Genomic DNA, 56,250 nt, shown 5'->3' with positions numbered 1-56,250 from the left:
TTGTGGCGCGTTGTGATGCGGGAAGTCTAGGAGCGGCTCCAGCGGCGTTTGGTGCAGGGCGGCGCAGACAATGTGCCGAAACGATCAATCACGCAGGGAGCACGCGCCAGGCGCAAAGAGCGTTGCACCCGTCGGCGTTTGGACGCCAGACGGCTTGCTTCCACCCAGGAGTGGAGATCCTTGGGAATGCCGAGCGCTGCCTTCGGACCAGCAGGCTCGATCACTTCCCGATCCCGCCCAGCATTGCGCTGAGCCTGGCCGGCGGCGACTCTCGCCGCACACCCCTCTTCAGATGCCACCCTCGAACGGATGCCGCGGCGCGGACGGGGTGGGGTACATCTGGCTGTTGTCGTCCCGGGGCGCCGCTGCGCCGCCACCGCCACCGGTCGCCGTGCCGCCCGGCGTGCCGGGGCGCGCGCCCGCCATGCCGCCGCCGGTGGGGAACTGGCTGGCCGCCGCCGGGCCGCCGGCACCACCGCCGTAGCCGCCACTGCCGTAATCGCCGCTGCTGTAGCCGCCCCCGGTGGCACCGCCGCTGGCATAGGGATCCGAAGACCTGCCGCCCTCGAACGGCGCGGCGCCCGTGCTGCTGCCGGCGAACGAAGCGGCCCCGGTGTCGGTGCTCCCCATCCCGGCGGCGCCGCTGGATGCCATCCGGCCGCCGGCCTCGGCGGCGTGTTGCAGCTGCCCGCTCTGGCGCTGCGCCTTGCCGTACCAGTTGCGCAGGATCTCGCCTGCGGTTTCGCGGCCACCGAGGCCGAACGCCAGCCCCAGGCCCAGCGCGATCGCGCCGACGAAGGCCATGAACAGCGTGTTGACCAGGGTGGTCGCGATGCCGATCTGGTTGACCGCCACCACGACGGCGAAGGCCCAGACCAGCACCGAGGCGACCTTGGCCAGCAGGTTGGCGTTGGTGAGGCCGGCTTCGGCCGTGGCCGCGCGCACCAGGTTGCTCAGCGCCCGGGCGGCCAGGCCGCCGATCACCAGCACCACCAGCGCCACCACCACGTTGGGCAGCCAGAGCAGCAGCGCGCGCAGGACGTCCGACACGGCCGGCAGGCCCAGGGCGTCGAAGGCGACCACCAGTGCGATCAGCCGGATGAACCACTTGGCGACCATGGCGATCATCCCCGCCGAGTCGGTCCCGGTGCCCATCTTGCCGACGAAGTCCGCGAGCCCGGAGCGGCCCGCCAGGTCGTTGAAGCGGATCGCGCGCAGCACGGCCGCGATGGCCTTCTCGACCAGGGCGGACAGCAGCCAGCCGACCACGACGATGATGGCGAAGCCGAGGACCTTGGGGATGGCCGAGAACAGCATGGCCATGGCGGCAGCCAGCGACGTCATCATCGCGGCGCTCCATTCGGTGATCTGGGTGGGCATGGGAAGACTCCGGGCGTTGGTGGATGCCGCCAATCTCCGGCGCAGCCGTCCCGGGCCGGGTCGGCGGAACTCCGAGTCCGCTGTAGGAGCACGGACCGCCCATGCCACGGCCGGGCACGCTGGCCCCGCGCCGGTCGGGTGGCTCAGCCTGCGTGGCTGGCTGCCGCGCCCGCGCCCAACCCAAGGGGGGTCACTTCAGGATGTCACCCAGGCACAGGTACTTCATCTCGAGATACTCGTCCATGCCGTGGTGCGATCCCTCGCGGCCGAGCCCGGATTGCTTCACCCCGCCGAACGGCACGTGCTCGGTGGCAATGATGCCGACGTTGATGCCCACCATGCCGTACTCGAGCGCCTCGCTCACCCGGAAGATCCGGCCGACGTCGCGGCTGTAGAAGTAGCTGGCGAGCCCGAACTCGGTATTGTTGGCCGCGTCGATCGCTTCCTGTTCGGTGCTGAACCGGAAGATCGGCGCCAGCGGGCCGAACGTCTCCTCGCGGGCGCACAGCATGGCGTTGGTCGCACCCGACAGCACGGTCGGCTCGAAGAACTGGCCCTGCAGCCGGCGGCCGCCGACCACCACCTTGGCGCCCTTGGCCACCGCGTCCTCGATGTGGCGCTCGACCTTCTGCAGCGCCGAGTCCTCGATCAGCGGGCCCTGCACGACGCCGGACTCGAAGCCGTTGCCGACCTTGAAGGCCTTGACCTTCTGCGCGAACTTCTCGACGAAGCGGTCGTAGAGCCCATCCTGGACGTAGATGCGGTTGGCGCAGACGCAGGTCTGGCCGGCGTTGCGGTACTTGCTCGCGATCGCGCCTTCCACCGCCGAGTCCAGGTCGGCGTCGTCGAACACGATGAACGGGGCGTTGCCGCCCAGCTCCAGGCTGAGCTTCTTGACCGTCGGCGCGCTCTGCGCCATCAGGATGCGGCCCACCTCGGTCGAGCCGGTGAAGCTGATGTGGCGCACCGTGTCGCTGGCGCAGAACACCTTGCCGACGGCGATGCTGTTCGCGCCGTCGGCGGTGAGCACGTTGAGCACCCCGGCCGGGATGCCGGCGCGCATGGCCAGCTCGGCGGCGGCCAGCGCGGTCAGCGGCGTCAGCTCGGCCGGCTTGATGACCACCGGGCAGCCCGCGGCCAGGGCCGGAGCCACCTTGCGCGTGATCATTGCCAGCGGGAAGTTCCAGGGCGTGATGGCCGCGCACACGCCGATCGGCTGGCGCACCACGAGCAGCCGCCGGTTGGTGTCGAACGGCGGCAGCGTCTCGCCGTTGACCCGCTTGGCCTCCTCGGCATACCACTCGACGAAGCTGGCGCCGTACGCGACCTCGCCCTTGGCCTCGGGGAGCGGCTTGCCCTGCTCGGCGGTCATCAGGCGGCCCAGGTCGTCCTGGCTGGCCATCAGCAGGTCGAACCACCTGCGCAGCAGGATGCTGCGCTCCTTGCCGGTCTTGGCACGCCAGGCCGGCCAGGCGGCATTGGCCGCGGCGATCGCCTGCTCGGCCTCGGTCGGGCCCAGGTTGGCCACGTCGGCCAGCTTCGCGCCGGTGGCGGGGTCGTGCACGGCAAAGCGGCTGCTGCCGGCGACCCAGCGGCCGTCGATCAGGGCATCGGTCTTGAGCAGGGTGGGGTCCTGCAGCAGGGCCAGGGGGGAAGTTTTCATGTCCATGGTTGTCTCCGTGGGAACGTGCCCGCAGGCCGGGCGCGGCGGGCATTGTGCCCCTTGCGCCGCCCGCAGCGCCGCCCGCCCGCCGGTGGGCACATGCAAGAGCTGGAAGGCCCCCCAAACCTATAATCGTCCGCTTCGCCCGGCGCCTCGCGCACGGGCTGCCACAGCCCGGCGGCGCGTCCGGGCGAGCCGTCCGACCACCATGACCTCCACCGCTTCCAAGCCGCCCATCACCGTCGCCGAGATCCGCAAGACCTTCCTGGACTTCTTCGCCAGCAAGGGCCACACCGTCGTGGAGTCCAGCCCCCTCGTGCCGGGCAACGATCCCACGCTGATGTTCACCAACTCCGGCATGGTGCAGTTCAAGGACGTGTTCCTGGGCACCGACAAGCGGCCCTACGTGCGCGCGGCGTCGGTGCAGGCGTGCCTGCGTGCCGGCGGCAAGCACAACGACCTGGAGAACGTGGGGTACACGGCGCGCCACCACACCTTCTTCGAGATGCTGGGCAACTGGAGCTTCGGCGACTACTTCAAGCGCGAGAGCCTCAAGTGGGGCTGGGAGCTGCTGACCCAGGTCTACAAGCTGCCGGCCGAGCGCCTGCTGGCCACGGTCTACCACGAGGACGACGAGGCCTTCGACATCTGGACCAAGGAGATCGGCCTGCCGCCCGAGCGCGTCATCCGCATCGGTGACAACAAGGGCGGCAGGTACAAGTCCGACAACTTCTGGATGATGGCGGACACCGGCCCGTGCGGACCCTGTTCCGAGATCTTCTACGACCACGGCGAGCACATTCCCGGCGGCCCGCCCGGCAGCCCCGGCGAGGACGGCGACCGCTTCATCGAGATCTGGAACCACGTGTTCATGCAGTTCGACATGCAGCCGGACGGCAGCGTGGTGAAGCTGCCCGCGCCGTGCGTGGACACCGGCATGGGGCTGGAGCGCCTGGCGGCCATCCTCCAGCACGTGCACAGCAACTACGAGATCGACCTGTTCGACACGCTGATCCGCGCCGCTGCGCGCGAGACCGGCGAGCAGAACCTGGAACACCCGTCGCTGCGCGTGATCGCCGACCACGTGCGCGCCACCTCCTTCCTGGTGAGCGACGGCGTGATCCCCAGCAACGAGGGCCGCGGCTACGTGCAGCGCCGCATCATCCGGCGCGGCATCCGCCACGGCTACAAGCTGGGCCGCAAGACGCCGTTCTTCCACAAGCTGGTGCCCGACCTGGTGGCCCTGATGGGCGCCGCCTATCCGCGCCTGAAGGCCGAGGCGCAGCGCATCGCCGAGGTGCTGAAGAACGAGGAGGAGCGCTTCTTCGAGACGCTCGAGAACGGCATGGACATCCTCGACGCCGCGCTCAAGGACGGCCAGAAGGTGCTGCCCGGCGAGGTCGCGTTCAAGCTGCACGACACCTACGGCTTCCCGCTCGACCTGACGCAGGACGTCTGCCGCGAGCGCGGCGTCACGGTGGACGAGGCCGGCTTCGGCGCCGCCATGGACAAGCAGAAGGCGGCGGGCCGCGCGGCCGGCAAGTTCCGCATGGACCGCGCGCTCGAGTACACCGGCAGCGGCCATCCGTTCACCGGCTACGAGCGTCTCGAGGAGCCGGCCAGGGTGGTGGCCCTCTACAGCAACGGCACCCCGGTGCAGCAGCTGGCCGAAGGCGAGGCCGGCGTGGTCGTGCTGGACACCACGCCGTTCTATGCCGAGAGCGGCGGCCAGGTGGGCGACAGCGGCGCGCTCACGGCCGAGGGCATGCAGTTCGGTGTCGAGGACACGCAGAAGATCAAGGCCGACGTCTATGGCCACCACGGGACGCAGACCCAGGGCACGCTGAAGGTGGGCGACCAGGTCATGGCCAAGGTGGACGTGGCGCGCCGCCAGGCGACCATGCGCAACCACAGCGTCACGCACCTGATGCACAAGGCGCTGCGCGAGGTGCTGGGCTCGCACGTCCAGCAGAAGGGCTCGCTGGTCGATGCCGACAAGACCCGCTTCGACTTCACGCACAACCAGGCGGTCAGCGAGGACCAGATCCGCGAGATCGAGCGGCGCGTCAACGCCGAGATCCTGGAGAACCACCCGACCCAGGCGCGGGTGATGGACATCGACTCGGCCAAGGGGACCGGCGCCGTGATGCTGTTCGGCGAGAAGTACGGCGACACGGTGCGGGTGCTGGACATCGGCTCCAGCCGGGAGCTGTGCGGGGGCACCCATGTGCAGCGCACCGGCGACATCGGCCTGTTCAAGATCGTGGGCGAGAGCGGCGTCGCCGCCGGCATCCGCCGGGTCGAGGCCGTGACCGGCGCCAACGCGCTGGCCTACCTGCAGCAGGTGGAGGCGACGGTGCAGAGCGCCGCCTCGGCGCTCAAGGCGCCCGCGGCCGAGCTGCAGGCCCGCATCGGCCAGGTGCTCGAGCAGGTGCGTTCGCTCGAGAAGGAAGTGGCGCAGCTCAAGGGCAAGCTGGCGTCCTCCCAAGGAGACGAGCTGGTCGGCCAGGCGGTGGACGTCAAGGGCATCAAGGTGCTGGCGGCCACGCTGCAGGGCGCCGACGCGAAGACGCTGCGCGACACGATGGACAAGCTCAAGGACAAGCTCAAGACGGCTGCCATCGTGCTGGCCGCCGTCGACGGCGGCAAGGTCCAGATCGCCGCTGGCGTCACCGCTGACCGCATGGGCCAGGTCAAGGCCGGCGAACTGGTGAACTTCGTCGCCCAGCAGGTGGGCGGCAAGGGTGGCGGCAAACCCGACATGGCGATGGCCGGCGGCACCGATGCCAGCAAGCTGGCCGGCGCGCTGCAATCGGTGCAGGCCTGGGTCGCCGAGCGGGCCTGACGCTGCCGGCACGGACGCCCCTTCGCGGGCGCCGTGCCCGGATGCCGGTCAGCTGGGCCGGGTGAACACCAGGTCCCAGACCCCGTGGCCCAGGCGCAGCCCCCGCTTCTCGAACTTGGTCGGAGGACGGTAGGCCGGCCGGGGCGCGAAGCCCTCGGCGGTGTTGCGCAGCAGCGGCTCGGCACCCAGCACCTGCAGCATCTGCTCGGCGTAGGGCTGCCAGTCGGTCGCGCAATGCAGGTAGCCGCCCGGTCGCAGGCGCGAGGCCAGCTTCGCCACGAGGGGCGGCTGGATCAGCCGGCGCTTGTGGTGCCGCAGCTTGTGCCAGGGGTCGGGGAAGAACACGTGCACGCCGGCCAGGGTGCCGGGCACCAGCATGTGGTCGAGCACCTCGACCGCATCGTGCTGCAGGATGCGGATGTTGCGCAGGTCCTGCTCGCCGATGTGCTTGAGCAGCGCGCCGACACCAGGCTCGTGCACCTCGCAGCACAGGAAATTCGTCCCGGGCATCAGGCCCGCAATGTGCGCAGTGGCGTCGCCCATGCCGAAACCGATCTCCAGCACCGTGGGTGCATCGCGGCCGAAGGCCTGCGCCAGGTCCAGCGGCTGCGGCGAGTAGGGCAGCACGAAACGCGGCCCGTACAGCTCGAAGGCGCGGGCCTGGCCGGTGGTGGTGCGGCCTGCACGGCGCACGAAGGTGCGGATGGTGCGGGGATGCGCCACGCCTTCGGGCACGTGGGCTTGGGAGGGGTCGCCGGCGTCAGTCACCCGGGGATTGTAGGAAGGGCCAGCTGTCCACCCACGCCGCCAGCGCCTCGGGCACCGCGCCGTGCTGCGGCGGCAGGCCCAGCTGCGCCGCCGCGGCGTTCAGGCAGGCCAGCGGATCCCGCACGTCGAGCGGCTGCGCGCCGTTCTGCTTGGACAGCTTCTCGCCGTCGGGCGCGAGCACGAGCGGCGTGTGCAGGTAGGCCGGTGGCGCCAGGTCCAGGGCCTGCTGCAGGAGCAGCTGGCGCGGCGTGTTGTCGGCCAGGTCCTCGCCGCGCACCACGTGCGTGATGCCCTGATCGGCGTCGTCGACCACCACCGCGAGCTGGTAGGCCCACAACCCGTCGGCGCGGCGCAGGATGAAGTCGCCCACCTCGTGCGCGACGTCCTGCCGTTGCGGGCCGAGCCGACGGTCGTGCCACTCGACGCAGCCGTGCGACACCCGCAGCCGCCAGGCGCGCGCAGGGCGCCCGCGCAAGCCGTGGCGGCACGTGCCCGGATAGGGCGCCTCGCGGCCACGCAGGCGGGGACGCCCCAGCGCGGCGAGCGCCTCTTCGATGTCCTTGCGCGAGCAGGCGCAGGCATAGGCGCGGCCGGCGGCGACCAGGCGGTCGAGCGCGGACTGGTACAGCGCCCCCCGCGCCGATTGCCACGCCGGCGGCTCGTCGGGCACCAGCCCGCAAGCCGCCAATTGCTGCAGGATGACGGCGTCGGCACCGGGCACGCAGCGCGGCGTGTCCACGTCCTCGATGCGCACCAGCCAGCGGCCGCCATGGGCGCGCGCATCCAGCCAGCTGGCCAGCGCGGCGACCAGGGAGCCCGCGTGCAGCGGGCCGGTGGGGGAAGGGGCGAAGCGGCCGCGGTAGCGTGCCGCCGGACCGGTCATGTGCCCAGCGCGGCCAGTGCCAGTTCCAGGCCCGAGACGAAGGCGTTCTCCACCCGGTGGCCCAGGCACCAGTCGCCGCAGGCGCCCAGGCCGATGCGCGCGTCCCAGAGGTGCGTGCGGCCGAGCGGCGTGATGGTCTTGGCGTGGCGCCAGCGCTTGACCTCGACATGGGCTGGCCGGGCATGGATGCCGGTGACCTCGGCGAACGCCTTGAGCAGCTTGGCCTCGACCCGCGGCGGATCGTCCTGCAGGTGCTCGAACGACCAGGCCGGGCTGGCCTGCACGGTCCAGCGCTCCACGGGGCCCCGGCGCGGCTTGGAGGACTCGCGCGCCAGCCAGGCGATCCGGTGGTGGGTGCTCAGGGCCGCGTTCCATTGCGGGCCGAGATGGGGCAGGCCGGGCTGAAGCGCCTGCGGGAAGGCCAGCATCAGCGTCCAGCACGGCGCGATGTCCACCTGTCCCATCCGGTCGACGAAGGTCGGCGCCAGGCGCGAGCGCCCGAGCAGGGCGGCCCCCTGCGGCGCGGGCACGGCGAGCAGCACCGCGTCGAAGCCGGAGAACACGCGCACGCTGCCCTGCTCGCCTTCGGTGCGCAGCTGCCAGCGGCCCGGCGCGACCGGGTCGCGCTCGATCGCCTGCACGTCGATGCCCAGCTCCAGCGCCCCGGCGGCGGACAGCGGCTGCGTCCAGAGGCGCGGCAGTGCGTCCATCGTCGGCGCGCCGACCCAGTGCGCCTCCGGCGTGGGCAGCGCGGCCTCGGCCACGCGGCCGAGCGGGTCCAGCACGCGCACCGCGTTGGCGCTCCAGCGGCGGCAGACGTCCTCGGCACCGGTCAACGCGAGGTGGAACCGGGAATCGCGGACGGTGAAGTACTGGGCCCCGTGGTCGAAGCTGCCGAACGGCGTCTCGCGGCTGGCCATGCGGCCGCCCACCGTGGTCGCCTTCTCGAACAGGGTGACCTGGTGGCCCGCCTGCAGCAGCGTGCGGGTGCAGGCGATGCCGGCCAGCCCGGCGCCGACCACCGCGAAGCGGCGGTGCGGGGCGTTGTCGTGCGTGCGGTCGGGGGAGGTTGGCATCGCGGCGATTGTGGCATCAGCCCGGGAAGGCGCTCGCGTGGCGGTGCAGCAGCGCGTCGCGGGTGGCCTGGCTTTCCAGCTGCGACAGCCACCACTGCAGGCCGCGGCCCAGGCCGGGTGCGCCGCCCTCGCGCCACGCATAGCTCATGCGGCCGATGCGGGTCGGGCGCTGCGTGCGGCGCACGACCAGCCGGCCGGTTTCCACGAACGGCCGGGCCATCGGCTCGGGCAGGAAGCCCACGCCGAGCCCGCGCAGCTGCGCGTCGAGCTTGGCCCGCATGGTGGGCAGCGTGAGCACGTCCTGCCCGGCGAGCAGGCCCAGCGTGACGCCGTTGCCGCGCTGGGTGGAGTCGGCCACCGCGACCGCCCGGTGCCGCTGCACCTCCTCGTCGGACAGCGGCTCGGCCGCCCGTGCCAGCGGATGGTGTGGGGCGATCGCGAAGACGAAAGGCAGCTCTCCCAGCAGCCGGCTCGCGAGGCCGGCCGAGTTGCCGGGCTCCAGCGAAGTGCCGATCGCCAGGTCGGCCTGGCCGGACACCAGCGCCTGCAGCGTGCCCGACAGCGCCTCGTCGCGCACCCGCAGCCGGGTGTTGGGCGCGACCTCGAAGAATGCCTGGGCCAGCTCCATCACCGTGCCGCAGGACACCACGGCGTCCACCGCCAGGGTCAGCTGCGACTCCCAGCCGGTGGCCACGCGGCGCACCCGGTTGGCCACCGCGTCGACCTCGCTGAGCAGCCGCTCGCCTTCGCGCAGCAGCTCGGCACCGGCATCGGTCAGGCGCGCCTGGCGCGAGGCGCGGTCGAAGAGCAGGGCATCGAGGGCGTCTTCGACCTGGCGCACCCGGTAGGTCACCGCGCTGGGCACCAGGCCGAGCTCGCGAGCGGCCGCGGCAAAGCTGCCGGAGCGGGCCACGCTCTGCAGCAGGGAGAGCGCTTCCGGGGTCAGGACTTCGCGGGCCGTGGGCATGGTGTCATTCAGTTTTTTTGAATGATGCCATCAAACCCGGGTGCATCCGGGGTCGGCGGCCGGCACCTACAGTCGCTGTCATCGACCCAAGCACGCAAGGAGCCCACGATGCTGACTCTCCGCCGATCCCAGGAACGAGGCCATGCCAACCACGGCTGGCTGGACTCGCACCACAGCTTCTCGTTCGCCAACTACCACGACCCCGAGCACATGGGCTGGGGCAACCTGCGGGTGATCAACGAGGACCGGATCGCGCCGGGCACGGGCTTCGGCACGCACGGCCACCGCGACATGGAGATCGTGAGCTACGTGCTGCAGGGCAACCTGGCGCACAAGGACAGCATGGGCAACGTCAAGGGCATCCCGCCCGGCGACGTGCAGCGCATGAGCGCCGGCAGCGGCGTGATGCACAGCGAGTTCAACCACGCGCCGGACCAGGTGACGCATTTCCTGCAGATCTGGATCCAGCCGAACGTCACCGGCATTGCGCCAAGCTACGAGCAGAAGACCTTCGGTGAGGTCGACAAGCGCGGCCGCCTGCGCCTGGTGGCCTCGCCCGACGCCGCCGAAGGCTCGGTCGTCCTGCATGCGAACGCCCGGATCTACGCGGGCCTGTTCGACGGCAGCGAGTCTGCGCAGCTGCAGCTGGCCACCGGCCGCAAGGGCTACGTGCACCTGGTGCGCGGCGAGCTCGAGGTCAACGGGCACCTGCTCAAGGCTGGCGACGCCCTCCTGCTGCAGGACGAGACCAGCGTGTCGGTGGCCCGTGGCCACCAGGCCGAGGTGCTGGTCTTCGACCTGGAATCCTGATCCCCCAACCGCAACCCTGAACCCGAGGAGAACCACCATGGCCACCATGACCCACAACACCGTCGCCGGCAGCGCCGCCACCGGCACCGGCACCCAGAACGCCGCCACCCTGGTCGGCCGCGCGCTGCTCGCGTGGCTGTTCATCCCGGCCGGCTTCGGCAAGATCGCGGGCTTCGCCGGCGTGGTCGGCTACATCGCCTCCAAGGGCGTGCCGCTGCCCGAACTCTGCGCGGCGGTCGCGATCGCGGCCGAACTTGGCCTCGGCCTGCTGCTGCTGGTTGGCTGGCAGGCGCGCTGGGCCGCGCTCGGCCTGGCGGTCTTCACCGCCGTGATCACGCCGATCTTCCACAACTTCTGGGCCGTGCCCGAAGCCCAGAAGATGATGCAGATGCAGGCCTTCTGGAAGAACTTCGCCGTCGTCGGCGGTCTGCTGTTCGTCTGGGCGTTCGGTCCGGGCGCCATCAGCATCGACGGCCGGAACGCGCGCCGCTGACCTTTCCACCTTCCGCATCGTCATCCACACAACGAGGAGAACTCGAACATGCCCCAGATCGCAGTCGTCTACCACTCCGGCTACGGCCACACCCAGCGCCAGGCGCAAGCCGTGGCCGTAGGCGCCGGCGCGCAACTGATCGCCATCGACGCCGACGGCAACCTGCCCGAGGGTGCCTGGGAGCAGCTCGCCGCGGCCGACGCCATCGTGTTCGGCTCGCCGACCTACATGGGCGGGCCGAGCTGGCAGTTCAAGAAGTTCGCGGACGCGTCGTCCAAGCCCTGGTTCAGCTCGGCCTGGAAGGACAAGCTGTTCGCCGGCTTCACCAACAGCGCCAGCACGATGGGCGACAAGAACAGCACGCTCCACTACTTCTTCACGCTGGCCATGCAGCACGGCGGCGTGTGGGTGGGCACGGGCATGATGCCGTCGAACACCAAGTCGGCCACCCGCGACGACCTGAACTGGATGGGCGTGTGGGGCGGCGCCGCGGCGGTCTCGCCCTCGGACGCTTCGGCCGCCGAGATGTTCCCCGGCGACCTGCGGTTCGCCACCGAGTTCGGCAAGCGCGTGGCGCAGACCGCCGAGCGCTGGGCCCGCCGGTAGGGCGCCCGCCATGGCCGCCGCGCAGCAGCTCGCCGGACACGAGAAGGACCTGGGTGGCGGCTTCCGGGTCCGCCGCCTCCTGCCGGCCGCGCGCCGGCGCAGCGTCGGGCCGTTCGTCTTCTTCGACCACTTCGGGCCGGTCACCGAGGAGCCGCAGGCCAACCACGACGTGCGTCCGCATCCGCACATCGGCCTGGCGACGGTCACCTACCTGTTCGAGGGCGCGATGATGCACCGGGACAGCCTGGGCACCGAGCAGCTGATCGAGCCTGGCGCCATCAACTGGATGACGGCCGGCAGCGGCATCGTCCATTCGGAGCGCAAGCCCGACCACCTGCGCACGCAGCCGTATGTCAACCACGGCCTGCAGCTGTGGGTGGCGCTGCCCGCGGAGAAGGAGGAGATCGGCGCCTCCTTCGTGCACACGCCCGCACAGGCGATCCCGGAAGTGCGCGCCGACGGTGCGCTGGTGCGGGTGCTGGTGGGCGAGGCCTTCGGCGTGCGCTCGCCTGTCGAGCCTGCTTCGCCCACCGTCTACCTCGACATCGCGCTGCCGCAGGGGGGCGCGTTCGGGCTGCCGCCGCTGGCGCCCGAGCTGGCGGTCTACCCGATCGCCGGGGTCCTGTCACTGGATGGCGAGCCGATGCCGCCGCAACAGATGCTGGTGCTGGCACCGGGCGCCGCGGCGCGCATCGAGGCCGCCGGGCCGGCGCGGCTCGTGGTCGTCGGTGGCGAGACCGTCGGGCCGCGCTTCATGTACTGGAACTTCGTCTCCAGCCGCCAGGACCGCATCCTGCAGGCGAGCGCCGACTGGGAGGCCGGACGGTTTGGCCGGGTGCCCGGCGAGAGCGAGTTCATCCCGCTGCCGCCGACCCGGTTCACGCCGCCCGAACCGATGTCCTGAGCCGATGTCCTGAGCCGGATGGATTGCGCGGGCGCGGCGACTGCTCGCTGGCGCGCACCGTGCGCCCCGGTCCGGCGTGTCGGTGCCGCGTCACGCAGGCGCAGCGTGGAAGACCGTCCCGATCACGCGGACGGCGCCAGGTCCGGTCCCAGGGCTTCCCGTTCGTCGAACACGAAGCAGTTGCCACGGAAGTGCGCGCCGCCGGTCTCCTCGAAGTACTTCAGGATGCCGCCTTCGAGCTGCCACACGTGTTCCAGGCCGGCTTCCCGCATCACCAGCGCGGCCTTCTCGCAGCGGATGCCACCGGTGCAGAAGCTCACCACCGCCTTGCCTTCCAGCTCGGCGCGGTGCGCCTGCAGGGCCGCGGGGAAATCGCTGAACTTGCCCAGGCGCCAGTCGATCGCGCCCTCGAAGCTGCCGTGGTCCACTTCGAACGCGTTGCGCGTGTCCAGGGTCACCACCGGCCGTCCCTCGTCGTCGTGCCCCTGGTCCAGCCAGCGGCGGACGGTGCGCGCGTCCACCGCCGGCGCACGCCCGTTCTGCGGCGCGATCGCCGGATGGTTCATGCGGATGATCTCCGGCTTGACCTTGACCAGCAGCTTGCGGAACGGCTGGCTGGATGACCAGCTGCGCTTGGCCTCCAGATCACCCAGCCCGGGCTGGCGGCGCAGCAGGCCGAGCAGCGCGTCGACGGCCGCGGGGTCGCCAGCCAGGAACAGGTTGATGCCTTCGTGGGCGAGCAGCACTGTGCCCTTGAGGCCGAGATCGCGGGCGACGGGCAGCAGCGTCTCGCGCAGGCCACGGGGATCGTCCAGCTGCGCGAACTTGTAGCCGGAGACGTTCAGGACGGCATTCACCCCGGGATTTTAAGGAAGGCCCGGCCCGGCCTTTCCTACAATCGACCGCATGTTCGTCCACCTTCGCCTGCACACCGAATTCTCCATCGTCGACGGCACCAACCGCATCGACGACGTCGTGAAGGCGGCGGCCCGCGACGGGCAGCCGGCGCTGGCGATCACCGACCTGAACAACCTGTTCGGCGCGATCAAGTTCTACAAGGCCGCGCGCGGCGCCGGGGTCAAGCCGCTGGTCGGTTCGGAGTTGCTGCTGCAGGGCCTTGGCAAGGAGCCCGGGACGCTCTCGCGCATCGTGGTGCTGGTGCAGAACCGGGCGGGCTACCTGAACCTGTGCGAGATCCTCGCGCGGGCCTGGACGCAGAACGTCGTGCGGGCCCAGGGGGTCGCGCGCCTGGAGTGGCTGCGCGAGCTGGGCGAGGGCCTGATCGTTCTGTCGGGCGCCCACATGGGGCCGGTCGGCCAGGCGCTGCTGCAGGGCGACGCCAGCCGGGCCAGCCAGGTGGCGCTGGAGCTGGCCTCGCTGTTCCCGCACCGGTTCTACATCGAGCTGCAGCGCGCCGGCCGCGCCGACGACGAGAAGCACGTCGCGGCCGCGGTGCAGCTGGCGGCCAACCTCAACCTGCCGGTGGTCGCCACCCACCCAGTGCAGTTCACCGAACCCGACGACTACGAGGCGCACGAGGCGCGCGTGTGCATCTCCGAAGGCGAGATCCTGGGCAACCAGCGGCGCGTGCGCAAGTTCACCCGCGAGCAGTACTTCAAGCCTGCGGCGCAGATGGAGGCGCTGTTCGCCGACGTGCCCTCGGCCGTCGCGAACACGGTGGAGGTGGCCAAGCGGTGCAACCTGGTGCTGGAGCTGGGCAAGCCGCGTCTGCCCAACTTCCCCACGCCCAACGGCATGCCGATCGAGGAGTACTTCCGGTTCGCCTCGCACGAGGGCCTGAAGGAGCGGATGCTGCACCTGTACCCGGACGCCGCCGAGCGCGAAAAGCAGATGCCGCGCTATGTCGACCGGCTGGAGTTCGAGATCGGGACCATCCTGAAGATGGGCTTTCCCGGCTACTTCCTGATCGTCGGCGACTTCATCAACTGGGCCAAGAACAACGGCTGCCCGGTCGGCCCGGGCCGCGGCTCGGGCGCCGGCTCCCTGGTGGCGTACGCGCTGAAGATCACCGACCTCGACCCGCTGCAGTACAACCTGCTGTTCGAGCGCTTCCTCAACCCCGAGCGGGTGTCGATGCCCGACTTCGACATCGACTTCTGCCAGGGCAACCGCGACCGCGTGATCGACTACGTCAAGGAGAAGTACGGGCGCGAGGCGGTGAGCCAGATCGCCACCTTCGGCACCATGGCGGCACGCGCGGCCATCCGCGACGTGGGCCGGGTGCTGGACATGAGCTACACCTTCTGCGACGGCATCAGCAAGCTGATCCCCAACAAGCCGGGCCAGCACATCACGATCGCCGAGGCGATCAAGGTCGAGCCGGTCCTGGCCGAGCGCCTGGACAAGGAGGACGAGGTCAAGACCCTGCTGCACTTCGCGCAGAAGCTCGAAGGCATGACCCGCAACGTCGGCATGCACGCCGGTGGCGTGCTGATCGCGCCGGGCAAGCTCACCGACTTCACGCCGCTGTACCAGCAGCCGGGCAGCGACTCCGCCGTGAGCCAGTACGACAAGGACGACGTCGAAGCCGCCGGCCTGGTGAAGTTCGACTTCCTGGGCCTGGCGACGCTCACCATCCTGGAGATCGCGCGCGAGTTCATCCGCAAGCGCCACCAGAACCGCCAGGACTTCGCCTACGAGAACATCCCGCTGGACGACGCGGCCACCTACCGCCTGTTCGCCGACGGCAAGACCGAGGCCGTGTTCCAGTTCGAATCCCGCGGCATGCAGGGCATGCTGCGCGACGCCCGCCCGACGCGTCTGGAGGACCTGATCGCGCTGAACGCGCTGTACCGGCCCGGCCCGATGGACCTGATCCCCAGCTTCGTGGCGCGCAAGCACGGCCGCGAGCCGGTGGAGTATCCGCACCCGCTGGTGGCGGACATGCTCTCCGAGACCTACGGGATCATGGTCTACCAGGAGCAGGTGATGCAGACGGCGCAGATCCTGGGCGGCTACACGCTCGGCGGCGCCGACCTGCTGCGCCGTGCGATGGGCAAGAAGAAGGCCGAGGAGATGGCCCAGCACCGCGAGATCTTCCGCGCCGGTGCGGCCAAGAACGGCATCTCCCAGGAGAAGGCCGACGAGATCTTCGACCTGATGGAAAAGTTCGCGGGCTACGGCTTCAACAAGTCGCACGCCGCCGCGTACTCGCTGCTGGCCTACCACACGGGCTGGCTGAAGGTGCACTACACGGCCGAGTTCTTCTGCGCGAACATGACCGTGGAAATGGACAACACCGACAAGCTGAAGGTGCTGTTCGAGGACGCGATCAAGAATTTCGGGCTCACGTTCGAGCCGCCCGACGTCAACCGCGGCGTCTACCGCTTCGAGCCTATCTCGGACAAGGTGATCCGCTACGGCCTCGGCGCGGTCAAGGGCACGGGCCAGTCGGCCATCGAAGCCATCATCAAGGCACGGGAGGAAGGCGGGGCCTTCACCAGCCTCTACGACTTCTGCGTGCGCATCGACCGCACCCGCATCAACAAGCGGACGGTCGAGGCCCTGATCAAGGCCGGGGCGTTCGATTCGATCCAGCTCAATCGCGCGTCGCTGGTCGCCTCGATTGACCGGGCCTTCGAGTTCGCCAATGCGGCCGAGGCCAACGCCAACCAGGGCGGGCTGTTCGACATGGCCGACTCGCACGCGGCCAGCACCCAGGAGCCGCCGCTGGTGGAAGCGACCCCCTGGGGCGTGAAGGAGCGGCTCACGTACGAGAAGACGGCCGTCGGCTTCTACCTGTCGGGCCACCTGTTCGACGAGGTCGCCACCGAGGTGCGGCGCTTCGTGCGCACCCGGATCGACGATCTCATCGACAACCGCGAGCCGCAGCTGCTGGCCGGCATCGTCAGCGACTTCCGCGTCATCAACGGACAGCGCGGCAAGCTGGCGCTGTTCAAGCTCGACGACAAGAGCGGCATGATCGAGGCCACGGCCGACGAGGCCGTGATCAACGCCCACCGCAATCTGCTCAAGGACGACGAGCTGGTGATCGTGCAGGCCAAGCTGCAGCCCGATCGCTTCACGGGCGGATTCCGGTTGTCGGTGCAGCAGGCCTGGGACCTGGCCACGGCGCGCTGCCGCTTCGGCAAGTTCCTGCGGGTGGCGGTCAACGGCAAGGCGCCCGACATCCAGCGCCTGGTGCGCGAGTTCCCGGCGCGGCGCGAGCAGACCGAGCAGGGTGACGTCGTGCGGGGGCTGCCGGTGCGCCTGTCGCTCAAGCGCGAGCAGGCGGTCGCCGAGCTGCAGCTGGGCGAGGATGCGCGGTTCTTCCCCAGCGACGCGGCGCTGGCCAGCTGGATGGCGCAGGCCGACCAGGGGCTGGCGCAGATCGTGTACGAGTAGGCAAGGGCGCGTCCGCGCAGGCGGACGCGCAGCCGCCGGCTCAGTCCTTGGGCCGGAACACCAGCAGGATGGGGGTGTGCACGCGGCCGTCGACATCGCGCGGCAGGACCTCCGTGCGGTCCAAGGCGCGCAGCACGGCGTCGTCCCAGGTGGGGCTGCCGCTGGACTTGGCGATGCGCTTGCCGACGATGGTGCCATCGGGCGCCATGCGCACCTCGACCTCGGCCGTCGGGTTGCCGCGCACGTCCTCGGTGAACACGATGTTGGGCTTGACGCGGGCACGGATGCGGCCGGCGTAGCTGTCGGACGGGCCGGAGGAACGCGTGGCCGTGCCGGTGGCCGACGGGCCGCCCGTGGCGCCGGCCAGGCCCTGGATGCGCTTGAGGTTCTCCTCGCGCATCTTCGCCATCCGTTCGTCCTCCTGCTGCTGGCGTGCCTTGGCCTTGGCCTGCTCGTCGCGCTTGCGCAGCTCCTCGGTCTTCTGCCTGGCCAGCTCCTGCTTCTTCGCCTCTTCGGCCTTCTGGCGGGCCAGCTCCTGCTTCTTCGCTTCCTCGGCGCGGCGCCGTTCGGCGGCCTTCTGCCGGGCCGCCTCTTCCTGCCGCTCCTTCTCCTGCGCGAGGCGCTGCTTCTCGCGCTCCAGCGCGATGTCGGCGTCGTTGCGGGTGGGCGGCGGTGGCGGCGGGACCGGCTTTTCCTGCGCCGGAGGCGGCGGTGGAGGCGGTGGCGGCGCCTCGACCGCCTTCGGAGCGGCCTGCTGCACCGTGGGCGACCACAGCTCGGCCTCCACGGCGATGGCGGTGTCGTCCCGCTTCCACTGGACGCCGACGCTCAGGGCGAGCACCAGCAGCAGGTGCGCCAGCAGCGCGAAGGCCAGCGAGCGCGTCAGCCCGGGCTCGGGCGGCGGCTGGAACTCCGGACGTTCGGCGGCGGCGTGCATCGCGTCAGCGGGCGAGCTGCACCGACAGGCCGACGCGCTGCACGCCGGCCCGCTGCAACGTGTCCATCACGCGCACGACGGTCTCGTACTTGACCGCCCGGTCGGCGCTGATGACGACGGCGGTGGACCCGGCCGGGCGCCCGGCCTGGGCTCGGGTGATGGCCGCGGCCAGGGCGGGCAGGGCCAGCTTCGAGGCCTCGGTGCCGTTGCGCATCTCCAGGCTCTCGTCCTTGGCGATCACCACCTCGATCTTCTGGTCGGGCTGGCGGTTGGCCTTGCCCACGCTGGGCAGGTCGATCAGGCTGGGCGTGATCAGGGGCGCGGTGACCATGAAGATGATCAGCAGCACCAGCATGACGTCGATGAACGGGACCATGTTGATCTCGTTGATCGTTCGGCGGCCGCGGCCGCGGGCGGCGACGCTGGGCACGTCAGAGCCTCGAGGAGGGCGCCCCGGCGGCGGTGGCGCTCACGTTGCGTTGCAGGATGTTGGAGAACTCTTCGATGAAGGTCTCCAGCCGGATCGCCACGCGGTCGATGTCGCGGGCGAAGCGGTTGTAGGCGACCACCGCCGGAATCGCGGCGAACAGGCCGATGGCGGTGGCCACCAGTGCCTCGGCGATGCCGGGCGCCACGGTGGCAAGCGTCACCTGCTGCAGGCTGGCCAGCCCGGTGAAGGCATGCATGATGCCCCAGACGGTGCCGAACAGGCCGACGTAGGGCGAGACCGAACCGACCGAAGCCAAAAACGACAGATGCGTCTCCACGGCATCCACCTCGCGCTGGTAGCTCGCGCGCATCGCGCGGCGCGCGCCGTCGAGCAGCGTGCCGGCATCCTGCACGCGCCGCTCGCGCAGTTTCTGGTACTCGCGCATGCCGCTGGCGAAGATCCGTTCCATGGGGCCGGCCAGCTTGGCGTTCTGGCTGGCGGCCGCGAATAGCTCGTTCAGGCTGGTGCCCGACCAGAATTCGCGTTCGAAGTTCTCGTTCAGGCCCTTCACGCGCTTGAGCGCGAACAGCTTGCCGAAGATGGCCGCCCAGCTGGCGATGGACACGGCCACCAGCAACAGCATGACGGCCTGCACCACCCAGCTGGCGCCCAGCACCAGTTGCACGATCGACAGGTCTTGGTTCATCGGTTCACAGCTTCCAGGATCATGGCGGGGATTCTCGCAGGCCGCAGCGTCAGGGCGTCGACCCAGCCGATGCGGATGGTGCCTTCGGCCAGGACGGTGCCTGCGGGTTGAAGCAGCGCGGACTGCGAAATGGTCAGCGACGCGCCCCCTGCGGCTTGGAGCTGTGCCGTCACCAGAAGTTCGTCGTCCAGGCGCGCCGGCCGCAGATACCGCACTTCGGTGGCCGACACGACGAACATGCCGCCGGTCTGCTCGCGCAGCCGGTGCTGCCCCACGCCGAGGGAACGCAGCCACTCGGTGCGGGCGCGTTCGAAGAACTTCAGGTAGTTGGCATAGAAGACGATGCCGCCGGCATCGGTGTCTTCCCAGTAGATGCGGACCCGGTGCTGGTACGCCATCGGGGCTTTCAGGGCGCCATCGCGCGCAGGCGGCGCGCGGCTTCCTGCAGCTGCTCCATGCTGCTGGCGGTGGACAGGCGGATGAAGCGGCGGGTGTCGGCGCTGCCGAAATCGCGGCCCGGCGTCACGGCCACGTGCGCACGCTGCATGATCTCGAAGGCCAGCTCCCAGCTGCCCGGCAGGCCGAGGCGCTCGCACCAGCCGGTGCAGTCGGCCCAGGCGTAGAACGCCCCGTCCGGCACCACCGGCACGGACAGGCCGACCGACTCCAGTGCCGGGATGAACCAGTCGCGGCGCGCCTTGAACTCGGCCCGGCGCCGCTCGTACTCGGCGATGCTCTCGGGCTCGAAGCAGGCCAGGGCCGCATGCTGCGCCACCGTGCTCGGGCAGATGAACAGGTTCTGCGCCAGCCGCTCGATCACCGGCACCAGCGCATCGGGCACGACCAGCCAGCCCAGCCGCCAGCCTGTCATGTTGAAGTACTTGGAGAAGCTGTTGACGCTCACGACCTGGTCGTCCAGCGCGAGCGCGGACTGGCCGAAGCGCGACTCGTGCGACAGCCCGAGGTAGATCTCGTCGACCAGCGTCACGCCGTCACGGGCGCGCACCACCTCGTGGATGCGGCGCAGTTCGTCCGGCTCGATCGAGGTCCCCGTGGGATTGGAGGGAGACGCTAGCAGAACGCCGCGGGTGCGCGGCCCCCAGTTCGCCTCCACCGCCGCGGCGGAGAGCTGGAAGCGTTCGGCGGCCGTGGTGGGCACCAGGACCGCGGTGCCCTCGGCTGCGCTGACGAAATGCCGGTTGCACGGATAGCTCGGGTCCGGCATCAGGATCTCGTCACCCGACTCCACCAGTGCCAGGCAGGCCAGCTGCAGGGCAGCGGAAGCTCCCGCGGTCACCACGATGCGGCGGGCCGGCACGTCCAGGCCGAAGCGCTGGGCGTACCAGCCGCTGATCCGCTCGCGCAGGGGCTCCAGGCCGGTGGCCTGGGTGTACTGCGTGCTGCCGGCGCGCACGGCACGTTCGGCGGCGGCCTGCACCAGCGGCGGCGCGGTGAAATCGGGCTCGCCGATGTTCAGGAACACCATCGGCCGGTCGCCGCCGGCCACCTCGCGGGCCAGCCGGGAGGCGGCCTTGGCCACCTCCATCACGTAGAACGGCTCGATGCGCTGGGCGCGGGTGGCGATGCGCATCAGCAGTCCCTCTGGCCCGGGAGACGGCACGCCGTGGTGCCGCGGGTCGACCGGCTGCTCACGGCCGCGCCTTCCCGGCGGCCTTGTCCGCCTCGACCTCGGCGCTGCGCAGCTTCGGCGCCAGCCCGTTGAGCACCGCGTTGACGTACTTGTGGCCGTCGGTGCCGCCGAACTCCTTGGCGAGTTCGATGCATTCGTTGAGCACCACCCGCCACGGCACGTCGGCGCAGTGCTGGAACTCGTACGCGCCGATCCACATCACCGCGTGCTCGATCGGCGAGATCTCCTCGAGCTTGCGGTCGAGCAGCGGAACGATGAGGGCGTCCAGCTCGGCAGCCTGCTCGATGCAGCCGTGCAGCAGGGCGTCGTAGTGGGCCGAGTCGGCCTTGTGGAAACCCGAGAGGTCGCGGGTGAAATGGTCGATCGACTGGGCGTCGTTGCGGCCGACCAGGTGCTGGTAGAGCGCCTGAAGGGCGAATTCGCGGGCACGCGTGCGGTTGGACTTCACGGACGCCTTGCGGGCGCCAGTGGCCGTGCGGCCCGGGGCCTTCGGCGGGAACTTGGCGTCGTCGGTCATCCGATGGCTTCCAGCAGGTTGGCCATCTCGACCACCACGCGCGCGGCATCCACGCCCTTCTCGGTCTGGCGCGCGATCGCCTGCTCCATGTTCTCGGTGGTGAGGATCACGTTGGCGATCGGCACCCGGTAGTCGAGCGACACGCGGGTGACTCCGGCCGCCGATTCGTTGGCCACCAGCTCGAAGTGGTAGGTCTCGCCGCGGATCACGCAGCCCAGCGCCACCAGCGCGTCGTAGTGGCTCTTCTCGGCCATGGCCTGCAGGGCCACGGGGACCTCGAGCGCGCCGGGGACGAACACGTGGTCGATGTGCTCGGGCTTCACGCCCAGCCGCGCCAGTTCGCCCTTGCAGGCCTGCGCCAGCGCGTTGGTGATCGGCTCGTTGAAACGTGCCTGAACGATGCCGATGTGCAGGCCCTTGCCTTCCAGCCGGTCGGCCTTGCCTTTGTCTGCGCCAAACATGGTGTCCTTATCGTGGTGTGGGGGCGAGGTGGCCGGCGATCTCGAGGCCGTAACCTGCCATGCTGGGCAGACGCCGCGGCGTGCCCATCAGGGTCATGCGGTGCACGCCGCACTCGCGCAGGATCTGCGCGCCGACGCCGTAGGTGCGCAGGTCCATGCGCCCGCGCTCGGGCGCCTGGGCCGAACGGGCCGTGCCTTCGAACTGGGCCAGCAGCTGCTCGGGCGACTCGCCGCAGTTGAGCAGCACGGCCACGCCCTTGCCGGTCTGCGCGATGTGGCGCAGGCTGGCATCCAGGCTCCAGGAGTGCATCGAGCGTTCGGTCTCCAGCGCGTCCAGCACCGAGAGCGGCTCGTGCACGCGCACCGGCACGGTCTCCTGCGGATCCCAGCGCCCCACGACCAGCGCGAGGTGCACGCCCTGGCTGGGCTTGTCCTGCCAGGCGTGCGCCTCGAAGCGGCCGTACGCCGTCTGCAGCACCCGCGAGCCGACCTTGCGGACCAGCGACTCGTGGCGGCTGCGGTACTCGATCAGGTCGGCGATGGTGCCGATCTTCAGCCCGTGCTCGGCGGCGAAGCGCTGCAGGTCGGGCAGGCGGGCCATCGTGCCGTCGTCCTTCATGACTTCGCAGATCACGGCGGCGGGCGTGAGGCCCGCCATGCCGGCGAGGTCGCAGCCCGCTTCGGTGTGGCCGGCCCGCATCAGCACGCCGCCGTCGACCGCCTGCAGCGGGAAGATGTGGCCCGGCTGCACCAGGTCTTCGGCGCGGGCCTCGCGGGCCACCGCGGCCTGCACGGTGCGCGCACGGTCGGCCGCCGAGATGCCGGTGGTCACGCCTTCGGCGGCTTCGATCGAGACGGTGAAGGCCGTGCCCATCTTCGTGCCGTTGCGGGCCACCATCGGCGGCAGCCGCAGCCGCTCGCAGCGCTCGCGGGTCAGCGTCAGGCAGATCAGGCCGCGGCCGAAGCGGGCCATGAAATTGATGGCTTCCGGCGTGACGTGGTCGGCCGCGAGCACCAGGTCGCCTTCGTTCTCGCGGTCCTCCTCGTCGACCAGGATGACCATGCGGCCGGCGCGCATGTCGGCGACGATCTCCTCGACCGGGGAGATGCCCACCGGGTTGAGCACCGCGCTCATGCGGCCACCTTGCCGGGCGCGACGCCGGCGCCGAGCATCCGCTCGACGTAGCGGGCGATCAGGTCGATCTCGAGGTTGACACGGCTGCCTTCGCGCAGGGCATGGAGGGCGGTGTTCTGCACGGTGTGCGGGATCAGGTTGATGCTCAATTCGCAGCCTTGCGCCGCGTCGTGCACGGCATTGACCGTCAGGCTCACGCCGTTGACGGTGACGGAGCCCTTGTAGGCCAGGTATTTCGCGAGGAAGGCAGGCGCCAGGACGCGCAGCTCGTGGCTTTCGCCGACCGGCGCGAACCGCGTGACGGTCCCGATGCCGTCGACGTGGCCGGCGACGATGTGGCCGCCCAGCCGGTCGTGCGCCCGCAGCGCCTTTTCGAGGTTGATGGGGCCGACTTCGGCCAGGCCGCTGGTCTTGTCCAGCGATTCGGCCGAGATGTCGATGGTGAAGCGGTTCTGCCCGGGGTCCAGGCTGGTGACCGTCATGCAGGCGCCGTTCAGCGCGATGCTGTCCCCCAGTCCCACGTCGCCCAGGTAGCCGGCGGGAGCCTCGACCGTGATGCGCTTGCCGTGCTGGCGGGTGCTGCCGAGGTCGTGGACGGCGGCGATCCGCCCCACGCCGGTGATGATTCCGGTGAACATCCTCGCATTTTCCCATGCCGCGCGGGGCAGGGTCGCTGGCTGGTCCGGAGGCCCGCCGCGACCAGGGCTTGCTGCCACGGCGGGTGCAGGGCGATGGGGGGCGGGGCCCGGCTAGAACCGGCTGCGGCCTTGCACGCGTGCGACCAGACGCAGGTCCGGGCCGACCCGGTCCAGCGTCTCGAACTCCAGCGGCAGGGCGTCGGCCAGTGCGGCGAGCGGGCCGAAGCTGGCCATGCCCTGGCCCTGGCCCAGCAGCTTGGGCGCCAGGTAGACCAGGAACTCGTCCACCAGGCCCTCGCGGACGAGCGAGCCATTGAGCTTGAAGCCGGCCTCGACGTGGAGCTCGTTCACCTCGCGCCGGGCCAGGTCGCGCAGCATGGCCGCCAGGTCGACCTTGCCGCCCGGGCCGGGCAGGGCGATGACCTCGGCGCCGCGCGCCTCGAGCTCGACGCGACGCGGTGAATCGGGCGCCGCGCAATAGATCCACAGGCGCCGCCCGGGCAGGAACAGGCGGGCGTCGGCCGGCAGCTCCAGCCGGCTGTCCACCAGCACCAGGATCGGCTGGCGGGCGGCCGGCGCCAGCCGCACGTCCAGGCGCGGGTCGTCCTGCAGCACGGTGCCGATGCCGGTGAGGACGGCCGTGGCGCGGGCCCGCCAGGCGTGGCCGTCGGCGCGCGCGGCCTCGCCGGTGATCCATTGGCTGCGGCCGTCGTCCAATGCCGTCTTGCCGTCCAGCGAGGCAGCGATCTTCAGCCGCACCCAGGGCGTGCCGCGCAGCATGCGGCTGAAGAAGCCGATGTTCAGCGCGCGCGTCTCGGCTTCGCCGGGCCCCACCTCGACCTCGATCCCGGCGGCGCGCATGCGTTCGAAGCCGCGGCCGCCGACCAGCGGGTTGGGATCCTGGCTGCTGGCGACCACGCGGGCGATGCCGGCGGCCACCAGCGCGTCGCAGCACGGCCCCGTGCGGCCCTGGTGCGAGCAGGGCTCCAGCGTGACGTAGGCGGTGGCGCCGCGCACGTCGTGGCCCAGCGCGGCGGCATCGCTCAGCGCCATGATCTCGGCATGTGGTCCGCCCGCCTGCTGGGTGTGGCCTTGCCCGAGCAGCTGGCCATCGCGGCCGACCAGCACGCAGCCGACGCGGGGATTCGGCTCCGACAGCCCGACCGCCTGGCGCGCGAGGGCCAGGGCCTGCTGGACGAAGGTCGGGTCGGCGTTCATCGGACGATCCTAGCGTGGCAGCCCGGTGCCGAACGCGACCTCGATGCGCACCTGGGACCGCACCGGCCGGGCATCGAGCTCGCCCGGCGAGAAGCGGGTGGCCAGGAAGGCCTTCTGCACCGCCTCCGCGAACACCGGGGGCACGTCGGCCGTTTCCAGCTTCACGCGCTGCACGGTGCCGGCCTCGTCGATGAAGAGGGCCACCCGGACCTTCAGGTCGACCACGCCCTTCACCTCGTCGGGGAACGGAATGGACACCTCGTCGCGCGGGCGCGGCGGGACGGTCAGGCGGCTGCGGGGCAGGTACTCCGGTTCGCCGGCCGGCTGGGCAGCCGGTGCTGCCAGGGGTGCGGCGGTGTCCTGGGGGACGGAGGGGGCGGGCGGGGGAGACGCCGGCGGCAGCTTGGCCGCCTGGACCGCGCCGACTGCGGCCGGCTGCGGAGCCAGCGGTGCGGCGGCGGGCGCCTGGGGCGCCGGGACGTGCCGCAGCTTCAGCTTGCCGCCGCCCGGTCCTGTGGCCGGGGGCGCCGGCGCTGCCGCCGTCGGCCAGCCCAGGAGCAGGCCGGCGTGCAGGGCGATGGCCGCGGCCACCGCCAGCCGGAACGCGGGCTGTGCCAGGGGATCAGTCCGCCAGCTCACGCCAGGAGGTCCGGCGCAGGTTGTTGCCCGAGGAGGGCAGGGAGGTCTTGTCGGTCTGCAGCGTGGCGTCGCTTCGCGTGGTGATCGTCACGATGCTGCCGTCGCCGCCGTCGCCGATCTGGACCGTGGTGAGACCCTGGACCAGCACGTTGCCGACGTAGCTGACCGTGGCCGCACCCGTCAGGATGTCGAACCGGTACAGGAACGACTCGCCGCCGACCGTGCACGCGGTGTCGCTGGGCAGGATGGAGGCCACCGTCAAGGTGTTCAGCGTGAGCTGCGGGTTCACCGTGACGCGTTCGCCGCCGACCGGGAAGTCCATGCGCCAGCCCGACTTCGTCAGCCAGTTGACCGGCGACGCGGTGACCGTCCGGCCCGGCTTCTTGTCGGCGGTCGTGATGGCCGCCGAGGACTGCACGACCAGGTCGGTGCCGTCGCGCACGGTTCCCAGCGACGTGTTCGTCAGGGGATCCTTGACCGCATACATGGACTGCACCTTGCTGTTGCCAGGATCGGCACCGCCCAGGTAGCGGCCAGTTCCGACATAGACGACGGAGAAGACGCCGCCGTTGTAGCGGACCTCGGCGAGCATGGGCTTGGTGGTGATGCTCTGCGGCGTGCCATCCGGGCTGGTGAACTTGGCCAGCTGCAGCGCGGCCTGATGCGGCTCGACCAGATTGTCGATGTCGAAGCGCCACAGGTTGCCCAGGACGTCGCCGGCGTAGAAGCGCTTGGCCAGGTTGTTGTCGACGTCGTCCACCCACACGTTCAGCTTGGCCAGGCCACTGGGCGTGGCGGAGTTCCCGGCCGCAGTGTTGTCGGGCAGCATGGTGCTGATCTTCGTCAGCTGCGCGCCGGTGTTCGCGTCCAGCACGTACAGGTGGCCGTTGCCGTCCCCGGTGTTCACGTTGTTGTAGCCGGAGGTGAACACGACCACCCAGGTGCCGTCGGCTCGCTTGGTGATGATCGGATTGCCGAACGTCAGGCCCAGGTCGGTGTCGCGGAACTCCCACAGGAACTTCGGATTCGCGGGGTCCGTGACGTCCAGTGCGTAGTAGCCGCGGCCGCCCGCGTTCAGGCCACCCACGACAATGGTTTTCCAGCCCGGCGTGTCGCCGGTGCCCACGTAGATGTCGCCCATCTGCGGCGAGCCGTCCACGAAGAACGAGTGGTTGCTGGCATACGCCGTGTCGGCCAGCTTGTAGAGGTTCGGCAGGACGAACGAGGGGATGAAGGCCCACAGTTCCTTGCCATCCGCACGATCGAAGGCGTGCAGCATCCCGTCGTTGGCGCCAGCCAGCACCACGGCCTGCCGGGTCGACTTGAGCGACGCGAACGTCGCGTAGTTGTTCTCGGTGTACTTGAACGCCGGTTTGCCGACGTACAGCGGCGAGGAGCCGATGATGTCGCCCAGCACCGCCTTGCGGGCGCGGTAGGAGGCCAGGTTCTGCGTGCCCCGCAGATAGGACACCAGGTTGGCGCCGCTGTCCGCATCGGTGGTCTGGGCAGCGTTGAAGTCGACGCATTGCGCCGGCTTGGCCCCGTTGCCCGCACCGGCCTTGCTGCAGAAGCTCGTGAAGTGCGCGCCGTAGCTGTCGTCGGACAGGTTCGTGAAGGTGAACTCGCGCAGATTGACTGCCCCCGCCGTGGGATTCGGCTTGGGATAGTAGATCTTGCGGTCGATGGGGGCCTTGGTCTTGAGCTCGGCCTGGGCCGACCAGGTCGGTGCCTTCGAGATCGTGCCCAGCTTGGGATCGATGGTGTATGCCAGCACGTCGCCGGTCCAGTCCTGGGTGGTGAACTGCGCGACGTAGACGTCGTTGTCGTTCTGCACCGGCTGCAGCGAGCTGGTGGAGGCCGCGGCGGCCGCGCCGGTCACCGGGAGGATCTCGTCGAATGCGCTCTTCAGGCTGGCCGCCAGGCTGGCCGGATCGCCGGCGCTGAAGTACTGCCCGCGCCCGTTGACTGCGGCGTGCCACAGGTCGTCGGTGTTTTCCGCGCCCTTGGTGGCGCCGGGGACCGGCCAGTCCTTGCTGCGGTTGAGGATGCTGACGAAATCGCCGGTCGTCTGGGTCAGGTAGTTCTTGTCGTAGTTCAGCAGCCCGCTCACACCCAAACCCAGGGTGAAGGTGGTCATGTGCTGCCAAGCCGCGGAGTCGCCGAAGGAGCGCTGTGCGACGTCGGTGTTGCCAGGCACGTTGTCCCGGCACACGTCGGTGCCGAGGGCGCCCGAGCAGTTGCCCAGGTCCGTGTGGCGCAGGTCGGTGTTGTAGTAGTACATGGCCACGTCGGCCAGGGAGTTGGCCGAGCCGCCCGACTTGGTGGTGTTGCTCGTCGTGGTGTGGGCAGACTCGGTCGTGTCGGACGAGACGGGCGTGGACACCACGGCGCCGTTGGTCGTGTTGTCAGAGTTCGGCGAGGACGGCACCGAGGCGATGGTCACCGTCCCGGTGAACGGCGTCGTCGTGGTCGCCGGCACGCTCGAGCTGGTCACGCAACCCGACGTCGTCGGTGCGACCGCCGGGGTGAAGGCGCTCGTGCCCGAGTAGCTCGCGACGGTCGTGCTGCTGCTGCTGCTGGTTGCCGTGCCGGTGGTCACCGTGGCCGAACTGGTCGAGGACGTGACCTGCGGCGCCGTGTTGGTCGTGGTGTCCGACGTCTGGACCCCATTGGTGACCACGGTGGTGTGGGTGTACGACGTCCGCGTTGTGGTGGTCACCGTCACGGTCGAAGTCGACGGCGTGGTGGTGGTGGTGCTCACGTCCGCCCGGCGGAAATCGGCGTTCTTCACCATCTTGAAGGTGCGGTAGACCCCCTGGCCGGAATTGCACGAGGCCGAGACGGCCGGTTCGAACGTGTAGGTGCCCCCGCCGGTCGCGGTGCCGCTGGTGCTCGAGACGTTGTACCGGAAGCTCGTGCTGCTGAGTACCGTCACCGTCGTGCTGCTGTTGTTGAAGGTGCTCGAGCCGGTGCCCGAGCCGCCGCTGACCTTGATGGTGTCACCGGTGACGAACCCGTGCCCCCCGGCGATGGTCACCGTGACCACGCCCGCGTTGCGGGTCATGTTGCTCCCGGCGAGCGTGAAGCTCTTGGGAACGAAGATGTTCAGGTTCTGCCACTCCGCGCCCGCGGCCTTTGCCGTGACCGTGTCGTCGCGGGTCGTGACCACCTGCTTGCGCGTCCTGGGCGTCATGTCCGTGCGGACGTCGACCCTGGTCGTGGTCCAGGTCTCGGTCGTGGTGACGGTCTCGTTGCCGCCGTCGTACATCGGCCGCAGGGTGGCGCCGCCATCCTGCTGTCCGACCACGGTCAGGTTGTCGAGCTTGAACGGCCCGAAGTTGCTTGCCGCGACGCCGGCGGTGCCGCTGTCGGGCAACGGCGACGCCTGCGTGGGGCTCTCGTTGCCCACGTTCCAGTATCCGTCCGTGGACAGGATGGTGTAGTTGCGCTGGCAGGAGTACTGCATCGGATCGCGGACCTGGCCCGGCGCCTTCTTGGCGAAGTAGCGACCGGCGAAGGAGAGTGCACCGCGCAGGGGCGTGTTGCCGCCAGTGCCGGCTGCTTCCACCGCGGTGTAGAACGCCGCCTTCTGGCCGGCATCGAAGTCGGCGATGTCCAGGAAGTCGGTGCTCGACTCGGCGGTGGCGTTGTGGATGTTGGTGAAGCCGATCCGGTACTTGGCGTCGATGTCCTTGAAGGCCAGGGAGATTGACGACTTCATCATCTTCATCCTGGTGCTGTAGTACAGCATCCAGTTGGCGAAGTTCTTTTTCTCCTGGGCAGTAGAGGAGTTTGTGACCGTTACCGCTGTGAAAACTGCATTGCCCGGAGGTGCGCCAATGACACTGTCACACTCCTTGTAGAACGTGGTCGTCCTGATCACGCCGGAGGAGGTGTAGGTGTACGACAAGGGCGCCGGACTTCCGGTGTACTTGTTGTACCGGTAGTAGGTGGTGGGCACCGGCTGCCCTGTCCCGATCCGCGGGGCCGAGAAGGTTCCGGTGCCCTTGATGAACGAGCTGGACAGGTCCAGCACGAGGTCACCGGTGCTAGCGCTCCAGCTGACCACGTCGCCGGTGAAAAAACGCGTGCGGTCACCGTCCTGATAGACCGTGACGGTCGTGTCTGCGTCGTACCACTTCTTGTTCCGGTTGTTGGTCGTGACCCGAACGGTCAATCTGGTCGTCGTGCGCGCAGCCGGCATCGTGATCGTGCCGTTGAGGGTTCGCGGATCTGTTGTCTGTGCGATCGGGTCAGATTCGCTGAACGTTGCATCCGGCTTTGATGTTCCGTCGGCGTTCAAGGGCGGCAAGTAGGTGATCGCGGGGTTGTATGCGACTCCGTTGCACTGCGACGAGAGCTTGCCGTACTTGGTGTCCGCGAAGTTCGACACGTCGGGCAGGTAGTCCCAGCCCATCGAGCCCGAGTCGTCCAGGACGAACAGGATGTTGGGCTTCACCAGGCTCGTCGACGAGGTGAAGAGGGGCGCGTTCGCGATGTCGGTGCTGGCGGGCAATGCAGTGCCCGCGGCAGTGACCAGCAAGGCGGCCAGCAGGTGCTGCAGCAGCGCGGAGAAGTGGGACGGTCGGAATCGCTTCATGGCGGGACCTTTTCTTAGAAATGCACCAGGGTTTCGGTGAAGCTCACGGTGTTGCGCGGGCCGGTCACACGAACCAGGATCTGGTAATACGGGCTGGCAACGGCCGCGGTGATGCGGCCGCCCGGCTGAAGTTCGCCGCGTTCGCTGCTGGTCGTGGTCGATGCGACGGCCGGCCGCAGGCAGACGTTGCCCGCGCCGGTCGCGCCCGGGTTACGGCAGAGGCGGAAGATCACGTACTTGACCGAATTGCCGTTGACGGGATTCGGATCCGTGAACGGCTGGACGTTGCAGGTGAGCCGGTTGGGGGTCGCCGCGCAGGTGTTGCCATCCCAGTCGATCAGGTTGTACTTGTCCGCCGCCGTGCTCCGGTTGCCCGTCGGATCCAGCCGTGCCGGCGTGGAGGCGAAGTAGCCGTTCGGCGTGGAGTCGTTCTCCAGTACTGCACCGCCGGTGTTCCCCTGCAGCCAGGTGATGGCGCGTTCGGCGGCCGTGTTGGTGGCCATCAGGGTGTCCTGCTTGAAGCTCAGGTTGCCCATGATCAGCGTCCCGGTGTCGACCGACCGGGTCAGGGCCACCGCGGCGAAGCCCAGGACGATGAGCGCCATCAGCGTGAAGAGCAGTGACGCGCCGGACTGCCGGCGGCGGTCGGGCCGCGAAGCGAGTTTCTGCATCATGAGTTCCACAGCATGTTGCGCAGGGGCACGGTCGTCTCGAAGACCTTGTAGCGGTACTTCTGCCAGTCAGGCAGCGTGTCCACCCGCAAGGGACATTTGCCCGCGTTGCAGGCGGTCCACCAGCCGGTGACCGGAACGGCCGTTCCGATGTCCCAGTCGGGATTGGCCAGGGTGACCTCGCCCGATTCCTTGTAGGTGCTGCGTTCCTCGAGCTGGGCGCTGCGAGCCACGATGGCGACGCGCACGGCAATGACCTGGCGCCAGCCCGCATTGGTGGTTGGCGTGGCCGTGTCCCAGCCGTCGACGGTTCCGTCGGCGTTGGTGTCCTTGCCGTACAGCGCCTTGAAATTCACGATGTTCGGGAACAGTTCCGTCGCGCCGGAGTAGGTCGGTGTGCCATCCGGGGCGATCTGCAGCACGTCCTGCCGCAGGGAGTTGTTCACGACCGAGAACCTCTTGTCGATCGGCACGCCCAGGTTCACCAGGAAGTTGCCGTCCGCGTAGGCCTGCGTGAGCGCGCTGGCGTTCCAGTTCGTGCCGCTCCCACGGGCGATGCTGTCGTCGGCGGCCGGTGCCACCGCGACCTGGAACACCTCGCAGTTGGCCGAGGCGTCGATGGTCGCCAGCATCAGTTCGCCGGGTGCAGCGAGCGTGCCGCTGTCGTCGTTCTGCGGTCCGTTGACGGAAATGGCGCCCGCGACAGGGAAGGTTCCGGTCGCCGAGTTGTAAGGTGCCGTGATGCGGATGGGAACCGATTGCGAGGGCTTGCCGCTGCCGAAGACGCGGAGCGTGTCGGACGCGCCGACGGCGCCCGCCGTGATGGTCACGGGCGCGAGGACGGCCGGGAAGCCGGCCACGGCGACGTTGTTGAACTTCGCGAGGATCGGGCAACCGAGCAGGGCGGGAATGGCACCGAAGCCATAGCCGGCCGGCTGGACGGCGCGCTGCAGCATGTCGAGCGCGAGTGCCCCGTTGACCTGGGCATCCGAGCCCGATGTCGTGGTGCGCTTCTGGCCTTCGGCCGAGACCAGCACCTGCGTGACGGCCAGCGTGGCGATGAGTCCGATCAGCACCCCGATCATCAGCTCCACGAGCGTGAAGCCGGATTGGCGCTGCAACCCGGGCACGGGATTACTGGACCTGCGTCGAGAGGACATAGGAGCGGGTTCCTTCGCCGGGGGGCGACCAGGTGAGTGTGATTCCCACGGCGCCGGTGGCGGCCGTGACGTTGACGGTGGCGGAGCCCCCCGGCAGGGCGGCTCCGACCTTGCGCACCCAGTCGGCGCAACGCACTGCAGTGCAGACCGTCCCCGGGCTGGTGGCGTAGTCGGCGATGTTGGCCTTGTCGGTCCAGATGGCGGCCACCATCTCGTTGCCGAGATAGGCGGCGTCCGCGCGGTATTTGGCAGCGCTCTGCGCGCGCGTCATCGATCCTTGCAGGCCGACCAGGCCGAGGATACCGATGCAGAACAGCAGGATGCCGACCAGGGCTTCGATCATGGCCACGCCGCGGGCGTGTCGGGCCGGGTTCCGTTTGCGGGATGGGAAGCGACGCATTGTCATCAGAGGCAGGCTCGCGGATCGGGGGCGGTGACGGCCGGATCGCAGAGCCGGACGCCGCCGCTGGCGGAGACCTGGATGCGAAGGGCGCGCGCGCCGGACAGGGTGTGGCTCAAGTCGATCCGGCCGATCGGAGTGCCGCCGGCAACCGGCAGACCGTAGCCGTTGAACGTGACGGTGGTGGCTGCCGTCGTGCCGTCGGTTGCGACGGCAGCGACGGTGATCCCACCCGAGGTGGACGCGAATTTCTCGACGATCACCGGGTCGGCCGCGGTCGGCGTCGCAGCGGTGGGGTTCGGGGCGAGATCACACTTGCCGGCAGGGCTGTCGAGCGAGACCACCCAGGAGCCGGACGCCGAGGAGAGGGCGCAGGTCGCATCCGGCACTCCCACGGCGGGCGTCACGAGGGAGAAGGAAACCGGCCGGTTCCGCTTGAGCGCCTCCGAGCGCGCCTTCTGCAGTCCGTTCTGCAGCGCCTCCGACAGCGAGCGCACCTGCGTGTTGCGGATCCATTCGGCGACGCTCGGCACCCCGACCCCCAGCAGCAAGGCCAGGACGGTCACGGTGACCATCACCTCGATGATGTTGAAGCCGCGCGAATGCCGGCGGGAGGTCAGCACTCGGAGCCCCTGGTCAGCCAGCAGCCCTTGGTCACCGCCTGGCCCTTGAACTGCGTGGTCTGCTGCACGTTGCTTTCGTTGATCGTGTAGACATGCCCTGCGACCACGCTGCCGGCGTTGCCCGTGGCCGTGATGGTGTAGCCGTTGCGGGTGGCACCGGTGACGCTGCAGGAGAAGGTGAAGTACTTCGCCGCCGGGAACGCGTTCCATGCCGGGGCACCGGCTCCGTTGGCGCAGTTCCCGGCGCCAGCGGCGGTGCCGAAGTCCTTGTAGTCCTGGAAGTACTGCTCCATCTTGACCCGGTAGTCGGAGAGGTGCGCAAGGGCTTCCGGGATGGCGCCCCGCCGCACGTAGTCCCGGTAGGACGGCAGTGCCACGCCGGCCAGGATGGCGATGATGGCCACGGTGATCATCAGTTCGATCAGCGTGAAGCCCGCCTGGGGGCGGGTGGCAGCCCGCTGGGGGCGGCAGTGGGGGCGATGGCGCACGGCGGTTCCTCGGAGTCTGGCGGTACAGGGGCGGATGCTAGATTCCTGCCGTTGAGCCACAACAGGCCCTAGCTCGACGGTTGGACGGGGGCGACGAGCGGTGCCGGCCGGGCGCCGCGCCACCCGCCGAAGTGGGGACGCCTGTCCGGGCGCGCGTGCCTAGCATCGCCGCCATGCTGACGCCGCGCAGATCCCCGCCTCGGAGACGCCTTCGCCTGGCCTGCAACCGGGGGACAACCCTGGCCGAGGTCGCGGTGGCCACGGCGACGCTGGCCGTCATCCTGGGCGTGGCCGTCCCGAACATGAGCGGCTGGCTGGCGTCGATGCAACTGGGCGACCTGTCGAACAGCTTCGTCGCCAACCTGCAGCTGGCGCGCAGCGAGGCGATCAAGCGCAATGCCCGGGTCGCGATCTGCAAGTCCGCCGACGGGTCCGCCTGTGCCGCCGATGGTGACTGGGCGCAGGGTCTGATCGTGTTCCACGACGCCAACAACAATGCGGCGCGCGAACCCCACGAGGTGTTGATCTACCGTGGACAGCGGTTTCCGCCAGGCTGGCGGCTGAGTGGAAACGCGAGTTTGCGCGACTACGTGGGGTATGGTCCGGACGGCATGACCCGCATGGAATCGGGCGCCTTCCAGGCCGGCACCCTCACCTTGTGCCGTCCCGCTCAAGGGGCGGCCGACGGCCGCCAGATCGTGATCAATGCCGGCGGCCGGCCCCGCGTGCAACGCACGGTGGTCGCCGCTTGCGGCGACTAGGATGCGCGGGCGCTCCCGCTAGCGCCGGACCTCGTCGACCAGCGTCTTGAATTCGTCGATGTCCTCGAAGCTGCGGTAGACGCTGGCGAACCGCACGTAGGCCACCTTGTCCAGCTTCTTGAGCTCACGCATCACCAGCTCGCCGATGCGGGTGCTCGGGATCTCACGCAGCCCCAGGTTCAGCAGCTTCTCCTCGATGCGTTCGACGGCGGCGTCGATCTGCTCGGTGCTGACCGGCCGCTTGCGCAACGCCAGGTTCATCGAGGCGAGCAGCTTGGCGCGTTCGTAGTCGATGCGGCGGCCATCCTTCTTGACGACCGCCGGAAAGCTGACGTCGGGGCGCTCGTAGGTGGTGAAGCGTTTCTCGCAATGCGCGCACTGGCGGCGCCGGCGGATGACGTCGCCATCCTCCGACACCCGGGTCTCGACCACCTGGGTGTCGGCATTGCTGCAGAACGGGCACTTCATGCCCGTCCCCCGCTGCACACCGGTCCGCGCGCGGCCGTCCGCGGCGCCGCCGCGGGGCGGCGGGGCTGCCTGGCGGCGGTGCAGCGTGTCACTTGTACACCGGGAAGCGGCGGGTGAGGGCGTGGACCTTCTCCCGGACGGCCGCGATGTTGGCCGGATCGCGCGGGTTGTCCAGCACGTCGGCGATGAGGTGGGCGGTCTGGCGCGCCTCCTCCTCCTTGAAGCCGCGCGTGGTCATGGCGGGGGTCCCGATGCGCACACCGCTGGTGACCATCGGCTTTTCCGGATCGTTGGGAATCGCATTCTTGTTGATGGTCATGTGGGCGTCGCCCAGCACGGCTTCGGCCTCCTTGCCGGTGATGCCCTTGGCCCGCAGGTCCACCAGCATCACATGGCTCTCCGTGCGGCCGCTGACGATGCGCAGGCCGCGCTCGACCAGCGTCTGCGCCACGACCTCGGCATTGCGCACCACCTGCTGCTGGTACGCCTTGAACTCGGGCGCGAGGGCTTCCTTGAACGCGATGGCCTTGGCCGCGATCACGTGCATCAGCGGCCCACCCTGGAGGCCGGGGAAGATGGCGCTGTTGATCGCCTTCTCGTGCTCGGACTTCATGAGGATGATGCCGCCGCGCGGGCCGCGCAGACTCTTGTGGGTGGTGGAGGTCACCACGTCGGCATGCGGGACCGGGTTGGGGTAGACACCCGCGGCGATCAGGCCGGCGTAGTGGGCCATGTCGACCATGAAGATGGCGCCGACTTCCCTGGCGATGCGGGCGAAGCGCTCGAAATCGATGCGCAGGGCATAGGCGGAGGCGCCGGCGATGATCAGCTTGGGTCGGCTCTCGCGTGCCTTGCGCTCCATCGCCTCGTAGTCGATCTCTTCCTTGGCGTCCAGCCCGTAGGACACCACGTTGAACCACTTGCCGCTCATGTTGAGCGCCATGCCATGGGTGAGGTGGCCGCCTTCGGCCAGGCTCATGCCCATGATGGTGTCGCCGGGCTTCAGGAAGGCGAGGAACACCGCCTCGTTCGCCTGCGCTCCGGAATGCGGCTGCACGTTGGCGGCCTGCGCTCCGAACAGCTGCTTGACTCGCTCGATGGCCAGCTGCTCGGCCACGTCGACGTTCTCGCAGCCGCCGTAATAGCGCTTTCCCGGGTAGCCCTCGGCGTACTTGTTGGTCAGCTGCGTGCCCTGGGCGGCCATCACGGCCGGGGAAGCGTAGTTCTCGCTGGCGATCAGCTCGATGTGCTCTTCCTGGCGGCGGTTCTCGGCGACGATCGCGGCCCAGAGCTCGGGGTCGGTTTGCTCGATGAGGATGTTGCGTTGGTACATGCGGCAGTCCAGACGTGTGGTGTCCCTGTGATGCACAAGGGCTGCCCAGGCGAACGGCGGAACGCCGGCGCTCGGCCGGCGGCACGCTTCCCAGTGGTGGCCCACGTCAGCCCGGCCGCCCCGCGGGGCGCCGCGCCTATCGCCAGTCGCGTACCGGCAGGAGTGTAGCCGAGGGGCTCAGGAGACCGAGAGCGACGCCAGCTTGTCCGGCGCGGGGGCGGGGGTGGCGGGCGCCTCCTCCTTCACCGGGACGGGCACCACGGTGCGCAGCACGGCCGGCGGGGCGATCGGCACGGCCCGGCCGGCGGCGACGTCGCGCAGGCGGGCATGTTCGGCCATCACCTTCTCGGCGTAGCCGCCGTCGTCGGGCAGCTGGGCCGCGCCCACGTAGAACTTCAGGCCACCCTGCAGCGAGCCGGCCCGCTGGATGCACTCTTCCAGCACCTTCACGCCGACGCGCAGGTTGGTGACCGGATCGAAGGCGGCGAGCTTGCCGCCGAAGATCTCGTACTTGTCGCTGTGCACGCCGGTCATGACCTGCATCAGGCCCTGCGCGCCGACCGGGCTCTGCGCGAACGGGTTGAAGCCGGACTCGACCGCCATCACCGCCAGGATCAGCGTCGGGTCCAGCTTGGAGCGGCCGCCGATCTCGTAGGCCTCCGCCACCAGCGCGCTGAGGGGTTCGGGCGCCACGCGGTACTTCTTGCTCAGCCAATAGGCGATCGCGGCTTGCTGCTTGGGCAGATCCTTGGGGTTGGCCGCCGTCGCGCGGTCGATCGCGTCCAGCTCGGGCACCATGCCCAGGGCGGCGATCTGGCGCTCCTGCAACCATGACATCAGCTGGGCCTCGCCCACCTGCCGCAGGTCGGGGCGCGCCACCAGCGTGGCCAGCGCGAGCATCACGGCGACGCCAACGAGGGCGAAACCGTTGTGGGTGATGTCGAAAAAGCCCTGGGCGACGTCGGATGCGAAGGTTCGCACGGCCTGGGCCACTTGTCCTGACGCTGTCATAGCACTCCTTTCTACGCGGGAGCCGGCGCTCGGACACCCGGGGTGGGCGTCCCGATGACCGGGCTCGTCGTTTGGATTGGGTCGCCATCGATCGCCGGGGCTCCTTTCAGGGCCAGCAGCAGCGGAATCGACTTTGCCGGGTTCGGCAGCGGTTCGGGGTCCCCTGGCTCTGCGCACAGGGAGCGGGGCGGATTCTAGGAGCCGCTCAAATAACTAGTCAAGAATAAGACCGTCGCGTCTTATATTCAGAAACAACAATCGTTTCGAATCATTACAGATCGACGCAACGCGCAAAAGTCAGACAACTCCGCATACATCTGTCCGCCTCGACCTGTCGGACGGTGGCAACCTGTCAAGCCATGTTTGGGCATGGCGGTCCGCGCTGCCATTGAAAGTTCCCATTGGTGCGGCGGCACGCCGGGGCGTAACTTGCAGGCACCCGATTCGTTCGGGCGCTTCAACCGGCCGGCGCCGCCAGGCTCTGTCCGGTCCCTCCTGGGGGCAATCCCTTGCTCCCGGTGCCGCAATGGCCTCGTGCCGCGCGGTACGCCAGATGTCCGGACTCGCGCCGGCGTCAAGCCCGGCAGGCGGCCTCAGGCCACCTGCCGGGCTTTCTCATGAGAGCCCGGTCCTGCCTGATTCCAAACGGGGCGAGAATATGGCCCGGCCCCCGCACCAGCGAGGGCGTGTTTTTTTCAGAACCAGAGCTTCCGTGACCCAAGCCAGCCTCAAATCCCCGGACACCCAGGCGCTCGACGCGCTCACCGGCGGAGCCTTTTCCGCGCCCACCTCGGGCGAGCGCGCCGCCCGCGTGCGCGAGTGGCTCCAGGCCAACCCCAGCCTCGAGCAGATGCAGGAGGTCTACCGCGAGCTGAGCGGGCGCGACAAGGGTGCCGCCAAGCTCCTGCGCGAGCGCCTGGACGAGATCAAGCGGAGCAAGGGCCAGGAGGTGATCGCCGCCGAATGGGCCCAGAAGGCCGAAGGCCTCCTTGCGCAGTCGCGCCTGAACATCGCGGATGCCATGGCATGGCAGCGCGACGCCGCCAAGGCCGGCGCGCCACTCAGCCGGGAGCCGCTGGCCGCGCTCAAGGCCAGCCTGGCCGATCGCGTCCGCGGCATCGAAGATCTGCAGCACCGGGTGCAGGTGCAGCGCGAGGCCGCCGTGCTGCTGGCCCAGCGCATCGAGGTGCTGTCGACCAAGTCGTGGCGTGACGCCCAGGCCGCGGCCGACGCGCTCCGGGCCGACGTGCCGGAATGGCAGGGACAGGCCGAGGCGCTGGTGGCCGATCCGAACTGGGCCAGTGTCGATGCCCGCTTCCCGCCCTTGCTCGATGCCTCGCGGACCCAGCTGCAGGTGGTCTGGGATGCCTTCCAGAGCGCGTTGGCGCAGGCCGCGGCGGCCGATGCGGACCCGACGGCACCGCTGCCGCCGGTGCCGGTGTGGGCCGACGAACTGCGCGCTGCCCGCGGGCTGCCGGTCGAGGCGCCGCCCAAGGCGCCCAAGCCGAAGGTGGATCCGGAAGCGCGGGCCAAGGCCGACGCGGCCGTCGCCGCCGCCATCGCCAAGCTGGAGCAGGAACTGGCGCAGGGACATGGCAAGGCCACCTCGGGTGCCGCCGCCGCGCTGCGCGCCGTGCTCAAGGAGCATGGCAAGCAGGTGGACGACAAGCTGGAGAACCAGGCCCACACCCTGCTGGCCTCCGCTGGCGAGATGGAGGGCTGGCAGCGCTGGCGCGCCGACCAGCTGCGCCAGGAACTGGTGGCCAAGGCCGAGGGCCTGTTCGAGACCGTCGCGCCCGCCGAAGGCGAGCCCGAAGGCACGGCACCGCTGCGCAAGCCGAAGTTCGGTGGACGCAAGATGCAGGAGCAACTGCGGTCGCTGCGCGAGCAGTGGAAGCAGGTGGACCAGGGCGGCCCGCCCAACCACGCGTTGTGGAAGCGCTTCGACGAGGCCTGCAACGAGGCGCACAAGGTGGTCGAGGCCTGGCTGGACAAGGTCAAGTCCGAGGCGGCCGAGCACCGCGCGGCGCGGCTGTCCCTCATCGAGGAGGTCAAGGCCTGGGCCGCTGCCAACACCACGGCTGCCGGCGGCGACTGGAAGGGCTTCAACCGCGTGATCCACCAGTTCGAGACGCGTTGGCGCGAGGCCGGCCACTTGAGCGAGAAGGCGTTCGCCGAGTTGCAGCCGCTGTGGAAGCAGGCGATCCAGGCGGCCGAGGCGCCGCTGGCGGCCGTTCAGAAGCAGAGCCTGGAGCGCCGCCACGCGATGATCGAGGAGGCCAAGGCCCTGGGCGCGGCGCCCCAGCTGCGCATCGACGCCGTCAAGGCGCTGCAGCAGCGTTGGCAGGCCGAGGCGCAGGGGGTCCCGCTGGACCGCAAGCACGAGCAGAAGCTCTGGGATGCGTTCCGCAAGCCGATCGACGAGGCGTTCCAGCGCAAGTCGGAAGACCGCGAGCGTGCCGCGTCCGCGCTGAGTGAACGCGATCGGGTCGTGCTCGAGGCGTCCAAGGCGCTGGAAGCGGCCAATGCCGGCGGCGACGCCAACAAGATCCGCGCGGCGATGTCCGCGCTCGACGCCGCCCTCAAAGGCCAGGCGCAGGCGCAGGCCGACAAGGCCCGGGCCGATGCACAGGGCGCCGAGGCGGCCTCGGTCCAGTCTGGCGCACCGGCGGCCGAGTCCGCGGCTGTGGCCGATGGGCAGCCATCCGCCGAGGGGGACGCACCGGCCGGCGCGCCGGCGGCGCCGCCGAAGCCGGCGCCCAAGCCCGTGATCGCGATGCGCGGGGACGACCGCCCCGGCATGAAGAAGACCGAGCCCATGCCCGCTGGGCGGGGCGGCAAGTTCGGGGATCGGCGTGCGGGTCCGGGGGCGGGCCCCGGCCGTTTCGGCGACCGCGGTGCCGAGCGCGGCGGCCGCGACGGCCGCGACGGCCGTCCGTCGCGCTTCGACCGGCCCGGCGAGGACCGGGGGCCCCGCCTGGGTGACGTCGCGTTCCGGGCGCAACGCGAGGCGATCGACCATGCGCAGCAGACCTTGCGCAAGCTGGCCGCGCAGGCGCACGGCGAGGCGCTCACGCAATTGCTGGCCGCGTGGGAGCAGCGCTCCGCCGAGCAGGTGCCCAGCCAGTCGGAGCTGGGGCGCGCCGTGACGCCGGCCGTGCGGGGCAGCTGGGTCAAGGCGCTGCAGGCGCCGGCCAACGGCGACGCCGGGGACGCGCTGCTGCGCCTGGAGATTGCCGCCGAGGCGCCGACACCGGCGGACCAGCTGAATGCGCGGCGCGCGCTCCAGCTGCACCTGCTCACGCGGCGCAACGACCCGTCGCCGGCCCAGACCTGGGGCGAGGACACGGCGCGCGTGCTGGGCTCGGCCTACGACGGCACCGCGGCTCGCCGGCTGCAGAACGTGCTGAAGACCTTGTTGCGCTGAAGCCGCGAACGCTCGCCAGGAAGCCGGGTTCGCCCGGCTTTTTGTTGCCGTCGACGGCGTCTTGCCGCGGGTGAGGCGCCGTGCAGCACCGCCCGCGCGGGGCGCTCAGCGCGACGGCAGGCCCGGTGCGAAGAAGGCGTCGAACAGCGCCACGAGCGCCGGAAAGTCGCGCGCGAACCGGGGCCGGTTGACGAAGTACGCCTCGCCCGCGACCGCGAAGAACTCGCCCGGGTTCTCGGCGCCGTAGGGATCGAGCCAGGGGGCCTCCCCGGAGAAGCGCTCGGCGATCACCACCTCTTCGCGAAACCGTTCGTACTCGGCTTCCAGGGTGGCGCGCCAGGCCCGCCGCCGCGGTCCCGGCAACGGCGGGCAGCCATCGGCTTCGCCGTCGCGCATGTCGATCTTGTGGATGAACTCGTGCACGACCACGTTGTAGCCATCGGCCGCCGAGGCGCCGGCGGATTGCACGTCGGTCCAGCTGAGCATCACTGGGCCACGCTCCATGGCCTCGCCAGCGAGCACCTCGTCCCATTCGTGGACCACGCCGGCTTCGTCCTGCGTGGTGCGGCGCGCCACGACCTGGTCGGGATGGACGACGATGCCCACGAAGTCGTCGTACCAGTCCAGGCCCAGGTGCAGCACCGGCAGCACGGCCTGGGCCGCGATGGCCAGCGCCATCTCGTCCGTCACGGCCAGCCCCTGGGCGCCGTGGAATTCCTTGTCGGCCAGGAAGCTCGCGGCCAGCGACCGCAGCCGGTCCTCGTCGGCCGGCCGCGCCCGCTGCAGGAAGGGGTAGGCCGCGAGCACGGCGTGCCACAGGGCGTCCGGGACCTGCGGCGCCGGGCGCCGCTTGCGCCACCAGCCGAACATCAGGCCAGTGGCATGCGCCGGGCGCCGGCGCCCGACAACCGCAGCACCTCCGCGCGGGGCGGGCGGGCCGCCAGGTCCCAGTCGGACAGCACGATCCGGCGATGCCGTGCGTCGAGGGCGTGTTCGCCCGGCCGGTGGGTGTGGCCGTGGACCAGCGTGTCGGCTCCGGCGGCCTCGAGCCAGGCAAGGGCTTCGGCCGCATCCACGTCCGCATAGGTCGCGCCCGAGCGCTTGCGCTCCTCGCTCTGCGTGCGCAGTGACTGCGCCACGGCCTGCCGCTCCGCGAGGGGCCGCAGCAGGAAGGCGTGCTGCCAGCCGGGCGCGCGCACCTGGGCGCGGAACCGCAGGTACTCCGTGTCCCCGAGGCAGAGCGCATCGCCGTGGCTCAGGAGCCAGCGCTGGCCGGCGAGGTCGAGCCGCGTCGGGTCGTCCAACAACCGAACCCCGGTGGCCTGCGCGAAGGCGTGGCCGACCAGGAAGTCGCGATTCCCGTGCATGAAGTACAGAGGCCGGCGCGCCGCAGCCTCACGCAGCACGGCGGCGCAGTCGGCCGCGAAGCCCGGCTCCTGCGCCGCGTCGTCGCCGGGCCAGGCCTCGAACAGGTCGCCCAGGATGACGATCGCGTCGGCGTCGCTCGCGGCGAGGTAGCGCCGCCAGGCTTCGAACGTGGCCGGCTCGGCCGGCTGCAGGTGCAGGTCGGACAGGAGATCGACCGAACGCCAGGACGGCGGGGCGGCCAGCTCGGCGATCGGCTCGGGCGCCACCGTGCTAGACGGCGACCGCCTTCTCGATCACCACGTCCTGCGCGGGCACGTCGTCGTGGAACCCCTTGCGGCCGGTCTTGACGGCGCGGATGCGGTCCACGACGTCGGTGCCGCCGACCACCTTGCCGAAGACGGCGTAGCCCCAGCCCTGCGCACTGGGGGCCGTGTGGTTGAGGAAGGCGTTGTCGGCCACGTTGATGAAGAACTGCGCGGTCGCCGAATGCGGCGCGTTGGTACGCGCCATGGCCACCGTGTACTTGTCGTTCTTCAGGCCGTTGTTGGCCTCGTTCTCGATCGCTTCGCCCGTGGGTTTCTGCTGCATGCCGGGGGTGAAGCCGCCGCCCTGGATCATGAAGCCGTCGATGACGCGGTGGAAGATGGTGCCGTCGTAGTGGCCGTTCTTCACGTACTCGAGGAAGTTGGCAACCGACTTGGGGGCCTTGGCCTGGTCCAGTTCGAGGGTGACGACACCCTGGCCGGCGATGTGGAGTTCGACTTTGGGATTGCTCATGGGGTTCCTTGCTTGACGGGCGTGACGGACCGGATGGTCACGGGGGTGGTCGGCACGTTCTGGAACGGGCCGGCGTTCCCGGTGGGCACGCTCTTGATCTTGTCGACGACGTCCATCCCGCTGACCACCTTGCCGAACACGGCGTAGCCGTAGCCGTCGGGGTTGGGCGCGTCGAGGTTGCGGTTGTCGACCACGTTCACGAAGAACTGCGCGGTCGCCGAGTTGGGGTTGCCGGTTCTCGCCATCGCGAGGGTTCCACGCTCGTTCCGGAGGTCGCGGGCGATCTCCAGCGCGATGGGTGCCCGGGTCGGCTTCTGCTGCATGTCCGGCGTGAAGCCGCCGCCCTGGATCATGAAGCCGTTGATCACGCGGTGGAAGATCGTGCCGTCGTAGTGCTTGTCGCGCACGTACTGCAGGAAGTTCTCGACCGTCTTGGGCGCCTTGTCCGGATAGAGCTCCACGACGAAGTCGCCGGTGCTGGTGGCGAACTTCACGCGCGGGGTCTGCTGCGCCCAGGCACCCGAGGTGGCGGCCAGTGCGACCAGGAGGGCGGCCGCGGCGCGGCGCGAGACTGCAGGGATCAACCGATCACTCCTTCGAAGAAGATCTTCCATTGCTGGCCCTGGCGCATCCAGTACTGGCGCTTGATGGGGCCCGTGCGGGCCCCGGCGGGGACCTCGCCGAAGGTTACCACCATGGTATCGGCCGAGTCCGTCCAGCGCAGGTAGGACAGGTCCTTGAGCTCCAGCTCCCGGCCGCGCGCCCGCTCCAGTTCCGTCTTCAGCTGAGGCAGCCAGTCGGCGATCGGCCTGCCGTTGGCCGACATGTCCGGCGTGTAGAACGACAGCGTGCGGTTGATGTCGCCGCTCGCCTTGGCGGCCCGCCACGCCGCAAGCGTGTCGGCGAACGGCCTGGCATCGGCCTGCAGGGCCTGCGGCGCCACCCAGCGCAGCGACGAGGCGATCACCACCGGCGTGGTGCGGACTTCGACGGTGCGGATGATGCGATCGAGGTCCGGGTTGGCCAGCACCACGCAGCCGTCGGTGGCCTTGGGCGCCCGTGAGAACTGCGCCGGCGGCGTGCCGTGCAGCCAGATGCCGCCGCCGGTCTTGCCGCGCCGCGCGTCGTAGGGGTTGGGGTAGTTGATCGGCAACGCGCCCACGCCGTAGAAATCCTTGAGCGACTTCGGGTCGAGGTTGCTGGTGACGTAGTACACGCCCAGCGGCGTGCGCAGGTCGCCTTCCACCGCCTTGTCGATGCCCGAGCGGCCGACCGAGATGTAGTAGTCGGCCAGCAGCTTGAGCCCGGACGGGCCGTTCTCGAACAGGTACAGGCGGGCCCGCGAGGTGTCGACCGCGATGGCGTGCCGGCTGCGCGGCGACAGCTGCAGGAACTGCGAGGGGATCGCGCCGGCCGGCGGGCGCTCGCGCAGCGCGCGGATGCGCAGTTGCGACTCCTCGCGCAGTTCGGCCAGCAGTTGCGCGCCGCCGGCACCCAGCGCGTCCGGCACGTCGCCCAGCGAGCGCACCGGCCGCGTCTGCGCGGTCAGGAGGTCGCCGTAGACCAGCTGGGCCAGCTGGAAGTTGGGGTGCTCGCGCACCAGGGATTCGGCCTGCACGAGTGCGCGCCGTGCCTCGCCCGCACCGATCAGCCGGTACACCTCGAGGAGGCGGGCCTCGGCCTCGCCGTCGCGGACGACCTGCCTGGGCGCCGCTGCCGCGGCGCGCGGAGGTTTGTCCTTGTGCCGGGCCTGCGAAGCGGCAAGGGCCGGCGGGATGGCCAGGACCGAAGCAGCGGCCAGGAGGGCTGCGGCGCGGCCGGCGTGTCGATGGAGGAAGGAGCGAAGGTTCAAGACTGCAAACCCAGTGCGCCCGGCGGGTGGCCGGCCGCCGTCAGGCGCCGGTGCTCTCGCGCACGATGACCCAGCGGTCGCCCACCTTGTGCAGCTCCAGGGTCTTGCGGCTGCTGACGTTCAGGCTGTCGGCGCTGTAGGCCTGCTTGAACCTGGCCGTGGCCTTGTTGCCGTTGACCGCGACCGACACGTCGGACAGGCGCACCTGGATGCGCGATTTGCCCACGATGCGGCTGCGCCGCTCGTCTTCCCAGGCCTTGCGGGACTGGTTGCCGGGCGGGTCGAACTCCTTGCCATAGGCGCCGAGGTAGCCCGCGATGTCCTTGGACGACCACGCGGTGGCCCAGGCCTGGATGGCCGACTCCACCTCGCGGCTGCCGTTGCCTGCCGCAGCAGGGGCGGCCGGGGTGGCGGTCGCGGCAGGGGAGGGCGCGGGGGCTGGGGCGAGGGCAGCCGCCGGCGCAGCGGCCGGTGCCCTGGCCACGGTGGCTGCTGCCGGAGCCGCCGGCGCGACCGGGGCCGGTGCCGCCGCGGCCGGCGACGTGCCCGGCCGCACGCCCTTGGCGCCCGGTGCGAACAGCTCGCGGATCAGTGCCAGCTTCGGCTGCACCGCCGTGTTGCCGGAATCGAGCTGCAGCGCGCGGCTGTAGGCCTGGCTGGCGAGCTTGGCGTAGACGTCGCCCAGGTTCTCGTGCGCGGTGGAGTAGCTCGGGTTGGTCCGGATGGCCATCTCGAGCGCGGCGCGGGCCTTGTCGAACTGGCTCTGGCCCGCGTACAGCACGGCCAGGTTGTTGTACGGCTCGGGCAGCTCGGGATAGTCCTCGGTCAGCTTGGTGAAGGTGGTGATCGCGTCGGCCGCCTTGCCCGATTCGGTCTGGATCACGCCCTTGAGGAAGCGCATCTGCGGGTCGCGCGGCTTGCCGGCGAGGAACTGGTCGGCCCTGGCCAGCGCGTCCGCGTGCTTGCCCGATCGCAGCAGCTGGTTGACATCGGCGTACTCGTCGGCAAGCGCCAGCGCAGGCGCGGCAAGGGCGGCCACCAGGGCGAGCAGGCGCAGCGTGCGCGGGAGGATGGGACGGGCGTGCGACATGGGGGCCTCGAGGAAAAGCACGGAAGCACTCCCCGACAGGGGGGCTATATACTGCGGGCCGATTGTACCGGGCACCTCGACAACAAAGCCCGGCGAATTCACGAGAAGATCCCCCCTGCGCCGCCTCGCCGGCGCGGTTTCCACCACACCGTTCATGAGCCTGCGCATCTACAACACGCTGACGCGTGCCTTGGAGGATTTCGCTCCGCTCGAGCCGGGCCACGTGCGCATGTACGTGTGCGGCATGACCGTGTACGACCTCTGCCACATCGGCCACGCGCGCTCCGGCGTCGCCTTCGATCTGGCGCGGCGCTGGCTGCAGGCGTCTGGGCTGCGCGTCACCTTCGTGCGCAACATCACGGACATCGACGACAAGATCATCCGCCGGGCCGTCGAGAACGGCGAGCCGGTGCGCGCCCTGACCGGCCGGATGATCGACGAGATGTACCGCGACTTCGACGCGCTGGGCATCGGGCGGCCCGACCACGACCCCCGCGCCACCGACTACGTGCCCCAGATGCTGGACATCGTGCGCCGGCTCGAGGACAAGGGGCTGGCCTACCGCAGCGGCGGCGACGTCAACTACGCCGTGCGGCGCTTCCCGGGCTACGGCAAGCTCTCGGGCAAGTCGCTAGACGAGCTGCACGCGGGCGAGCGCGTCGCGGTGTTGGAAGGCAAGGACGACCCGCTGGACTTCGTGCTCTGGAAGGCCGCCAAGCCCAGCGAACCGCAGGATGCGATCTGGGCCAGCGACTACGGCCCGGGCCGCCCGGGCTGGCACATCGAGTGCTCGGCGATGTCCTGCGCGCTGCTCGGGCAGACCTTCGACATCCACGGCGGCGGCGCCGACCTCACCTTCCCGCACCACGAGAACGAGATCGCGCAGAGCGAGGGCGCCAACGGCGCGCCGCTGGCCCGCGTCTGGATGCACAACGGCTTCGTCAACATCGACAACGAGAAGATGTCGAAGTCGCTCGGCAACTTCTTCACCATCCGCGAGGTGCTGCAGAAGTTCGACGCCGAAACGCTGCGCTTCTTCATCGTCCGCGCGCACTACCGCAGCTCGCTGAACTACAGCGACGTGCACCTCGAGGACGCGCGCGGCGCCCTGCGGCGGCTGTACACGGCGCTCGACTCGGTGGCGCCGGCGCCGGTCACGATCGACTGGGCCGAGCCCCACGCGGCCCGCTTCAAGGCCGCCATGGACAACGACTTCGCCACGCCCGAGGCGATGGCCGTGCTGTTCGACCTGGCCGCCGAGGTCAACCGCGGCAAGTCGGCGCAGGTCGCCGGCCTGCTCAAGGCGCTGGGCGCGACGCTGGGCATTCTGCAGGGCGACCCGCGGGCGTTCCTGCGCGCGGGCGCCACGGTGGACGAGGCCGCCATCCAGCAGCAGATCGAGGCCAGGGCGGCCGCCAAGAAAGCCAGGAACTTCGCCGAGGCCGACCGCATCCGGACCGACCTGCTGGCGCGCGGCATCGTGCTCAAGGATTCGCCGACCGGCACCACCTGGGAGGCCGCCTCGTGAGCACGGCCGCCCGCGTGGGCGTGTTCCCGGCTCCCGCGGAGGCTGCCCAGTGAGCGATGCCGGCGGTTCCCCGGTCGAACTGGTCAAGCCCGACTACTGGCCCGAAGCCTGCAGGCACCTGGCCCGCAAGGACCGGGTGATGAAGCGGCTCATCCCGCAGTTCGGGGATGCCTGCCTGCAGTCGCGCGGCGATGCGTTCACCACGCTGGCGCGCAGCATCGTCGGACAGCAGATCTCGGTCAAGGCCGCCCAGAGCGTCTGGGACAAGTTCGCCCGGCTGCCGCGGCGGATGGCGCCGGCCAACGTGCTCAAGCTCAAGGTCGACGACATGCGGTCGGCCGGCCTGTCGGCCCGCAAGATCGAGTACCTGGTCGACCTGGCTCTGCATTTCGACTCCGGCGCGATCCACGTCGATGCCTGGCAGGCGATGAGCGACGAGGAGATCATCGCGGAGCTGGTGGGCATCCGCGGCATCGGCCGCTGGACCGCCGAGATGTTCCTCATCTTCCACCTGCTGCGCCCCAACGTGCTGCCGCTGGACGACATCGGGCTGATCAACGGCATCAGCCGCAACTACTTTTCCGGCGACCCGGTCAGCCGCAGCGACGCCCGCGAGGTGGCCGCGGCCTGGGAGCCCTTCTGCAGTGTGGCGACTTGGTATATTTGGCGGTCGCTCGACCCGCTGCCTGTCGACTACTGACACAGGCCCGGCCAGGGCCGATCCCGAGGAGTAAACGTTGGCCAAAAAGACATTCCTGGATTTCGAGCAGCCGATCGCCGAGCTCGAGACCAAGATCGACGAACTGCGCTACGTCCAGAGCGAGTCCGCCGTCGACATCTCCGAGGAGATCGACCAGCTCTCCAAGAAGAGCCTGCAGCTGACGAAGGACATCTACAGCCAGCTCAGTGCCTGGCAGATCACCAAGATCGCACGCCATCCCGAGCGCCCCTACACGCTCGACTACGTCGGCGAGATCTTCACCGACTTCGTCGAGATGCACGGCGACCGCCACTTCGCCGATGACCTCTCGATCGTGGGCGGCCTGGCGCGCTTCAACGGCAACGCCTGCATGGTGCTGGGCCACCAGAAGGGCCGGGACACCAAGGAGCGCGCCGCGCGCAATTTCGGCATGAGCCGGCCCGAGGGCTACCGCAAGGCGCTGCGGCTGATGAAGACGGCCGAGAAGTTCAAGCTGCCGGTGTTCACCTTCGTCGACACGCCTGGCGCGTACCCGGGCATCGACGCCGAGGAGCGCAGCCAGTCCGAGGCGATCGGCCGCAACATCTTCGAGATGGCGCAGCTGGAAGTGCCGATCATCACCACGGTGATCGGTGAGGGTGGCTCGGGCGGTGCGCTGGCGATCTCGGTCGCCGACCAGGTGCTGATGCTGCAGTACTCGGTCTACTCGGTGATCAGCCCGGAAGGCTGCGCGTCCATCCTCTGGAAGACGTCCGAGAAGGCCCAGGAGGCGGCCGATGCCATGGGCATCACCGCGCACCGGCTGAAGGCGCTGGGGCTGGTCGACAAGATCGTCAGCGAACCGGTGGGCGGCGCGCACCGCGACCACAAGCAGATGGCCGCCTTCCTCAAGCGCGCGCTCAACGAGGCCTGGCGCCAGGTCGCCGACCTGAAGCCGCGCGAATTGCTCGACCGGCGCTACGAGCGGCTGCAAAGCTATGGCCGCTTCAACGACACCAAGGCCGAAGCCCGCTGAGCCGGGCGCCAATCCCGCCCTCGCGCCGCTGGCGGCGCTCCAATCCGCGTTTCCGGTCGGGGTCGCCTACAGCGGCGGCGCCGATTCCACCGCACTGCTCCATGCGGCGGCGCAGCGCTGGCCGGGCCAGGTGCATGCGCTGCACGTGCACCATGGGCTGCAGCCGGCGGCCGATGGCTTCGTCCGCCACTGCGAGCAGGCCTGCGCGCGGCTGGGCCTGCCGCTGCACGTGCGCCGGGTCGATGCCCGGCATGCGCCGGGCGAGAGCCCGGAGGACGCCGCGCGCCTGGCGCGCTACCGGGCCCTGGCCGATTCGGCCCAGCGTGCGGGCCTCGCCGCGGTGCTGCTGGCCCAGCAGGCTGACGACCAGGTCGAGACGCTGCTGCTGGCCCTGAGCCGCGGGGCCGGGCTGCCGGGGCTGGCGGCCATGCCCGAGCGCTTCGAGCGGCATGGCGTGGTGTTCCTGCGACCGCTGCTCGCCGTCAGCGGCGCGGCGCTGCGGGAGTGGCTGGACGCCGCCGCGCTGGCCTACCTGCGCGACCCGAGCAACGAGGACATCCGCTACACCCGCAACCGCATCCGCCGCCACGTGCTGCCGGCCCTCGACGGTGCCTTCACGTCCTGGCGGGAGACGTTCGCGCGGTCGGCGCGCCACGCCGCCCAGGGGCAGCAATTGCTGTCCGAGCTGGCCGTGCAGGACCTGGCGGCGATGGGCGGTGCGCCGGCGCTGCGCGACCTGCAGGCGTTGTCGCGGGCGCGCCAGGCCAACCTGCTGCGCCACTGGTTGCGCCACGGGCACGGGACGGCCGCGACCGCGGCGCAGCTGGATGAGCTGCTCGACCAGGTGGCCTCGTGCACCACGCGCGGCCACCGGCTGCGCATCCGGGTGGGCGCGGGCCATGTCCTCAGGGATGGTCCCCGGTTGCACTTCGAGGCGGGCTGAGCCAAGAATCGTCTCTCCACGCCACACAAGGAGACAACGATGGGCCCCATTTCCCGTCGCGCGGCACTGCACCGCCTGGGCGGCCTCTCGGCGGCACTGGTCGCCGCACCGGCTTTTGCCCAGTCGGCCTGGCCGAACAAGCCGATCCGCTACATCGTGCCGTTCGCGCCGGGCGGCACCACCGACATCCTGGGGCGCATCGCCGGCGAGAAGCTCGCGCCCATCCTGGGCCAGCCCGTCGTGATCGACAACAAGGCGGGTCAGGGCGGCTCGATCGGCGCCGCCGAACTGGCCAGGGCGGTGCCCGACGGCTACACCATCGGAGGCGGCACGATCAGCTCGCATGCGATCAATGCGTCGCTCTACAGCAAGCTGAGCTACGACCCGATCACCAGCTTCGCCCCGATCACGATGTACGCGACGCAGCCGAACGTGCTCCTGGTGCATCCCGGCGTGCCGGCGGGCAACCTGGCCGAGTTCATCCGGCTGCTCAAGGCCAGTCCCGACAAGTACGGCTTCGGTTCGGCCGGCAGCGGCACCTCGCAGCACATCTCGGGCGAACTGTTCAAGAGCATGGCGGGGGTCGCCATGCAGCACATCCCGTACCGCGGCAGCGGGCCGATGATGACCGACCTGCTGGGCGGCAACCTGCAGGTGGCGGTCGACAACATCGCCACCGCCATCCCGCACATGAAGTCGGGCAAGCTGCGGGCGCTGGCCGTCACCACGGCGTCGCGGTCGCAGGCGGCGCCCGACGTGCCCACGTTCGCCGAGCAGGGCCTCACCGGCTACGAACTCAGCTCCTGGCAGGCGGTGTTCGCACCGGCCGGCACCCCGCAGCCGATCATCGAGCGGCTGCACACCGAGATCGCGCGCATCCTCAAGCTGCCCGACATCCAGAAGCGCTTCGCCGACCTCGGGCTCGATCCCAGCGGCATGGCGCCCCAGGAACTCGCCGCGGTCGTGCGCACCGACGTGCCCCGCCTGGGCAAGGTCGTGCGCGACAGCGGGGCCAAGGCCGACTAAGGCTTGCCGCCGCCAAGGAAGAGCTGGCCGCGTCGGGGCGGCTAGAATGCGCGGTTCCCTGTGAGGCGCGCGCCGGGACTGCCGGCGCGGGCCCTTATCCCGCACCTTCCATGGCATTGATCGTTCACAAATACGGCGGCACGTCGATGGGCTCGACCGAGCGCATCCGCAACGTCGCCAAGCGCGTGGCCAAGTGGGTCCGCGCAGGCCACCAGCTGGTGGTCGTGCCCAGCGCGATGAGCGGCGAGACCAACCGCCTGCTCGGCCTGGCCAAGGAGCTCGCCCCCGCCAAGCCCGGCGATGCCTACCTGCGCGAGCTGGACATGCTCGGCTCCACCGGCGAGCAGGTGTCGGTGGGCCTGCTGTCCATCGCGCTGCAGGCCGAGGGCCTGGAGGCGGTCAGCTACGCCGGCTGGCAGGTGCCGATCCGCACCAACAGCGCGTACACCAAGGCCCGCATCGAGTCGATCGACGACCGCAAGGTGCGCGCCGACCTCGCCGCGGGCAAGGTCGTGGTCATCACGGGCTTCCAGGGCGTGGACGACGGCGGCAACATCACCACCCTGGGCCGCGGCGGCAGCGACACGTCGGCGGTGGCGGTGGCGGCGGCGATGAAGGCGGCCGAGTGCCTGATCTACACCGACGTCGATGGCGTCTACACCACCGACCCGCGCGTGGTGCCCGAGGCGCGGCGGCTGGCGACGGTCAGCTTCGAGGAAATGCTCGAGATGGCCTCGATGGGCTCCAAGGTGCTGCAGATCCGCTCGGTGGAATTCGCCGGCAAGTACAAGGTGCCGCTGCGCGTCCTGTCCAGCTTCACCCCCTGGGACATCCCGATCGAGGAAGAGGCCAAGTCCGGCACCCTGATCACTTTCGAGGAAGACGAACAAATGGAACAAGCCGTCGTTTCCGGCATTGCCTTCAACCGCGACGAAGCCAAGGTGTCGATCCTGGGCGTGCCCGACAAGCCCGGCATCGCCTACACCATCCTGGGCGCCGTGGCCGACGCCAACATCGAGGTCGACGTCATCATCCAGAACCTCTCCAAGGACGGCAAGACCGACTTCAGCTTCACCGTGCACCGCAACGACTACGCGCGCACGGTCGACCTGCTGAAGGGATCGGTCCTGCCGACCCTGGGCACCGACCGCATCGAGGGCGACACGCGCATCTGCAAGGTCAGCATCGTGGGCATCGGCATGCGCAGCCACGTGGGCATCGCCAGCAAGATGTTCCGTGCCCTGTCCGAGGAAGGCATCAACATCCAGATGATCTCGACCAGCGAGATCAAGACCTCGGTGGTGATCGACGAGAAGTACATGGAGCTCGCCGTCCGTGCGCTGCACCGTGCGTTCGACCTCGACCAGCCGGCGGCGGCCTGAAGAGTCAATGCTTGGGGCATAATCGCACATCGCAGGAAACGTGACCGAGAGGCCGAAGGTGCTCCCCTGCTAAGGGAGTATGCGGTGTAGAGCCGCATCGAGGGTTCGAATCCCTCCGTTTCCGCCAGAACACAGAACGCCCCTCCCGGGGCGTTTTCTGTTTCCGGAGGCACTTCTCACCCGGTTCCACGGCCCGTTCACCCGGCCTGTTCACGCGCCCCTGTTCTCGCTGCGCGGGCCGGCGTCCGGCAGTTCCTGCGCCGCCGACGTCGGCAGGCCGACCGACAAGGCTTGCTCCCGGTTCCTGACAGGCGCAGCGCGGCATCACGCAAGAATGAACGACACCACTTCCTTCGACGCACGCCCATGTTCCTGTTCTTCTCGAACCGCCTCGGCTGGGGCGGATCCATCCTGCTGTCGGTCGCGCTGACGCTCCTGCTGCTCTTCCTGTTCGGCGTGTTCTGAGTGGCCGGGGCCCGGGCGTGCCAGGCGTCCCGTCCGTTACCCTCCGAAGCTGGACCACGGATCGGCCGAATGCGGCTGCCACGCGCGCACGTTCCACTGCAGAGCAGATGGCCTTTCGGCGCTGAACGAGAATGCCAGGAAGCCGGTCTGCCAGCCCAGAGGGGTCCGCAGCCGAGCCAGGATGCCGTCGCGGCTGTGTCTCGCTGGTAAGCTGCGCGGCCTGCTGTCCAGGCTGCCATGGCGCGCACCGATCTTCCCCTGAACCCCGACTTCCGGGCGCTGTTCGAAGCGACCCCGAGTCCCTATCTGGTGCTGACGCCGCAGCTGGTGATCGCGGCGGTGAACGAGGCGTACCTGCAGGCCACGCGCCGCACGCGCGAGGACCTGCTGGGGCAGCACGTCTTCGCCGCATTCCCCGACAACCCGGACGAGCCGGCCGCCAGCGGCGTGCAGAACCTGCGCAGGTCGCTGGAGCGCGTGCTGCGCGACCGCACGGCGGACACGATGGCGATCCAGCGCTACGACATCCCGGTCGGCGATCCGGCCGCAAGACGTTTCGAGCTGCGCTACTGGAGCCCGGTGAACACGCCGGTGCTGGGACCCGATGGCCGCATCGCGCACATCATCCACCGCGTCGAGGACGTCACGGCCTTCGTCCAGCAGCAGCACCGGCAGGAGGAGGCCGCCTCGGCGCTGGCCGACCAGGCGCTCGAGATCCAGGCGGCCAACAAGCGGCTGAGCGATAGCCAGCAGGAGGCGTTGGACCTGGCGCAGCAGGCGGCTGCCGAACGACGGCGGCTGGATGCCGTGCTCGACGCCGTTCCGGTCAGCGTCCTGGTCGTCGACGCGCAGGGCATGCTGCTGCGCATCAACGCCGCCACCGAACGTCTCTGGGGGCCGATGCCGTCGACGCTCGGCGGGCGTGTCGTCGACCACGACTGGACAGGCTGGTGGGCGGATGGTTCGGCGCGCGACGGCCTTCCGGTTTCTCCGGCCGAGTGGCCATTGGCACGTGCGCTGGCGGGCGAGCACGTCCGTGGCGAGATCATCGAGGTGCAGACCTTCGATGCGGCGCCCAAGCGCCGGGTCGTCCTGTCCTCCGCGGCGCCGATCCGCGATGCGCGCGGCAACGTTGCCGGCGCGGTGGTGGTCTCGATGGACATCAGCGAGCGCGTGCGGGCGGAGCAGGCCTTGCGCGAGGCGGACCGGCGCAAGGACGAGTTCCTGGCGATGCTGGCGCACGAGTTGCGCAACCCGCTCGCGCCGATCCGCTCGGCCGCCGACCTGCTGGCGATGGGGCGCCTGGAAGGCGAGCGCCTGCGGCAGACCAGCGCCATCGTGGTGCGCCAGGTGCGGCACATGACGGCAATGATCGACGACCTGCTCGACGTCTCGCGCGTGACGCGCGGGCTGGTCCAGCTCGACACCGAGCGCCTGGACGCCAGGCACATCGTGGCCGAGGCTGCGGAACAGGTGCGGCCGCTGATCGATGCGCGCCGGCACCGCCTGGCGCTGCACACCACAGCATACGCCGCGGACGTGATCGGCGACCACAAGCGCCTCGTGCAGGTCATGGCCAACATCCTGGCCAATGCCGCCAAGTACACGCCGGACGGCGGGCAGATCGATGCGACGGTCGAGCGGGCCGGCGACCGGGTCGTGGTGCGCGTGCGTGACAACGGGGCCGGCATGACGCAGGAATTGCTCGCCCGTGCCTTCGACCTGTTCGCCCAGGCCGAGCGCAGCCCCGATCGCGCGCAAGGCGGGCTCGGGATCGGGCTGGCGCTGGTCAGGCGGCTGGTGGAACTGCACGGCGGGGTGGTCGCGGCGCACAGCGAAGGGCCGGGGCGGGGCAGCCTGCTGGTGGTCGAGCTGCCGGCGGCCCGGGAGCCGGCAGGCCGCGATCCCAAGGAGGTGGAACCGAAGGTGCCGGCGCCCGCATCCCGGCCCCTCCGGATCCTCGTGGTCGATGACAACGAGGACGCGGCGGCGATGCTGGCCATCCTGCTGCAGGCGCTGGGGCACCAGGTGCTGGTCGAACACGGTCCTGCCTCTGCACTTCGCCGGGTCCAGGAGGAACCGGTGGACGCGTGCCTGCTCGACATCGGCCTGCCTGGCATGGATGGCTACCAGCTCGCCAGGCAGTTGCGCCAGCAGCCGTCGACCCGGTCCGCGCTGCTGGTGGCAGTGACCGGCTACGGACACGAGCAGGATCGCAGTCGGGCGCTGGACGCGGGCTTCGACCACCACCTGGTCAAGCCCGTGCAGATCGCCGCCCTTGCCCAGCTGCTCGCCGGGCAGGAGGGTGCCGGTCCTGCGGCGCGGGCCCGGTAGACGGCTCGGCAAAGAAAAAGCCGCCCACGGGCGGCTTTTTCTTCGCTGGGCGCCGGTCAGGCTTTGCGCGGCGCCGTGACGTTCGGGGCAGCGGCCGTGCGGCCGGCCGGCTGGCTGGAGGCGACCTTGCCGCTCAGGCCCTGCGCGCTGGCGCGGCCGGCGACGGAAGGCGGCAACTGCAACCCGTACGACGCGGCAGTGACTGCCAGGATCACGGGCACGCGCTGGAGCATGGAGCTGGTTTTCCGTTCGTTCATTGTTGGACTCCTTGAACTGCTGGGAGACCACGAGTATTGCCCCGAAACATGGCAACCCGATGACGAACTGCTGGGTTTGACGTGACAAATGGTTGGGCTCCCACGCGCATGTCGGCGGGGTCCGACGCGCGTCACTCGTCGTCGAGCGAGGCGCTCCACCGGTCGCCCCAGCCGCGCTGCGCCTCGTCGAGTTCGCGCCGCCCGCGCTTGGTGGGCCGGCCATGCTCGATCGACAGCGCCGGCTCCTTGGCGAACCGCCGCTGCCGGGCCGCTTCCTCGCGCGCCTGCAGGCTCTCGGCGGTCTCCTCGTACAACTGCTGGGCCACCGGAGCGGGACCGCGCGTGTTCGACACGCCGCGCACGACCACCGTGCGCGTGACCGACTCGCGCCGCACCGACACCGTGTCGCCGACCTTCACTTCTCGCGCCGGCTTGGCTTCCTGGCCGTTCACCTCGACGCGGCCCTTGCCGATCTCTTCTGCCGCGAGCGTGCGCGTCTTGTAGAAGCGCGCGCTCCACAGCCACTTGTCAATGCGCAGCTTGTCCATGCCCCTCCATTGTGGCAAGAGGCAGCCGGACCGTGGCGTCCAGCCCGCTGATTCGACCCTGCTCCATGCGGTTGTCCAGCACCAGCGCGCCGCCCAGCGCGGCCACGATCTCCTGGCAGATCGCCAGTCCCAGGCCGGACCCGCTGCGCACGTCGCCGGCCGCGAACGGCTGGAAGAGCCGCTCGCGCAGTGCGGGCGCGATGCCGGGGCCGGTGTCGCCCAGGGTCAGGGCCAGCCAGCCGGCGTCGGCCAGCAGCCGCACCGACAGCGCGCCGCCGGGCGGGCAATGGCGGATCGCGTTGTGCAGCAGGTTGCGCGTGAGTTCGCGCAGCATCCACTCGTGGGCGCGCACGGGCGCGGCCCGCACGTCCATGGAGAAGTCGAGGTCCCGGTCGGCGACCAGCGGCGAGAGATCGAGCGCGACCGACCGCACGATCCCCGCCATGTCGCACACCGGCGCATCGGCCTGCTGCCGCAGTTGCTCGACCTTGGCCAGCGACAGCATCTGGTTGGCCAGCAGCGTGGCACGCTCGACGGTGGCTTCGACCTCCTGCAATGCCTGCCGCGGCTCGAGGTCGCCGCGCAGGGCCGACTGCACCTGGGTCTTCAGCACGGCCAGCGGGGTGCGCAGCTGGTGCGCGGTGTCGCGCACGAAGCGCTTCTGGTTCTCCAGCAACCGGGCCAGCCGGCCCATCACGGCGTTGGTGGCCTCCACCAGCGGCAGCAGTTCGCGCGGCGCGTGCGGCGCCTCGATCGGTGTGAGGTCGCCCTCCGCGCGCGCCTGCAGACGGGCCGACAGCTGCCGCACCGGCCGGGTGGCGCGTTGCACGACCAGCAGCACCACCAGCGCGATCACCGCGACCAGCAGCGCCTGGCGCCACAAGGTGTCCACCAGGATCTGGCGCGCCACCGCGCGGCGCAGCTGCAGCGT

51 protein-coding genes and 1 tRNA gene (1 of these 52 only partly in view) are annotated in these 56,250 nt (G+C 70.0%); 16 read left to right on the top strand and 36 right to left on the bottom strand.

Features of this window, described 5'->3' with window-relative positions; all coding sequences use genetic code 11:
* Positions 1-288: 288 nt before the first annotated feature.
* A complete protein-coding gene (locus VFE82_RS13690) occupies positions 289-1,380 on the bottom strand; it encodes a mechanosensitive ion channel family protein (RefSeq protein WP_325000872.1) in 1,092 nt (363 codons plus the stop codon).
* 190 nt (positions 1,381-1,570) lie between these two features.
* The gene (locus VFE82_RS13685; protein WP_325000871.1) at positions 1,571-3,049 is read right to left on the bottom strand and encodes an NAD-dependent succinate-semialdehyde dehydrogenase; all 1,479 of its coding nucleotides are present in this window, start codon (positions 3,047-3,049) and stop codon (positions 1,571-1,573) included.
* A 202-nt stretch (positions 3,050-3,251) separates the two neighbouring features.
* On the opposite strand from VFE82_RS13685, the gene alaS reads away from it, so the two are divergent.
* A complete protein-coding gene (gene alaS / locus VFE82_RS13680) occupies positions 3,252-5,888 on the top strand; it encodes an alanine--tRNA ligase (protein WP_325000870.1) in 2,637 nt (878 codons plus the stop codon).
* Between the two features lie 48 nt (positions 5,889-5,936).
* Here alaS and trmB read toward each other — a convergent pair whose 3' ends face one another.
* From trmB to VFE82_RS13660, 4 genes are read right to left on the bottom strand one after another with little or no spacing between them, the layout of a single operon-like run.
* Complete coding sequence (trmB, locus tag VFE82_RS13675; RefSeq protein WP_325000869.1) at positions 5,937-6,656, bottom strand: tRNA (guanosine(46)-N7)-methyltransferase TrmB; 720 nt, start codon at positions 6,654-6,656, stop codon at positions 5,937-5,939.
* Positions 6,649-7,539, bottom strand: coding sequence for a tRNA glutamyl-Q(34) synthetase GluQRS (gluQRS, locus tag VFE82_RS13670; RefSeq protein ID WP_325000868.1), 891 nt, complete (start codon positions 7,537-7,539; stop codon positions 6,649-6,651). The genes trmB and gluQRS overlap by 8 nt, the downstream gene beginning before the upstream one ends.
* Complete coding sequence (locus VFE82_RS13665) at positions 7,536-8,615, bottom strand: NAD(P)/FAD-dependent oxidoreductase (protein WP_325000867.1); 1,080 nt, start codon at positions 8,613-8,615, stop codon at positions 7,536-7,538. The genes gluQRS and VFE82_RS13665 overlap by 4 nt, the downstream gene beginning before the upstream one ends.
* A gap of 16 nt (positions 8,616-8,631) precedes the next feature.
* The gene (locus VFE82_RS13660) at positions 8,632-9,582 is read right to left on the bottom strand and encodes a LysR family transcriptional regulator (RefSeq protein WP_325000866.1); all 951 of its coding nucleotides are present in this window, start codon (positions 9,580-9,582) and stop codon (positions 8,632-8,634) included.
* A gap of 108 nt (positions 9,583-9,690) precedes the next feature.
* Between VFE82_RS13660 and VFE82_RS13655 the strand changes: the two genes are divergently transcribed.
* From VFE82_RS13655 to VFE82_RS13640, 4 genes are read left to right on the top strand one after another with little or no spacing between them, the layout of a single operon-like run.
* On the top strand, positions 9,691-10,392 hold the full coding sequence (locus VFE82_RS13655; RefSeq protein WP_325000865.1) for a pirin family protein: 702 nt from the start codon (positions 9,691-9,693) through the stop codon (positions 10,390-10,392).
* 37 nt (positions 10,393-10,429) lie between these two features.
* Positions 10,430-10,885 carry a DoxX family protein gene (locus VFE82_RS13650; RefSeq protein ID WP_325000864.1) on the top strand — a complete coding sequence of 152 codons (456 nt, stop codon included), beginning with the start codon at positions 10,430-10,432 and terminating at the stop codon, positions 10,883-10,885.
* 48 nt (positions 10,886-10,933) lie between these two features.
* The gene (locus VFE82_RS13645) at positions 10,934-11,491 is read left to right on the top strand and encodes a flavodoxin family protein (protein ID WP_325000863.1); all 558 of its coding nucleotides are present in this window, start codon (positions 10,934-10,936) and stop codon (positions 11,489-11,491) included.
* A gap of 10 nt (positions 11,492-11,501) precedes the next feature.
* Positions 11,502-12,395: a pirin family protein gene (locus tag VFE82_RS13640; RefSeq protein ID WP_325000862.1), complete on the top strand. Its 894-nt coding sequence runs from the start codon at positions 11,502-11,504 to the stop codon at positions 12,393-12,395.
* Between the two features lie 122 nt (positions 12,396-12,517).
* Here the strand turns inward: VFE82_RS13640 and VFE82_RS13635 are convergent, their stop codons facing one another.
* Positions 12,518-13,252, bottom strand: coding sequence for a sulfurtransferase (locus VFE82_RS13635; protein ID WP_325000861.1), 735 nt, complete (start codon positions 13,250-13,252; stop codon positions 12,518-12,520).
* A 49-nt stretch (positions 13,253-13,301) separates the two neighbouring features.
* Here VFE82_RS13635 and dnaE point away from each other — a divergent pair, with 49 nt between their 5' ends.
* Positions 13,302-16,760 (top strand): DNA polymerase III subunit alpha, encoded by a 3,459-nt coding sequence (gene dnaE / locus VFE82_RS13630; RefSeq protein ID WP_325000860.1) that lies wholly within the window; start codon positions 13,302-13,304, stop codon positions 16,758-16,760.
* 40 nt (positions 16,761-16,800) lie between these two features.
* Here the strand turns inward: dnaE and VFE82_RS13625 are convergent, their stop codons facing one another.
* From VFE82_RS13625 to VFE82_RS13545, 17 genes are all read right to left on the bottom strand, one after another.
* On the bottom strand, positions 16,801-17,697 hold the full coding sequence (locus VFE82_RS13625) for a cell envelope integrity protein TolA (RefSeq protein WP_325000859.1): 897 nt from the start codon (positions 17,695-17,697) through the stop codon (positions 16,801-16,803).
* Positions 17,698-17,701: 4 nt separating this feature from the next.
* Entirely contained in the window at positions 17,702-18,127 is a 426-nt protein-coding gene (locus VFE82_RS13620; RefSeq protein WP_325000858.1) for an ExbD/TolR family protein, read from the bottom strand.
* 1 nt (position 18,128) lies between these two features.
* The gene (tolQ, locus tag VFE82_RS13615) at positions 18,129-18,833 is read right to left on the bottom strand and encodes a protein TolQ (protein WP_325000857.1); all 705 of its coding nucleotides are present in this window, start codon (positions 18,831-18,833) and stop codon (positions 18,129-18,131) included.
* A complete protein-coding gene (gene ybgC, locus VFE82_RS13610) occupies positions 18,830-19,231 on the bottom strand; it encodes a tol-pal system-associated acyl-CoA thioesterase (protein ID WP_325000856.1) in 402 nt (133 codons plus the stop codon). Before ybgC ends, tolQ begins: the two co-directional genes overlap by 4 nt.
* Positions 19,232-19,239: 8 nt before the next feature.
* Positions 19,240-20,424, bottom strand: a complete 1,185-nt coding sequence (locus tag VFE82_RS13605; RefSeq protein WP_325000855.1) for a pyridoxal phosphate-dependent aminotransferase — start codon at positions 20,422-20,424, stop codon at positions 19,240-19,242.
* A gap of 58 nt (positions 20,425-20,482) precedes the next feature.
* Positions 20,483-21,001, bottom strand: coding sequence for a transcription antitermination factor NusB (nusB, locus tag VFE82_RS13600; RefSeq protein WP_325000854.1), 519 nt, complete (start codon positions 20,999-21,001; stop codon positions 20,483-20,485).
* Positions 20,998-21,462, bottom strand: coding sequence for a 6,7-dimethyl-8-ribityllumazine synthase (ribH, locus tag VFE82_RS13595; protein WP_325000853.1), 465 nt, complete (start codon positions 21,460-21,462; stop codon positions 20,998-21,000). The genes nusB and ribH overlap by 4 nt, the downstream gene beginning before the upstream one ends.
* Positions 21,463-21,469: 7 nt before the next feature.
* Positions 21,470-22,597 carry a bifunctional 3,4-dihydroxy-2-butanone-4-phosphate synthase/GTP cyclohydrolase II gene (gene ribBA / locus VFE82_RS13590; protein ID WP_325000852.1) on the bottom strand — a complete coding sequence of 376 codons (1,128 nt, stop codon included), beginning with the start codon at positions 22,595-22,597 and terminating at the stop codon, positions 21,470-21,472.
* On the bottom strand, positions 22,594-23,235 hold the full coding sequence (locus VFE82_RS13585) for a riboflavin synthase (protein WP_325000851.1): 642 nt from the start codon (positions 23,233-23,235) through the stop codon (positions 22,594-22,596). Before VFE82_RS13585 ends, ribBA begins: the two co-directional genes overlap by 4 nt.
* 111 nt (positions 23,236-23,346) lie before the next feature.
* Positions 23,347-24,453, bottom strand: a complete 1,107-nt coding sequence (gene ribD / locus VFE82_RS13580) for a bifunctional diaminohydroxyphosphoribosylaminopyrimidine deaminase/5-amino-6-(5-phosphoribosylamino)uracil reductase RibD (RefSeq protein ID WP_325000850.1) — start codon at positions 24,451-24,453, stop codon at positions 23,347-23,349.
* A gap of 9 nt (positions 24,454-24,462) precedes the next feature.
* Positions 24,463-25,092 (bottom strand): energy transducer TonB, encoded by a 630-nt coding sequence (locus VFE82_RS13575; RefSeq protein WP_325000849.1) that lies wholly within the window; start codon positions 25,090-25,092, stop codon positions 24,463-24,465.
* Positions 25,076-29,692: a pilus assembly protein gene (locus VFE82_RS13570; protein ID WP_325000848.1), complete on the bottom strand. Its 4,617-nt coding sequence runs from the start codon at positions 29,690-29,692 to the stop codon at positions 25,076-25,078. Before VFE82_RS13570 ends, VFE82_RS13575 begins: the two co-directional genes overlap by 17 nt.
* 14 nt (positions 29,693-29,706) lie before the next feature.
* The gene (locus tag VFE82_RS13565; protein ID WP_325000847.1) at positions 29,707-30,363 is read right to left on the bottom strand and encodes a hypothetical protein; all 657 of its coding nucleotides are present in this window, start codon (positions 30,361-30,363) and stop codon (positions 29,707-29,709) included.
* Entirely contained in the window at positions 30,363-31,523 is a 1,161-nt protein-coding gene (locus VFE82_RS13560) for a PilW family protein (RefSeq protein ID WP_325000846.1), read from the bottom strand. The genes VFE82_RS13565 and VFE82_RS13560 overlap by 1 nt, the downstream gene beginning before the upstream one ends.
* Positions 31,498-31,866 carry a pilus assembly protein PilV gene (locus tag VFE82_RS13555; RefSeq protein ID WP_325000845.1) on the bottom strand — a complete coding sequence of 123 codons (369 nt, stop codon included), beginning with the start codon at positions 31,864-31,866 and terminating at the stop codon, positions 31,498-31,500. Before VFE82_RS13555 ends, VFE82_RS13560 begins: the two co-directional genes overlap by 26 nt.
* Positions 31,867-31,928: 62 nt before the next feature.
* Complete coding sequence (locus VFE82_RS13550; protein WP_325000844.1) at positions 31,929-32,546, bottom strand: GspH/FimT family pseudopilin; 618 nt, start codon at positions 32,544-32,546, stop codon at positions 31,929-31,931.
* Positions 32,540-33,034 carry a type IV pilin protein gene (locus tag VFE82_RS13545; RefSeq protein ID WP_325000843.1) on the bottom strand — a complete coding sequence of 165 codons (495 nt, stop codon included), beginning with the start codon at positions 33,032-33,034 and terminating at the stop codon, positions 32,540-32,542. The genes VFE82_RS13550 and VFE82_RS13545 overlap by 7 nt, the downstream gene beginning before the upstream one ends.
* A gap of 254 nt (positions 33,035-33,288) precedes the next feature.
* Between VFE82_RS13545 and VFE82_RS13540 the strand changes: the two genes are divergently transcribed.
* Positions 33,289-33,795, top strand: a complete 507-nt coding sequence (locus VFE82_RS13540) for a GspH/FimT family pseudopilin (protein WP_325000842.1) — start codon at positions 33,289-33,291, stop codon at positions 33,793-33,795.
* Between the two features lie 18 nt (positions 33,796-33,813).
* On the opposite strand, the gene nrdR is transcribed toward VFE82_RS13540, so the two are convergent.
* From nrdR to VFE82_RS13525, 3 genes are all read right to left on the bottom strand, one after another.
* Positions 33,814-34,263 (bottom strand): transcriptional regulator NrdR, encoded by a 450-nt coding sequence (nrdR, locus tag VFE82_RS13535; RefSeq protein WP_325000841.1) that lies wholly within the window; start codon positions 34,261-34,263, stop codon positions 33,814-33,816.
* A gap of 88 nt (positions 34,264-34,351) precedes the next feature.
* Complete coding sequence (glyA, locus tag VFE82_RS13530) at positions 34,352-35,596, bottom strand: serine hydroxymethyltransferase (protein ID WP_325000840.1); 1,245 nt, start codon at positions 35,594-35,596, stop codon at positions 34,352-34,354.
* A gap of 177 nt (positions 35,597-35,773) precedes the next feature.
* Entirely contained in the window at positions 35,774-36,607 is an 834-nt protein-coding gene (locus VFE82_RS13525) for a lytic transglycosylase domain-containing protein (protein ID WP_325000839.1), read from the bottom strand.
* Between the two features lie 658 nt (positions 36,608-37,265).
* On the opposite strand from VFE82_RS13525, the gene VFE82_RS13520 reads away from it, so the two are divergent.
* Positions 37,266-40,034, top strand: a complete 2,769-nt coding sequence (locus VFE82_RS13520) for a DUF349 domain-containing protein (protein ID WP_325000838.1) — start codon at positions 37,266-37,268, stop codon at positions 40,032-40,034.
* A gap of 105 nt (positions 40,035-40,139) precedes the next feature.
* On the opposite strand, the gene VFE82_RS13515 is transcribed toward VFE82_RS13520, so the two are convergent.
* The 6 genes from VFE82_RS13515 to VFE82_RS13490 are packed head-to-tail and all read right to left on the bottom strand — an operon-like array spanning position 40,140 to position 45,121.
* Positions 40,140-40,904: a M90 family metallopeptidase gene (locus VFE82_RS13515; RefSeq protein WP_325000837.1), complete on the bottom strand. Its 765-nt coding sequence runs from the start codon at positions 40,902-40,904 to the stop codon at positions 40,140-40,142.
* Complete coding sequence (locus tag VFE82_RS13510) at positions 40,904-41,668, bottom strand: UDP-2,3-diacylglucosamine diphosphatase (RefSeq protein WP_325000836.1); 765 nt, start codon at positions 41,666-41,668, stop codon at positions 40,904-40,906. Before VFE82_RS13510 ends, VFE82_RS13515 begins: the two co-directional genes overlap by 1 nt.
* Before the next feature lie 4 nt (positions 41,669-41,672).
* Positions 41,673-42,179: a peptidylprolyl isomerase gene (locus tag VFE82_RS13505; protein WP_325000835.1), complete on the bottom strand. Its 507-nt coding sequence runs from the start codon at positions 42,177-42,179 to the stop codon at positions 41,673-41,675.
* The gene (locus VFE82_RS13500; RefSeq protein ID WP_414708757.1) at positions 42,176-42,793 is read right to left on the bottom strand and encodes a peptidylprolyl isomerase; all 618 of its coding nucleotides are present in this window, start codon (positions 42,791-42,793) and stop codon (positions 42,176-42,178) included. The genes VFE82_RS13505 and VFE82_RS13500 overlap by 4 nt, the downstream gene beginning before the upstream one ends.
* Positions 42,760-44,031 (bottom strand): L,D-transpeptidase family protein, encoded by a 1,272-nt coding sequence (locus tag VFE82_RS13495; RefSeq protein WP_325000834.1) that lies wholly within the window; start codon positions 44,029-44,031, stop codon positions 42,760-42,762. The genes VFE82_RS13500 and VFE82_RS13495 overlap by 34 nt, the downstream gene beginning before the upstream one ends.
* Before the next feature lie 40 nt (positions 44,032-44,071).
* Positions 44,072-45,121, bottom strand: a complete 1,050-nt coding sequence (locus VFE82_RS13490) for a L,D-transpeptidase Cds6 family protein (protein WP_325000833.1) — start codon at positions 45,119-45,121, stop codon at positions 44,072-44,074.
* Positions 45,122-45,275: 154 nt separating this feature from the next.
* Between VFE82_RS13490 and cysS the strand changes: the two genes are divergently transcribed.
* From cysS to VFE82_RS13450, 8 genes are all read left to right on the top strand, one after another.
* A complete protein-coding gene (cysS, locus tag VFE82_RS13485) occupies positions 45,276-46,649 on the top strand; it encodes a cysteine--tRNA ligase (protein ID WP_325000832.1) in 1,374 nt (457 codons plus the stop codon).
* A gap of 49 nt (positions 46,650-46,698) precedes the next feature.
* Complete coding sequence (locus tag VFE82_RS13480) at positions 46,699-47,349, top strand: DNA-3-methyladenine glycosylase 2 family protein (protein ID WP_325000831.1); 651 nt, start codon at positions 46,699-46,701, stop codon at positions 47,347-47,349.
* A gap of 37 nt (positions 47,350-47,386) precedes the next feature.
* On the top strand, positions 47,387-48,364 hold the full coding sequence (locus tag VFE82_RS13475) for an acetyl-CoA carboxylase carboxyltransferase subunit alpha (protein WP_325000830.1): 978 nt from the start codon (positions 47,387-47,389) through the stop codon (positions 48,362-48,364).
* On the top strand, positions 48,327-49,307 hold the full coding sequence (gene tilS, locus VFE82_RS13470; RefSeq protein ID WP_325000829.1) for a tRNA lysidine(34) synthetase TilS: 981 nt from the start codon (positions 48,327-48,329) through the stop codon (positions 49,305-49,307). Before VFE82_RS13475 ends, tilS begins: the two co-directional genes overlap by 38 nt.
* Positions 49,308-49,346: 39 nt before the next feature.
* The gene (locus tag VFE82_RS13465) at positions 49,347-50,333 is read left to right on the top strand and encodes a tripartite tricarboxylate transporter substrate binding protein (RefSeq protein WP_325000828.1); all 987 of its coding nucleotides are present in this window, start codon (positions 49,347-49,349) and stop codon (positions 50,331-50,333) included.
* Positions 50,334-50,443: 110 nt separating this feature from the next.
* On the top strand, positions 50,444-51,715 hold the full coding sequence (locus VFE82_RS13460; protein ID WP_325000827.1) for an aspartate kinase: 1,272 nt from the start codon (positions 50,444-50,446) through the stop codon (positions 51,713-51,715).
* A 34-nt stretch (positions 51,716-51,749) separates the two neighbouring features.
* Positions 51,750-51,842: transfer RNA gene (locus VFE82_RS13455), tRNA-Ser, on the top strand.
* Positions 51,843-52,417: 575 nt separating this feature from the next.
* The gene (locus tag VFE82_RS13450; protein ID WP_325000826.1) at positions 52,418-54,514 is read left to right on the top strand and encodes a PAS domain-containing hybrid sensor histidine kinase/response regulator; all 2,097 of its coding nucleotides are present in this window, start codon (positions 52,418-52,420) and stop codon (positions 54,512-54,514) included.
* Between the two features lie 56 nt (positions 54,515-54,570).
* Here VFE82_RS13450 and VFE82_RS13445 read toward each other — a convergent pair whose 3' ends face one another.
* The 3 genes from VFE82_RS13445 to VFE82_RS13435 all read right to left on the bottom strand — a co-directional run.
* Positions 54,571-54,771 (bottom strand): hypothetical protein, encoded by a 201-nt coding sequence (locus VFE82_RS13445; RefSeq protein ID WP_325000825.1) that lies wholly within the window; start codon positions 54,769-54,771, stop codon positions 54,571-54,573.
* 131 nt (positions 54,772-54,902) lie between these two features.
* Complete coding sequence (locus VFE82_RS13440; protein WP_325000824.1) at positions 54,903-55,319, bottom strand: RNA-binding S4 domain-containing protein; 417 nt, start codon at positions 55,317-55,319, stop codon at positions 54,903-54,905.
* Positions 55,300-56,250: the 3' portion of a sensor histidine kinase gene (locus VFE82_RS13435; RefSeq protein WP_325000823.1), read on the bottom strand. Its footprint extends 474 nt past the window's final position; only the last 951 of its 1,425 coding nucleotides appear in the window; its start codon lies beyond the right edge, outside the window; its stop codon occupies positions 55,300-55,302. Before VFE82_RS13435 ends, VFE82_RS13440 begins: the two co-directional genes overlap by 20 nt.

Source organism: Ramlibacter sp. (assembly GCF_035655895.1).
In the GTDB taxonomy this organism is placed as follows: domain Bacteria; phylum Pseudomonadota; class Gammaproteobacteria; order Burkholderiales; family Burkholderiaceae_C; genus Ramlibacter.
This window is presented reverse-complemented; position numbering and strand designations above follow the sequence as displayed.

Excerpts from the sequence above, each read along its gene's own strand:
- VFE82_RS13690 (WP_325000872.1), bottom strand. The coding sequence starts at position 1,380 with ATGCCCACCCAGATCACCGAATGGAGCGCCGCGATGATGACGTCGCTG.
- VFE82_RS13685 (WP_325000871.1), bottom strand. The coding sequence starts at position 3,049 with ATGGACATGAAAACTTCCCCCCTGGCCCTGCTGCAGGACCCCACCCTG.
- alaS (WP_325000870.1), top strand. The coding sequence starts at position 3,252 with ATGACCTCCACCGCTTCCAAGCCGCCCATCACCGTCGCCGAGATCCGC.
- gluQRS (WP_325000868.1), bottom strand. The coding sequence starts at position 7,539 with ATGACCGGTCCGGCGGCACGCTACCGCGGCCGCTTCGCCCCTTCCCCC.
- VFE82_RS13665 (WP_325000867.1), bottom strand. The coding sequence starts at position 8,615 with ATGCCAACCTCCCCCGACCGCACGCACGACAACGCCCCGCACCGCCGC.
- VFE82_RS13660 (WP_325000866.1), bottom strand. The coding sequence starts at position 9,582 with ATGCCCACGGCCCGCGAAGTCCTGACCCCGGAAGCGCTCTCCCTGCTG.
- VFE82_RS13655 (WP_325000865.1), top strand. The coding sequence starts at position 9,691 with ATGCTGACTCTCCGCCGATCCCAGGAACGAGGCCATGCCAACCACGGC.
- VFE82_RS13650 (WP_325000864.1), top strand. The coding sequence starts at position 10,430 with ATGGCCACCATGACCCACAACACCGTCGCCGGCAGCGCCGCCACCGGC.
- VFE82_RS13645 (WP_325000863.1), top strand. The coding sequence starts at position 10,934 with ATGCCCCAGATCGCAGTCGTCTACCACTCCGGCTACGGCCACACCCAG.
- VFE82_RS13640 (WP_325000862.1), top strand. The coding sequence starts at position 11,502 with ATGGCCGCCGCGCAGCAGCTCGCCGGACACGAGAAGGACCTGGGTGGC.
- dnaE (WP_325000860.1), top strand. The coding sequence starts at position 13,302 with ATGTTCGTCCACCTTCGCCTGCACACCGAATTCTCCATCGTCGACGGC.
- VFE82_RS13625 (WP_325000859.1), bottom strand. The coding sequence starts at position 17,697 with ATGCACGCCGCCGCCGAACGTCCGGAGTTCCAGCCGCCGCCCGAGCCC.
- tolQ (WP_325000857.1), bottom strand. The coding sequence starts at position 18,833 with ATGAACCAAGACCTGTCGATCGTGCAACTGGTGCTGGGCGCCAGCTGG.
- ybgC (WP_325000856.1), bottom strand. The coding sequence starts at position 19,231 with ATGGCGTACCAGCACCGGGTCCGCATCTACTGGGAAGACACCGATGCC.
- VFE82_RS13605 (WP_325000855.1), bottom strand. The coding sequence starts at position 20,424 with ATGCGCATCGCCACCCGCGCCCAGCGCATCGAGCCGTTCTACGTGATG.
- nusB (WP_325000854.1), bottom strand. The coding sequence starts at position 21,001 with ATGACCGACGACGCCAAGTTCCCGCCGAAGGCCCCGGGCCGCACGGCC.
- ribH (WP_325000853.1), bottom strand. The coding sequence starts at position 21,462 with ATGTTTGGCGCAGACAAAGGCAAGGCCGACCGGCTGGAAGGCAAGGGC.
- ribBA (WP_325000852.1), bottom strand. The coding sequence starts at position 22,597 with ATGAGCGCGGTGCTCAACCCGGTGGGCATCTCCCCGGTCGAGGAGATC.
- VFE82_RS13585 (WP_325000851.1), bottom strand. The coding sequence starts at position 23,235 with ATGTTCACCGGAATCATCACCGGCGTGGGGCGGATCGCCGCCGTCCAC.
- ribD (WP_325000850.1), bottom strand. The coding sequence starts at position 24,453 with ATGAACGCCGACCCGACCTTCGTCCAGCAGGCCCTGGCCCTCGCGCGC.
- VFE82_RS13570 (WP_325000848.1), bottom strand. The coding sequence starts at position 29,692 with ATGAAGCGATTCCGACCGTCCCACTTCTCCGCGCTGCTGCAGCACCTG.
- VFE82_RS13565 (WP_325000847.1), bottom strand. The coding sequence starts at position 30,363 with ATGCAGAAACTCGCTTCGCGGCCCGACCGCCGCCGGCAGTCCGGCGCG.
- VFE82_RS13560 (WP_325000846.1), bottom strand. The coding sequence starts at position 31,523 with ATGTCCTCTCGACGCAGGTCCAGTAATCCCGTGCCCGGGTTGCAGCGC.
- VFE82_RS13555 (WP_325000845.1), bottom strand. The coding sequence starts at position 31,866 with ATGATCGAAGCCCTGGTCGGCATCCTGCTGTTCTGCATCGGTATCCTC.
- nrdR (WP_325000841.1), bottom strand. The coding sequence starts at position 34,263 with ATGAAGTGCCCGTTCTGCAGCAATGCCGACACCCAGGTGGTCGAGACC.
- glyA (WP_325000840.1), bottom strand. The coding sequence starts at position 35,596 with ATGTACCAACGCAACATCCTCATCGAGCAAACCGACCCCGAGCTCTGG.
- VFE82_RS13525 (WP_325000839.1), bottom strand. The coding sequence starts at position 36,607 with ATGACAGCGTCAGGACAAGTGGCCCAGGCCGTGCGAACCTTCGCATCC.
- VFE82_RS13520 (WP_325000838.1), top strand. The coding sequence starts at position 37,266 with ATGGCCCGGCCCCCGCACCAGCGAGGGCGTGTTTTTTTCAGAACCAGA.
- VFE82_RS13515 (WP_325000837.1), bottom strand. The coding sequence starts at position 40,904 with ATGTTCGGCTGGTGGCGCAAGCGGCGCCCGGCGCCGCAGGTCCCGGAC.
- VFE82_RS13505 (WP_325000835.1), bottom strand. The coding sequence starts at position 42,179 with ATGAGCAATCCCAAAGTCGAACTCCACATCGCCGGCCAGGGTGTCGTC.
- VFE82_RS13500 (WP_414708757.1), bottom strand. The coding sequence starts at position 42,793 with ATGGAAGATCTTCTTCGAAGGAGTGATCGGTTGATCCCTGCAGTCTCG.
- VFE82_RS13490 (WP_325000833.1), bottom strand. The coding sequence starts at position 45,121 with ATGTCGCACGCCCGTCCCATCCTCCCGCGCACGCTGCGCCTGCTCGCC.
- cysS (WP_325000832.1), top strand. The coding sequence starts at position 45,276 with ATGAGCCTGCGCATCTACAACACGCTGACGCGTGCCTTGGAGGATTTC.
- tilS (WP_325000829.1), top strand. The coding sequence starts at position 48,327 with ATGGCCGCTTCAACGACACCAAGGCCGAAGCCCGCTGAGCCGGGCGCC.
- VFE82_RS13465 (WP_325000828.1), top strand. The coding sequence starts at position 49,347 with ATGGGCCCCATTTCCCGTCGCGCGGCACTGCACCGCCTGGGCGGCCTC.
- VFE82_RS13460 (WP_325000827.1), top strand. The coding sequence starts at position 50,444 with ATGGCATTGATCGTTCACAAATACGGCGGCACGTCGATGGGCTCGACC.
- VFE82_RS13450 (WP_325000826.1), top strand. The coding sequence starts at position 52,418 with ATGGCGCGCACCGATCTTCCCCTGAACCCCGACTTCCGGGCGCTGTTC.
- VFE82_RS13445 (WP_325000825.1), bottom strand. The coding sequence starts at position 54,771 with ATGAACGAACGGAAAACCAGCTCCATGCTCCAGCGCGTGCCCGTGATC.
- VFE82_RS13440 (WP_325000824.1), bottom strand. The coding sequence starts at position 55,319 with ATGGACAAGCTGCGCATTGACAAGTGGCTGTGGAGCGCGCGCTTCTAC.